This is a genomic window from Roseivivax halotolerans, assembly GCF_900115815.1.
Lineage (GTDB): Bacteria > Pseudomonadota > Alphaproteobacteria > Rhodobacterales > Rhodobacteraceae > Roseivivax > Roseivivax halotolerans.
Genome location: NZ_FOXV01000011.1, coordinates 56,616 through 112,615, shown reverse-complemented (window position 1 = coordinate 112,615; position 56,000 = coordinate 56,616). Strand labels below are relative to the sequence as shown.

52 protein-coding genes and 1 riboswitch (2 of these 53 cut by a window edge) are annotated in these 56,000 nt (G+C 64.5%); of the genes, 25 read left to right on the top strand and 27 right to left on the bottom strand.

All coding sequences use genetic code 11. From position 1 onward, the window contains the following. The 3 genes from BM171_RS14680 to BM171_RS14670 all read right to left on the bottom strand — a co-directional run. A protein-coding gene (locus BM171_RS14680) for a GAF domain-containing sensor histidine kinase (RefSeq protein ID WP_093013981.1) crosses the window boundary here: on the bottom strand, window positions 1-124 show its start. 1,142 nt of this gene lie to the left of the window's left edge; only the first 124 of its 1,266 coding nucleotides appear in the window; the start codon lies at window positions 122-124; the stop codon falls past the left edge of the window. A gap of 158 nt (window positions 125-282) precedes the next feature. Beyond that, window positions 283-498 carry a hypothetical protein gene (locus tag BM171_RS14675; protein ID WP_093013978.1) on the bottom strand — a complete coding sequence of 72 codons (216 nt, stop codon included), beginning with the start codon at window positions 496-498 and terminating at the stop codon, window positions 283-285. A 125-nt stretch (window positions 499-623) separates the two neighbouring features. Then, the gene (locus tag BM171_RS14670) at window positions 624-830 is read right to left on the bottom strand and encodes a cold-shock protein (protein WP_093013975.1); all 207 of its coding nucleotides are present in this window, start codon (window positions 828-830) and stop codon (window positions 624-626) included. Between the two features lie 188 nt (window positions 831-1,018). Then, window positions 1,019-1,205, top strand: a riboswitch (cobalamin riboswitch). A 39-nt stretch (window positions 1,206-1,244) separates the two neighbouring features. Here BM171_RS14670 and BM171_RS14665 point away from each other — a divergent pair. Then, on the top strand, window positions 1,245-1,733 hold the full coding sequence (locus BM171_RS14665) for a copper chaperone PCu(A)C (protein WP_093013972.1): 489 nt from the start codon (window positions 1,245-1,247) through the stop codon (window positions 1,731-1,733). Window positions 1,734-1,900: 167 nt separating this feature from the next. Here BM171_RS14665 and BM171_RS14660 read toward each other — a convergent pair whose 3' ends face one another. Together BM171_RS14660 and BM171_RS14655 are read right to left on the bottom strand one after the other, a co-directional pair. Beyond that, window positions 1,901-2,932 carry an AI-2E family transporter gene (locus tag BM171_RS14660; protein ID WP_093014042.1) on the bottom strand — a complete coding sequence of 344 codons (1,032 nt, stop codon included), beginning with the start codon at window positions 2,930-2,932 and terminating at the stop codon, window positions 1,901-1,903. Between the two features lie 246 nt (window positions 2,933-3,178). Beyond that, window positions 3,179-4,270, bottom strand: coding sequence for a Hint domain-containing protein (locus BM171_RS14655; RefSeq protein WP_093013969.1), 1,092 nt, complete (start codon window positions 4,268-4,270; stop codon window positions 3,179-3,181). A 316-nt stretch (window positions 4,271-4,586) separates the two neighbouring features. Here BM171_RS14655 and BM171_RS14650 point away from each other — a divergent pair, with 316 nt between their 5' ends. After that, entirely contained in the window at window positions 4,587-5,561 is a 975-nt protein-coding gene (locus BM171_RS14650) for an ABC transporter substrate-binding protein (protein WP_093013966.1), read from the top strand. A gap of 215 nt (window positions 5,562-5,776) precedes the next feature. On the opposite strand, the gene BM171_RS14645 is transcribed toward BM171_RS14650, so the two are convergent. After that, complete coding sequence (locus tag BM171_RS14645) at window positions 5,777-6,790, bottom strand: LacI family DNA-binding transcriptional regulator (protein ID WP_093013963.1); 1,014 nt, start codon at window positions 6,788-6,790, stop codon at window positions 5,777-5,779. Window positions 6,791-6,922: 132 nt separating this feature from the next. Between BM171_RS14645 and BM171_RS14640 the strand changes: the two genes are divergently transcribed. Genes BM171_RS14640 through BM171_RS14620 form a run of 5 tightly spaced genes read left to right on the top strand, consistent with a single transcriptional unit; the run spans window position 6,923 to window position 12,607 of the window. Beyond that, complete coding sequence (locus BM171_RS14640) at window positions 6,923-7,981, top strand: sugar phosphate isomerase/epimerase family protein (RefSeq protein ID WP_093013960.1); 1,059 nt, start codon at window positions 6,923-6,925, stop codon at window positions 7,979-7,981. After that, window positions 7,978-9,120 carry a Gfo/Idh/MocA family protein gene (locus BM171_RS14635; protein WP_217646721.1) on the top strand — a complete coding sequence of 381 codons (1,143 nt, stop codon included), beginning with the start codon at window positions 7,978-7,980 and terminating at the stop codon, window positions 9,118-9,120. Before BM171_RS14640 ends, BM171_RS14635 begins: the two co-directional genes overlap by 4 nt. Then, on the top strand, window positions 9,105-10,628 hold the full coding sequence (locus BM171_RS14630) for a sugar ABC transporter ATP-binding protein (RefSeq protein WP_425438953.1): 1,524 nt from the start codon (window positions 9,105-9,107) through the stop codon (window positions 10,626-10,628). Before BM171_RS14635 ends, BM171_RS14630 begins: the two co-directional genes overlap by 16 nt. After that, window positions 10,628-11,626, top strand: a complete 999-nt coding sequence (locus BM171_RS14625; RefSeq protein ID WP_172974952.1) for an ABC transporter permease — start codon at window positions 10,628-10,630, stop codon at window positions 11,624-11,626. Before BM171_RS14630 ends, BM171_RS14625 begins: the two co-directional genes overlap by 1 nt. 39 nt (window positions 11,627-11,665) lie before the next feature. Beyond that, window positions 11,666-12,607 (top strand): ABC transporter substrate-binding protein, encoded by a 942-nt coding sequence (locus BM171_RS14620; protein WP_093014035.1) that lies wholly within the window; start codon window positions 11,666-11,668, stop codon window positions 12,605-12,607. A gap of 167 nt (window positions 12,608-12,774) precedes the next feature. Here the strand turns inward: BM171_RS14620 and BM171_RS14615 are convergent, their stop codons facing one another. The 7 genes from BM171_RS14615 to glpD all read right to left on the bottom strand — a co-directional run bounded on the left by BM171_RS14615 (window position 12,775) and on the right by glpD (window position 20,462). Then, on the bottom strand, window positions 12,775-14,496 hold the full coding sequence (locus BM171_RS14615) for an ABC transporter substrate-binding protein (RefSeq protein ID WP_093013954.1): 1,722 nt from the start codon (window positions 14,494-14,496) through the stop codon (window positions 12,775-12,777). 38 nt (window positions 14,497-14,534) lie between these two features. After that, entirely contained in the window at window positions 14,535-14,807 is a 273-nt protein-coding gene (locus BM171_RS14610) for a DUF2160 domain-containing protein (RefSeq protein ID WP_093013951.1), read from the bottom strand. Window positions 14,808-14,909: 102 nt separating this feature from the next. Further along, window positions 14,910-15,800, bottom strand: coding sequence for a carbohydrate ABC transporter permease (locus tag BM171_RS14605; RefSeq protein ID WP_172974953.1), 891 nt, complete (start codon window positions 15,798-15,800; stop codon window positions 14,910-14,912). Next, window positions 15,797-16,669 (bottom strand): carbohydrate ABC transporter permease, encoded by an 873-nt coding sequence (locus BM171_RS14600; RefSeq protein WP_093013948.1) that lies wholly within the window; start codon window positions 16,667-16,669, stop codon window positions 15,797-15,799. Before BM171_RS14600 ends, BM171_RS14605 begins: the two co-directional genes overlap by 4 nt. Further along, window positions 16,669-17,760, bottom strand: a complete 1,092-nt coding sequence (locus BM171_RS14595; protein WP_093013945.1) for an ABC transporter ATP-binding protein — start codon at window positions 17,758-17,760, stop codon at window positions 16,669-16,671. Before BM171_RS14595 ends, BM171_RS14600 begins: the two co-directional genes overlap by 1 nt. 1 nt (window position 17,761) lies before the next feature. Further along, entirely contained in the window at window positions 17,762-18,847 is a 1,086-nt protein-coding gene (locus BM171_RS14590) for an ABC transporter ATP-binding protein (RefSeq protein WP_093014029.1), read from the bottom strand. Window positions 18,848-18,875: 28 nt separating this feature from the next. Continuing rightward, a complete protein-coding gene (glpD, locus tag BM171_RS14585; protein ID WP_093013942.1) occupies window positions 18,876-20,462 on the bottom strand; it encodes a glycerol-3-phosphate dehydrogenase in 1,587 nt (528 codons plus the stop codon). A 241-nt stretch (window positions 20,463-20,703) separates the two neighbouring features. On the opposite strand from glpD, the gene BM171_RS14580 reads away from it, so the two are divergent. Continuing rightward, window positions 20,704-21,465: a DeoR/GlpR family DNA-binding transcription regulator gene (locus BM171_RS14580; RefSeq protein ID WP_093014026.1), complete on the top strand. Its 762-nt coding sequence runs from the start codon at window positions 20,704-20,706 to the stop codon at window positions 21,463-21,465. 14 nt (window positions 21,466-21,479) lie between these two features. Here the strand turns inward: BM171_RS14580 and BM171_RS14575 are convergent, their stop codons facing one another. From BM171_RS14575 to BM171_RS14535, 9 genes are all read right to left on the bottom strand, one after another. Next, the gene (locus tag BM171_RS14575) at window positions 21,480-22,988 is read right to left on the bottom strand and encodes a fused MFS/spermidine synthase (RefSeq protein WP_175497569.1); all 1,509 of its coding nucleotides are present in this window, start codon (window positions 22,986-22,988) and stop codon (window positions 21,480-21,482) included. 41 nt (window positions 22,989-23,029) lie between these two features. Further along, window positions 23,030-26,164 carry an efflux RND transporter permease subunit gene (locus tag BM171_RS14570; protein ID WP_093013939.1) on the bottom strand — a complete coding sequence of 1,045 codons (3,135 nt, stop codon included), beginning with the start codon at window positions 26,162-26,164 and terminating at the stop codon, window positions 23,030-23,032. Between the two features lie 3 nt (window positions 26,165-26,167). After that, entirely contained in the window at window positions 26,168-27,304 is a 1,137-nt protein-coding gene (locus tag BM171_RS14565; protein ID WP_093013936.1) for an efflux RND transporter periplasmic adaptor subunit, read from the bottom strand. 157 nt (window positions 27,305-27,461) lie between these two features. Then, a complete protein-coding gene (locus tag BM171_RS14560) occupies window positions 27,462-28,619 on the bottom strand; it encodes an alpha-hydroxy acid oxidase (RefSeq protein ID WP_245760279.1) in 1,158 nt (385 codons plus the stop codon). Continuing rightward, entirely contained in the window at window positions 28,619-29,362 is a 744-nt protein-coding gene (locus BM171_RS14555; protein WP_093013930.1) for an SDR family oxidoreductase, read from the bottom strand. The genes BM171_RS14560 and BM171_RS14555 overlap by 1 nt, the downstream gene beginning before the upstream one ends. A gap of 12 nt (window positions 29,363-29,374) precedes the next feature. Beyond that, window positions 29,375-30,139 carry a glucose 1-dehydrogenase gene (locus BM171_RS14550; protein ID WP_093013928.1) on the bottom strand — a complete coding sequence of 255 codons (765 nt, stop codon included), beginning with the start codon at window positions 30,137-30,139 and terminating at the stop codon, window positions 29,375-29,377. Between the two features lies 1 nt (window position 30,140). Beyond that, window positions 30,141-31,439, bottom strand: coding sequence for a M24 family metallopeptidase (locus tag BM171_RS14545; RefSeq protein ID WP_093013925.1), 1,299 nt, complete (start codon window positions 31,437-31,439; stop codon window positions 30,141-30,143). Between the two features lie 65 nt (window positions 31,440-31,504). After that, window positions 31,505-32,314, bottom strand: coding sequence for an SDR family NAD(P)-dependent oxidoreductase (locus BM171_RS14540; protein WP_093013922.1), 810 nt, complete (start codon window positions 32,312-32,314; stop codon window positions 31,505-31,507). A 17-nt stretch (window positions 32,315-32,331) separates the two neighbouring features. Continuing rightward, on the bottom strand, window positions 32,332-34,080 hold the full coding sequence (locus tag BM171_RS14535; RefSeq protein ID WP_093013919.1) for an ABC transporter substrate-binding protein: 1,749 nt from the start codon (window positions 34,078-34,080) through the stop codon (window positions 32,332-32,334). Window positions 34,081-34,393: 313 nt separating this feature from the next. Here BM171_RS14535 and BM171_RS14530 point away from each other — a divergent pair, with 313 nt between their 5' ends. From BM171_RS14530 to BM171_RS14495, 8 genes are all read left to right on the top strand, one after another. Next, a complete protein-coding gene (locus BM171_RS14530) occupies window positions 34,394-35,347 on the top strand; it encodes a sugar ABC transporter substrate-binding protein (protein WP_093013916.1) in 954 nt (317 codons plus the stop codon). A gap of 83 nt (window positions 35,348-35,430) precedes the next feature. Then, window positions 35,431-36,228 (top strand): SDR family NAD(P)-dependent oxidoreductase, encoded by a 798-nt coding sequence (locus tag BM171_RS14525; RefSeq protein WP_093013913.1) that lies wholly within the window; start codon window positions 35,431-35,433, stop codon window positions 36,226-36,228. Between the two features lie 62 nt (window positions 36,229-36,290). Then, complete coding sequence (locus BM171_RS14520) at window positions 36,291-37,265, top strand: ABC transporter permease (protein WP_093013910.1); 975 nt, start codon at window positions 36,291-36,293, stop codon at window positions 37,263-37,265. Window positions 37,266-37,278: 13 nt separating this feature from the next. Next, window positions 37,279-38,280: an ABC transporter permease gene (locus BM171_RS14515; protein ID WP_093013907.1), complete on the top strand. Its 1,002-nt coding sequence runs from the start codon at window positions 37,279-37,281 to the stop codon at window positions 38,278-38,280. Then, complete coding sequence (locus BM171_RS14510) at window positions 38,277-39,788, top strand: sugar ABC transporter ATP-binding protein (protein WP_093013904.1); 1,512 nt, start codon at window positions 38,277-38,279, stop codon at window positions 39,786-39,788. Before BM171_RS14515 ends, BM171_RS14510 begins: the two co-directional genes overlap by 4 nt. Beyond that, window positions 39,788-40,654, top strand: coding sequence for an NAD(P)-dependent oxidoreductase (locus BM171_RS14505; RefSeq protein WP_093013901.1), 867 nt, complete (start codon window positions 39,788-39,790; stop codon window positions 40,652-40,654). Before BM171_RS14510 ends, BM171_RS14505 begins: the two co-directional genes overlap by 1 nt. Next, complete coding sequence (locus BM171_RS14500; protein ID WP_093013898.1) at window positions 40,654-41,367, top strand: ThuA domain-containing protein; 714 nt, start codon at window positions 40,654-40,656, stop codon at window positions 41,365-41,367. Before BM171_RS14505 ends, BM171_RS14500 begins: the two co-directional genes overlap by 1 nt. 33 nt (window positions 41,368-41,400) lie before the next feature. After that, window positions 41,401-42,258, top strand: coding sequence for a fumarylacetoacetate hydrolase family protein (locus BM171_RS14495; protein WP_093013895.1), 858 nt, complete (start codon window positions 41,401-41,403; stop codon window positions 42,256-42,258). A 17-nt stretch (window positions 42,259-42,275) separates the two neighbouring features. On the opposite strand, the gene pobA is transcribed toward BM171_RS14495, so the two are convergent. After that, complete coding sequence (gene pobA / locus BM171_RS14490) at window positions 42,276-43,457, bottom strand: 4-hydroxybenzoate 3-monooxygenase (protein ID WP_093013892.1); 1,182 nt, start codon at window positions 43,455-43,457, stop codon at window positions 42,276-42,278. Window positions 43,458-43,657: 200 nt separating this feature from the next. On the opposite strand from pobA, the gene BM171_RS14485 reads away from it, so the two are divergent. Further along, window positions 43,658-44,545 carry a helix-turn-helix domain-containing protein gene (locus BM171_RS14485; protein ID WP_093013889.1) on the top strand — a complete coding sequence of 296 codons (888 nt, stop codon included), beginning with the start codon at window positions 43,658-43,660 and terminating at the stop codon, window positions 44,543-44,545. A 15-nt stretch (window positions 44,546-44,560) separates the two neighbouring features. Here the strand turns inward: BM171_RS14485 and BM171_RS14480 are convergent, their stop codons facing one another. From BM171_RS14480 to BM171_RS14465, 4 genes are all read right to left on the bottom strand, one after another. Further along, window positions 44,561-45,820: a glycerate kinase type-2 family protein gene (locus BM171_RS14480; protein ID WP_093013886.1), complete on the bottom strand. Its 1,260-nt coding sequence runs from the start codon at window positions 45,818-45,820 to the stop codon at window positions 44,561-44,563. Window positions 45,821-45,918: 98 nt separating this feature from the next. After that, the gene (locus BM171_RS14475; RefSeq protein ID WP_093013883.1) at window positions 45,919-46,518 is read right to left on the bottom strand and encodes a flavin reductase family protein; all 600 of its coding nucleotides are present in this window, start codon (window positions 46,516-46,518) and stop codon (window positions 45,919-45,921) included. A 40-nt stretch (window positions 46,519-46,558) separates the two neighbouring features. Then, on the bottom strand, window positions 46,559-47,479 hold the full coding sequence (locus BM171_RS14470; protein ID WP_093013880.1) for an SDR family NAD(P)-dependent oxidoreductase: 921 nt from the start codon (window positions 47,477-47,479) through the stop codon (window positions 46,559-46,561). Between the two features lie 25 nt (window positions 47,480-47,504). Then, on the bottom strand, window positions 47,505-48,290 hold the full coding sequence (locus BM171_RS14465) for an IclR family transcriptional regulator (RefSeq protein WP_175497568.1): 786 nt from the start codon (window positions 48,288-48,290) through the stop codon (window positions 47,505-47,507). Between the two features lie 67 nt (window positions 48,291-48,357). Between BM171_RS14465 and BM171_RS14460 the strand changes: the two genes are divergently transcribed. The 8 genes in view from BM171_RS14460 to BM171_RS14425 are tightly spaced (at most 30 nt apart) and all read left to right on the top strand, a layout consistent with a single transcriptional unit that may run on beyond the window. After that, window positions 48,358-49,548: an acyl-CoA dehydrogenase family protein gene (locus BM171_RS14460; RefSeq protein ID WP_425438951.1), complete on the top strand. Its 1,191-nt coding sequence runs from the start codon at window positions 48,358-48,360 to the stop codon at window positions 49,546-49,548. A 2-nt stretch (window positions 49,549-49,550) separates the two neighbouring features. After that, window positions 49,551-49,979, top strand: a complete 429-nt coding sequence (locus tag BM171_RS14455) for a PaaI family thioesterase (RefSeq protein ID WP_175497567.1) — start codon at window positions 49,551-49,553, stop codon at window positions 49,977-49,979. A gap of 30 nt (window positions 49,980-50,009) precedes the next feature. Continuing rightward, entirely contained in the window at window positions 50,010-50,390 is a 381-nt protein-coding gene (locus tag BM171_RS14450; RefSeq protein ID WP_093013871.1) for a Zn-ribbon domain-containing OB-fold protein, read from the top strand. Further along, on the top strand, window positions 50,387-51,547 hold the full coding sequence (locus BM171_RS14445; protein WP_093013868.1) for a thiolase: 1,161 nt from the start codon (window positions 50,387-50,389) through the stop codon (window positions 51,545-51,547). Before BM171_RS14450 ends, BM171_RS14445 begins: the two co-directional genes overlap by 4 nt. Continuing rightward, complete coding sequence (locus tag BM171_RS14440; RefSeq protein ID WP_093013865.1) at window positions 51,544-53,646, top strand: acetate--CoA ligase family protein; 2,103 nt, start codon at window positions 51,544-51,546, stop codon at window positions 53,644-53,646. Before BM171_RS14445 ends, BM171_RS14440 begins: the two co-directional genes overlap by 4 nt. Next, window positions 53,643-54,509 carry a MaoC/PaaZ C-terminal domain-containing protein gene (locus tag BM171_RS14435; RefSeq protein ID WP_093013862.1) on the top strand — a complete coding sequence of 289 codons (867 nt, stop codon included), beginning with the start codon at window positions 53,643-53,645 and terminating at the stop codon, window positions 54,507-54,509. Before BM171_RS14440 ends, BM171_RS14435 begins: the two co-directional genes overlap by 4 nt. Then, window positions 54,506-55,267: an enoyl-CoA hydratase/isomerase family protein gene (locus BM171_RS14430; RefSeq protein ID WP_093013860.1), complete on the top strand. Its 762-nt coding sequence runs from the start codon at window positions 54,506-54,508 to the stop codon at window positions 55,265-55,267. Before BM171_RS14435 ends, BM171_RS14430 begins: the two co-directional genes overlap by 4 nt. Window positions 55,268-55,285: 18 nt before the next feature. Continuing rightward, window positions 55,286-56,000 carry the beginning of a hypothetical protein gene (locus BM171_RS14425; protein WP_093013857.1) on the top strand. It continues 731 nt past the right edge of the window, so the window shows 715 of its 1,446 coding nt (coding positions 1-715); it begins with the start codon at window positions 55,286-55,288; its stop codon lies off the right edge, out of view.

Below are 56,000 nucleotides of genomic sequence, written 5' to 3'. Positions count from 1 at the left end.
CACGCTCGGCTATGTCTTGCAAAAGGGGATCGCCTCGCCGCTCGGAATCGACCACTTCACGCACTTCGCGGAGACGTGCGTGCTCGTTCGATGCAAATGGGAAAGAGATGGCTGAGCGCGTCATCGGAAACTCCTCAAACGTATCTGCTCAGTGTGGAAAACGCGAGAATGCCTTCGCGAGTTCCTGGACATCCATCGAATAAAAAGCAGACGTGCCGCATCTGGTCAGACGTTTTTAAGGCCGCGTTTCGAATCCCCGCGATGCGGGCTCCGGCTGCGCGATCAGTCCTTGCCCTTGGCGGCAGTGCGCTTGGCCGGCTTCTTCGGATCGGCTGCACGATCATCGGCGTCACGCTGCAACCTGGCAGCGCGCAAACGCTCGGTTTTCGCGGTGCGAGCGCTGGTTTCGCGGTCAATGATCTCGGTCGCGATGGCGGTGGTCTGTTCTGCGCGCGTCTCGGATTTCGAGGGCCCCGGAACGGATTTCTTCGAACTCATGCGAGTGCCTTCACGGATCGAGTGTGCCGCCATTGGCGGTTCGAGAGCCGGTGCGCGACGGGACCGCGCTCCGGCAAGCTTAGTGCACCGCGACACGCATCAGAGCGCGTGCCGCGTGCGTTCGATCACGCGAGTTCGAGATTCGTCGCGGATTCGCGACCGTCGCGGCCGCTTTCGATCTCGAAGGTCACCTTCTGGTTGTCCTTGAGCTCGGACAGGCCCGAACGCTCGACAGCAGAGATGTGGACGAACACGTCCTTGCCGCCGGATTCCGGCTCGATGAAGCCGAAGCCTTTGGTGGAATTGAACCATTTTACGGTGCCAGTGGCCATACCGTTGTCTCCTTGTGTGTGCTGTCCGCTGGATGCGACAGCTTTGGCCGTGCCAGTTTCGATCTTCAACTGAGGCCGGCAAAGCGGAGACAGAGGGTCGAGCAAAATACGCAAGCCATCGAGATATGACGACCCGCGCGGAGAATTACAATGACATCCGCGATTTATCTTTGCCTGCGCCGATTGCGTTCGAGGCGCGGCCTGCTACGGTGAGTTCGTCCGAGAAGATTAGGGAAGTCGGTAAGACGCCGACGCTGCCCCCGCAACTGTAAGCGGCATGTCGATCTCCGTAATGCCACTGACCGACAGGTTGGGAAGGTGGGGGTCGGATCGTCCACCGCGAGCCAGGAAACCTGTCAGCGGACATGACTTGAGCCAACCACCGGGGCGGAGGGCCCCGAACAGGAGATCACTATGTTCCACCGTGCAATTACCGCGGCCGCGATATCGGCCGCATTCATCATGCCTGCTGCCGCGCACCATGATGGCGATATCTTCGAAGCGAACGGTATCGTGGTCAGCCATGCCCATACCGTCGAAGTGAGCGCCTCCGCCCATTCGATGGATGTCTTCATGACCATCGAGAACACCACCGACACCGCTGTCACGCTGACCGGCGCGTCGGTCGATTTCGCAGATAGCGGCATCTTCCAGGCACCCTCCGTGAGCGACAGCGGCACCATGTCGGTCCGCGAGGTGAAAGCCCTGGAGATCGCACCGGGCCAGGTGCTGACCATGCAGCCGAGCGGCGTTCACGTCGTCTTCCATAACGTCCAGGAAGCCTTCAAAGGCGGAGACCACTTCCACGCGCACCTGACATTCGACGGTCTCGGAGAGATGGAGATCGAGGTCGAGGTGGAGCATGGCGATCACGACCATGATCACGACGCGGAAACGAGCTGACCGAATTCCGTTCGGCGGACCTTTCTGAAATGAATACGGCCCGGCGATGTCTCGCCGGGCCTGTTTTCTTCGGGCACATGTTGCCGCAATGCCGAACGGTGGATGGGAACAGGGCTTACGGGGCTGGCCGGAAAACTCGAAGACCGGCGAAACGTCCCACCTGCTCGTCAGACCCGCCCACTGGCTGACAGAAGGATCGCCACGGGGCGCGTCAGCTTGATCTCGGCCAGAACCATCACGAGGCTCGCTGTCATCGGAACGGCGAGAAGGGCGCCTGCCAGGCCCCAGAGCGTGCTCCAGAAGGCAAGCGCCAAGAGAACGACGAAGGGACTGAGATTGAACGCGCGTCCCATCATGCGCGGCTCAAGATACGCGCCGATGAACATCTGCGCGGTGGTCAGGGAAATCAGGACGACGCCGGACATCCACAGAGAGCCGAATTGCGCGAGGCTCAGGAGGACCGGAAACACCACGCCGACGATTGATCCGAAATACGGGATGTAATTCAGGAAAGCGATCAGCACCGCCCAGAAGAGCGCGAACTCGATGCCGAGCACCAGCATGATCGCGTAGGAAATCCCGCCGAGAAGGACGTTCAGAACCGTCTTCACGAAGAGGTATTCCCCGACGCGTTCGTTGATCCGGCTCAGAAGCGACAGGGCACGCTCCCCGGTCGTCTCGCCGCCCATCGCGATGACGACCTTCTTCGCCATCGTGCCGCGCTCGGCCATGATGAAGCTCGCGTAGAGAACGACCAGGAACAGGGCGACCCCGAAATCCTGCAACGACAGAAGGGCCGGTGTCACCCAGCTTCCCATATCGATGCGGTCCAGCGTGGCGCTTCTGAGATTTTCCCAGGTCGGCTCGTTCTCGATTCGCAAAAGCCCAGCGAATTGGGTCGCGATCGCGTCGAGATTTGTTTCGTAGCGGGGCAGGGCGGCTGCCACTTGCGCGAGGTTATTGATCACCAGCACGAAGAGAAGGATCACCGCGCAGGTGAAAAGGAGCAGGATGATCGCCCTCAGCGCCCAGTTGGGAAAACGCCCAAGGACCGGCAACTGCCCCATGCTCGCCGCGGCAGTCAACAGAACGTACACCGCGATGATCGCGGAAAGCACCGGCAGGAGAACCGGCTTGCCGATCCAGAGAACCCAGCCGATCATCAATGTCAGTGCCAGACCATAGGTCAGAGTTCTCATGTCGACGTCCGGGTTACGCATGCAATGGCGGCCTTTTCCCGGATGACATGCGGTCGTGTCAATTGGATGGGGCGCCGGGTCGAGGCGAATGTCGCCCCGGCGCTGTCGGTGCGGAAATTGTGGCCAGCCGGTGCGATTCAGAACCGGCGCAGGGCGGCCGTCCGGTGTCACATCACCGGCATCCCAGCCCCCTCACATTTAAGGAAAGCGGCGCAGGCTCGTGGGCTTCGAGGTCACGAGCCGACCTTAAGTCGGCCTTTCCTGGGATGCGGCAGGACACCAGGCCGTGTCGAGAAGCGCTTTCGCGTTCTTCCGGTGGCGCTCAGACATTTTTCGCGCGCGATGTCCGTCCACCAAGGGCCGCGAAGGGCTGACCGCCTCGGAAGGCATCGCATCCTCACCGTCCATTCTCGTCTCGATCTTGCCCAACGGGTCAGGCCCGAGCGTTGCAAGGGCTTGCGGACCAAGCCACAGGCTTTCGCATGGGGCGCCATCTGCGAAGACGATCTCGTGCCGATCGAACATGAAATGAACGTAGGTGACCGACCATGTGGCCCTGTCCACGTCGACCCCGCTCACTCCGACGAGGTGCTTCGCTGCGACCAGGACCTCGTCGCTGCCGAACATGCGGCTTGCAATGCGTGATCTGACGAGGATGCGGTGTTGCGGCGACACCCGCAGATCGCGCGAGGGAATACCCGGCGCCAATACGTTTGGCCCGATCCGGACCGGGCGGAGGCGCGGATGCCGCAGCATCGTCGCGACTCCCAGCTTGTGCCGCGAAATCCCCCGGATCGGCTGCGCTCCACTGTCCTGGGTCAGGACGAGGTCACCGATCGAGAGATCCTCGGCGCTCCGCTCCGTGCCGTCTGCCATGCCGATCAGCGTCTCCCCGGTGAAACAGACGACGTTGATCGCGTGATTCTGCGTCGAGACGAGGGCGGCATCGCTCCCGGCGACATCCGTCAGGCTGCCAGTCCGGATCTCCTGGACGTTCATATCGCCGTAATCGTCACTCGGGATGATGAAATACCGCGTCTCGGACGTGTTCGATACGGTCAGAAAAACGACATCGAGGTTGCTTTCGTGCTGAGGGTCGAAGCTCAGGTTGGTTCCGTCCCCCAGAACGAATCGGCCGCTGCTAGCCGGTTCCTGTATCAGATCGATCCGGTAGGTCTGGCCATCCAGGGTAAACACGTCATTTTCGTCGAACTCGCCGTCGTCGAACGCGCCCGACACCGCGCCATCGACCACGCCGAGCAAGTTGCCGTTCGTTTCTGAATAGGTGGTATTCGCGAAAATTCCGGTCACTTCGATCAGGTCGAAAATGGTTGCCATGTCAGTCCTTCAAGAGCGCGCGCGGTCGTTCTCCCCCTGGAGAGGCGCATGGCAGAATAGGGTGACTGAGCTTGATGAAAGGTTGACGCGAGCGGTCTGAACTTCCCGTTCGGCTCTTTTGGGTCTCATACCGGCGACGCGCGCGCCCCGAACGTTCTTCCAGACCATCCGCCAAATGAAACGGGACCGGGAGAGCGGTTGTAGCCGCGGGGCGATCGGCGTTATGGGGGGGCCGGTTCACGAAACCGACACCGAAGCGGAGCGCAGATTGCAGATCTGCGCCTCGCAAAGTTCAACAACCGAAGACAGGGATCACATGAAAAAGCTTGCTTTGACGACCGCCCTCACGCTCCTCGCCGCTCCGGCCTTTGCCCAGGATGGCGGTGAGTGCGGCGAAGTCTCGATCACCGAAATGAACTGGGCGTCGGCCTCGGTCGTGACCAACGTGGCCACTTTCATCATGCAGCAGGGCTATGGCTGCGACGTCTCCATCGTGCCCTCCGACACGGTGCCCGCCGTGACATCGGTCGCCGAAAACGGCGAGCCCGACATCGTGACCGAGCTTTGGACCAACGCGACCGGCCAAGTCTATGAGCGCCTCAAATCCGAAGGCAGCATCGTGGAGCTGGGCGCCGTGCTCGATCCGGGCGGCGTCGATGCCTGGTGGATCCCGGCCTACCTTGCCGAAGAACATCCCGAGCTGACCACGATCGACGGCGTTCTGGAAAAACCCGAGCTGGTTGGCGGGCGCTTCCACAACTGCCCCGAAGGCTGGGGCTGCCGGGTCTTCAACGATAACCTCCTGCCGGCCTTCGGCGTCGAGGATGCCGGGATCGAGGTCTTCAACCACGGCTCCGGCGAGACGCTGGCGACCTCCATCGCTTCGGCCTTCGAGAACGAGGAGCCTTGGTTCGGCTATTACTGGGCCCCGACCGCGGTGATCGGCCGCTACGACATGGTCCAGGTCGATATGGGCGAGTACAATCAGGAAGCTCACGAAGCGGCGCAGAACCCGGGCGCGACCGATGTCGGCCGCACGTCCTTCCCGCCGGCGGAGATCAAGACAGCTGTCACCACGGACTTCTCCGAGGAGTATCCCGAGCTGACGGAGTTCCTGTCGAACATGACCTTCGAGACAGATACGATGAACACCATCGTGGCCTGGATGGAAGACAACTCCGCCTCGGGTGAAGAAGGCGCGGTCTACTACCTGACCAACTATCAGGACACGTGGTCCGATTGGATCAGCGACAGCGCGCGCGAGAACCTCGCAAGCGTGCTCGAGCAGTAAGCCGCTCATCCTGCGCGCATGGCGGCCCCGATCTTTCGGGGCCGCCATTTACGTGTCTGAAGAGCGCCTTTGACAAATGCGGACCCTCAAAAGGGCGGCTTGGACACGAGCCGGCCCAGGTCCTCGGCGCGCTTGTCTGGCGCGGCGTCGGTGCCGCCCCCGTGCTGGCCGAAGCCAGAGAAACGGACTCCAGGCCGCATCACGAACAGGCCCGATCAGGCGGCCGATCCGCCCTGTGTTTTCGCTCTGTAAGCCGTAGTGCTGGACCGGATCACGAGATGCGGCGGGATCTGGTCGTAGCCCTCTCCGAGCGGCGCATCCTCCAGAAGGGCCGAGACCAGCCGTTCGGCGGCTTGACGTCCCAGACGCGCGCGCGGCTGGTGAATGGTGGTGAGCGGCGGGATGAAATGGCCCGCGAAGTCGACGTCGTCGAACCCGATCACGCTCACGTCGCGCGGCACCTCGAAGCCGAGCCGGTAGCATTCCGAAATGAAGCCGAAGGCGCATTCGTCCGATGCGGTGAAGACCGCCGTCGGACGGTCCGCCATCGCGGCCCAGACATGCGCGGCGGCCGCCCCGGCTTCGATCGTGAACCCGCCATCATGGATATCGGCGGGCAAGCCTCGTGCGGTCATGGCTTCCCGGAAGCCGGCCTGGCGTGCCTGGCTCAACACGTTCTCGGCAGGCCCCGAGACATGCAGGATGCGCTCGTGCCCGAGGGCGGCGAGATGATCGACGGCAACCCGCGCCGCGGCGGCATTGTCGATGCGTAGCCCCGGCAGGGCATAGCCGTCGTTCCATTCGCAAAGCTGGATGACAGGCAGCGTCCAGTTGCGGACCATGTCCGGCGGCAGCGCGCCGTCGAGCAGCACGATGCCGTCCGCCCGCCCGCTCTGAACGATGGCCTCGAGCACATCCGTTCCCGCGCGACTGTCCGAAATCTGCACGGCAAGCCCGGCCTGTCGCGCGACATCCTGAATGGCGGCGATGATCCGGCTGAAGAACGTGTTCGCGAGGTTCGGTGCGAGAACCAGGATCGCCCGCGGCTGCTGTCGGCGCAGATCGCGCGCGGCGGCGTTGATCCTGTAGCCCGTGGCGGAGACGGCGGCCATGACCCGTTCGCGCGTCTTCTCGCCCACGAGGCCGGGCGAGGACAGCGTCCGGCTGACGGTCGCCGTCGACACGCCCGCGGCAGCGGCGACATCTGCGATACGGACGCGTGGGCTCATCGGTTCTCCTTGTTGGCGCTTCGGAGCAAGATTGAGACTTGCCTGCAAGACCCGAGACTGATGTAATCGATTACAGAAAGCTGAGTCGATGCATAATTGAGGAGTTGTGCGCGGCTTGGAGAGGGAGGACAGATGAAGACGATCAAGGGCCCCGGCCTGTTCCTGGCGCAATTCGCCGGGGATGAGGCGCCGTTCAATTCATGGGACAACATAACGCGCTGGGCAGCAGATTGCGGCTACGAAGGCGTGCAGGTGCCGGCCTGGGATGCGCGGCTCGTCGATCTCGACAAGCTCGCCACGTCGGACACCTATCGCGATGAATGGGTCGGGACGGCGCGCGCCAATGGGGTCGAGGTCACGGACCTCTCCACTCACATCCTGGGCCAGCTCGTCGCCGTACATCCCGCTTACGACGCCTGGGTCGACGGCTTTGCCCCGCCCGAAGTGCAGGGCAAGCCGAAAGAGCGGCAAGCCTGGGCGACCGAGGAGGTCAAAAAGGCACTGACCGCGTCGAACAAGCTTGGCATCGGCCAGCATGTCACGTTCTCGGGCGGGCTCGTCTGGCCCTTCGTATATCCGTTCCCGCAGCGGCCGCAGGGCCTTGTCGACACCGCTTTCGACGAACTTGCCGCGCGCTGGCGTCCGATCCTCGATCATGCCGACGCGTGCGGTGTCGATGTCTGCTACGAGATCCACCCGATGGAGGATCTGCATGACGGCGTGACCTTCGAGATGTTCCTGGAACGCCTCGACGGTCACGCGCGCTGCAACATGCTCTACGACCCGTCGCACTATGTGCTGCAATGTCTTGATTACCTTGACAATATCGACATCTATGCCGAGCGCATCAAGATGTTCCACGTCAAGGACGCGGAGTTCAATCCGACCGGCCGACAGGGCGTCTATGGCGGCTACCAGTCTTGGGTGAACCGCGCGGGCCGCTTCCGGTCTCCCGGTGACGGACAGGTCGATTTCGGTGCGATCTTCTCCAAGCTTGCCGCGATCGACTTCGACGGCTGGGCGGTGGTCGAATGGGAATGCGCGCTCAAGCATCCCGAGGATGGCGCCCGCGAAGGCGCGGCCTTCGTGCGCGATCACATCATCCGCGTCACCCCGCACGCCTTCGACGACTTCGCGGGCGGCGATATCGACGAAGCCACGAACCGGAAGATGCTGGGATTGGACACATGAAACGGATCAGGTTGGGCATGGTCGGCGGCGGCGCCGACGCATTCATCGGCGGCGTGCACCGGATCGCCAGCCGCATCGACGGGCATTTCGATCTCGTGGCGGGGGCGCTCAGCTCCACTCCCGATAAGGCAAGGAAAAGCGGAGAGGCGCTGGGGCTCGATCCCGCCCGCTCCTATGGCTCGTTCGAGGAGATGGCCGAGGCCGAAGCGGCGCGCGAGGACGGCATTGAGGCGGTCAGCATCGTGACCCCGAACCATGTACATTTCGCCGCCGCAAAGCCGTTTCTAGAGCGCGGCATCCACGTCATCTGTGACAAGCCCCTGACGGCGACCTTCGATGAAGCGGAGGCAATGGCAAAGGCCGTCGGAGAGAGCCAGGCGCTCTTCATCCTGACCCACAACTACACCGGTTACCCGATGGTGCGTCAGGCGCAGGCGATGGTGGCTGACGGCGCGATCGGCACGCTGCGGGTCGTGCAGGTCGAATATCCGCAGGACTGGATGACCGACGACGTGGAGACCCAAGGCGTCAAGCAGGCCGAATGGCGGACGGACCCCGCGCGCTCCGGTGCGGGCGGCTCCATCGGCGATATCGGCACCCATGCCTACAATCTCGCAGCCTTCGTGACCGGGCAGGTGCCGGAACGGCTCGCGGCCGATCTGCAGAGCTTCGGCGCGGGCAGGGCGCTCGACGACAACGCGCATGTCATGCTGCGCTACGAGAGCGGCGCGCGCGGCATGCTTTGGTGCAGCCAGGTCGCGCCGGGATGCGAGAACGGGCTTCGCCTGCGAATCTTCGGTGAGGCTGGCGGTCTCGAATGGGCGCAGGAAGATCCCAATTACCTCTGGTACACGCCGCACGGGGAGCCGTCGCGCAGGATCACCCGCAACGGCGCGGGCGCCACAGAGGCAGGCACATCGGTCAGCCGCATCCCGCCGGGCCATCCCGAAGGATATCTCGAGGCCTTCGCAACCCTCTATACAGAGGCGGCCGATGCCATTCGCGCCGCGCAAAACGGCGAGGCGCGCGAGACGGTCATGGGCAAGCTGCCTGGACTTGCCGCCGGACTCGAGGGCATGGCGTTCATCCGCGCCTGCGTTGGGTCGTCGAAGGACGATGCCGCATGGGTCACGATATGACGGGCGAGCCGGTCCTCTCCTTGCGCGAGGTTCGCAAGAGCTTCGGTCCGGTCGAGGTGCTTCATGGCATAAATCTCGATCTGCGTGCGGGCGAGGTTCTCGCGCTCATCGGCGAGAACGGGGCTGGCAAGTCCACCACGATGAAGATTCTCGCAGGATACCAGCCCGCAAGCTCGGGCCGGATACTCCTCGATGGCGAGGAGGTCACGTTCGGCTCTCTGCATGACGGTGAGGAAGCCGGGATCGTGATGATTCACCAGGAGTTCAACCTCGCCGAGCAGTTGACCGTCGAGCAGAACATCTTTTTGGGGCGCGAGCTGCGGCGTGGCCTGATGCTCGACAAACGCCGCATGCGGCAGCTTTCGCGGGAGTATCTCGACCGCGTGAATTGCCGCGTTCATCCGGACACGAAGGTTTCGGAGCTGTCGAATTCAGACAAGCAAATGGTCGAGATCGCCAAGGCGCTCAGTCGCGACGCCCGCGTTCTCATCATGGACGAGCCGACGGCAGTGCTGACGGGCTCGGAGACCGAGATCCTTTTCGAACAGGTTCGCCGGATGACAGCGCAGGGCACGGCGGTTCTTTTTACCTCGCACAAGCTGGGCGAGGTCTCGGCCATCGCGCATCACGTCACGGTCCTGCGGGACGGGGCGGTGGTGCATGACGGTCGCGCCGCCGATATCAGCGAAGACGGCATGGCGACGGCGATGGTCGGGCGCGATGTCTCGGACCTGTACCCAGAAAAGTCGGGCCATCCCGAAGAGGTGATGCTGCGTGTCAGCGGCCTGACCGTTCCGGGATACGCACAGGACGTGTCGTTCGAGTTGCGGCGCGGCGAGATTCTGGGCGTCGCGGGCCTGATCGGGGCTGGCCGCACCGAGACCTTCGAGGGCCTGTGCGGACTACGCCCAGCCCGCGCGGAACGCATCGAGATCGGCGGGCAACCCGTTGCCATCTCGAAACCACGCGACGCGCTCGATCATGGGCTCTGCTACCTGACCGAAGACCGCAAGTTGCGCGGTTTGCTGCTCGACAAGTCGATGCGGGTCAACCTGACCCTGCAAGCGCTGGACCGCTTCGGCGGCTGGATGATCGACCGCGCAGCCGAAGACCGGGCGCTCGACAAGGCCATCGGCGAGTTCGACATCCGCGCGGGTCAGCGCGATATGGCGGTGGGCAACCTCTCGGGCGGCAACCAGCAGAAACTGCTTCTTGCGAAGATCATGCAATCGGAGCCGATGATCCTGATCGCGGACGAGCCGACGCGAGGCATCGATATCGGCACGAAGCAGCAGATCTACACCTTCCTGCGAGAGCTCGCCGGGCAGGGCCACGGCGTGGTGATGATCTCTTCGGAGATGCAGGAGGTCATCGGCCTGTCAGACCGCGTGATGGTCATGCGGACGGGAGCGGTGGCCGGCATGCTGACAGGCGATGAGATGACCGAGGACGCCATCGTGCGGCTCGCGGTCGGTCTTGGCGCGAATGACGAGGGGCAAGTGGCCTGATGACTTCCGAGACGACGAATACCCGCGCGCGGCGCAGCCTGCCCTCGATGAGCGTGCTTGGCCCGATCCTCGCGCTTCTGGTCCTGATCGCGATCGGGGCGATGATGAACTCCAACTTTCTCGGTGCGGCGAACATCACCAACGTGCTCGCGCGTTCCGCTTTCATCGGGATCATCGCGGTCGGCATGACCTTCGTGATCACCGCGGGCGGGCTCGATCTCTCTGTCGGCTCGATGGCGGCCTTCATCGCGGGGCTGATGATCCTCGTCATGAACGCGGCGCTCCCCTCGCTCGGGGTGGGCGTGCCGATCATCCTGCTGGGGATGGCGGTCGCGGTGGTCGCGGGCATCCTCGCGGGGCTTCTCAACGGCTTTCTCATCACGACCGTCGGGATCGAGGCGTTCATCGTCACGCTCGGCACGATGGGGATTTACCGCAGCCTCGTCACATGGCTCGCAGACGGCGGGACGCTGTCGCTCGATTTCGGGCTCCGCACGTTCTACCGGCCGGTTTATTTCGATGGGATTCTCGGGATCTCGTGGCCGATCATCGTATTCGCGCTCGTCGTCATCATCGGCGAATTCCTGATGAGCCGGGCGCGGTTCGGCCGGCACTGCGCGGCGATCGGCTCGAATGAGGCGGTGGCGCATTACTCGAATGTCGATGTGAACCGGACGCGGCTTCTGACCTACGCGATGCTGGGCCTCTTCGTCGGGATCGCAACCATCATGTACGTGCCGCGTCTCGGCTCCGCGTCCGCTTCGACCGGCCTTCTGTGGGAACTCGAGGCGATCGCGGCGGTCATCATTGGCGGCACCGTCTTGAAAGGCGGCTTCGGCCGGGTCTGGGGCACCGTCATCGGCGTCCTGATCCTGAGCCTCATCGACAACATCCTGAATCTGACCGACCTGGTCTCGCCTTATCTCAATGGCGCGATCCAGGGGGTCATCATCATTCTCGCGGTCATTCTGCAGCGAGAAGCCAAGGCCAAGGGCTAGAGCCCGGCCGATCAACTGGGAGGAACCGAAATGTCTTACATGAAGACGACACTTCTGGGCTGCACGATGCTGGCACTGTCCGGCACAGCCTGGGCCCAAGACGATACGACCGTGATCGGCGTGTCGATCCCCGCCGCGACGCATGGCTGGGCAGGCGGCATGAACTTCCACGCGCAAGAGACGGTAGAGCGCCTGGAAGAGACCTATCCGCAGCTCGACTTCGTGCTGACGGCCGCCTCGGATGCCGGCGCGCAGGTCAACGATATCGAGGACATGGTTGCAACGCGCGGCATCGACGCGCTGGTCGTGCTGCCCTTCGAGAGCGATCCTCTCACCCCGCCGATCCAGTCCGTCGCCGAGAATGGCACCTGGGTCACCGTGGTCGACCGCGGGCTCAGCCAGGACGGCATCGAGGATCTCTACGTCGCCGGTGACAATCCGGGCTTCGGCCGCGTTTCGGGTGAATACATGGTCAGCCAGATGCCCGACGGTGGCGACATCGTCGTTCTGCGCGGCATCCCGACGACGATCGACAACGAACGCGTGGAAGGGTTCGAACAGGCCATCGAAGGCTCCGGCATCAACATCATCGACATGGAGCACGGCAACTGGAACCGCGATGACAGCTTCAACGTGATGCAGGACTTCCTGCAGAAGCACGATCAGATCGACGCGGTCTGGGCCTCGGACGATGACATGGCCGTCGGCGTTCTGGCGGCAATCGAGGCGGCCGGACGCGACGACATCCAGTTCGTTCTCGGCGGCGCGGGCATGAAGGAGATGGTCAAGCGCGTCATGGATGGCGACGAGATGATCCCGGCCGACGTGACCTATCCGCCGTCGATGATCGCAACGGCCATCGAGATGACCGCGGTCGGCATGGTGTCGAATGCGCCGGTTTCCGGCACGTTCACCATTGGCTCGGTCCTGATCACGCCCGAGAACGCGGAGCAGTTCTACTACCCCGACAGCCCGTTCTGATCCTGCCGATATCCTGAACGACGACGCGCCCGCTTTCTTCCGAAAGCGGGCGCGTTTCTTTTGGAAGGAGCGAGATACGTCAGTCCCCGAAGCGAGCCCGTTCCCGAAGGCCGGCGCGCACTAAAAACGCGCGCCGAGGATGTCCCCGGCGCGCGCTGTGGCAAGTCTTACTCCTGCCAGGACTGGATCAGCTCGTCATAGGAGACGGTCTGAGGTTCTTCGTCCTCGTTCTCGAGAGCGGGCTTCGGTGCGCCCGGCTGCTCGAGCCAGTAGGACGCCTCCTGCTCTTCATTGAGAACCGGGCCGAGATCGCCCTGGACGCCGGCGCGCTCGAGGCGGGCCATCACGTCTTCCATGTCCGCGCAAAGCGTATCGAGCGCTTCCTGCGTGGACTTGGCACCCGACATCGCATCACCGATGTTCTGCCACCAGAGCTGCGCGAGCTTGGGATAGTCCGGCACGTTGGTGCCGGTGGGCGACCACTGCGTCCGTGCGGGCGAGCGGTAGAATTCCACCAGACCGCCGAGGCGCGGCGCGCGCTCGGTGAAGTGCTCGGAGTTGATGGTGCTCTCGCGGATGAAGGTCAGGCCCACGTCGGCCTTCTTCACGTCGACCGTCTTGGAGGTGACGAACTGCGCGTAGAGCCAAGCGGCCTTGGCGCGATCCGTCGGGGTCGAGTCGAGGATCGTCCAGGAGCCCACGTCCTGGTAGCCGACCTTCATCCCTTCCTCCCAGTAGACGCCATGCGGGGAGGGGGCGAGGCGCCATTTCGGCGTGCCATCCTCGTTCATCACCTCGGGGCTGTCGACCAGCGGCGCCACGAAGGTGGTGTACATGAACATCTGCTGCGCGATGTTGCCCTGACCCGGGACCGGGCCGGCCTCGGAGAAGGTCATGCCGGCAGCGGCGGGCGGCGAGTAGTTCTGCAGCCACTCGATCGCCTTGTCGACGGCATAGACCGCCGCGGGCGAGTTGGTGGCGCCACCGCGATCGACGCAGGCGCCGACGGGCTGGGAGTTCTCGTTCACACGGATACCCCATTCGTCGACAGGCAGGCCATTCGGCTCACCCGTGTCGCCCATGCCAGCCATGGACATCCAGGCATCGGTATACCGCCAGCCGAGGCTCGGGTCCTTCTTGCCGTAATCCATGTTGCCGAAGATTTCCTGCTCCACGCCCATGTGGCTCAGGTCGCGGCCGGTGAAGAACTCCGCGATGTCCTCGTAGGCTGCCCAGTTGACCGGAACGCCGAGCTCGTAGCCGTATTCGCTTTCGAAATCGGCGCGGTTCTTCTCGTCGTTGAACCAGTCGTAGCGGAACCAGTAGAGGTTCGCGAACTGCTGGTCGGGCAACTGGTAGAGGTTGCCATCGGGCCCGGTGGTGAACTGGGTGCCGATGAAGTCCTCGAGATCGAGCGTGGGCGAGGTCACGTCCGCGCCTTCGCCGGCCATCCACTCGGTGAGGTTGCGCGCCTGGCCATAGCGCCAGTGCGTGCCGATCAGGTCGCTGTCGTTGACATAGGCGTCATAGACGTTGTTGCCCGACTGCATCTGCACCTGCAGACGCTCGACCACGTCGCCCTCGCCGATGAGGTCGTGGGTGACGTTGATGCCCGTGATCGCCGAGAAGGCGGGCGCGAGCACCTGGCTTTCATATTCATGCGTGGTGATCGTCTCGGAGACGACGTTGATGTCCATGCCCTGGAATTCCTGGGCGGCATCGATGAACCACTGCATCTCGGCTTCCTGCTCTTCGCGCGTCAGCGTCGAGACATCGCCGATCTCGGAGTCGAGAAACTCCATTGCCGCTTCCATGTCGGCGAAGGCCGGACTGGATACCAGCCCCAGCGCAACCGCCATGGCGGTGGTCGTTCTTAGTGAAACGTTCATTGTTTCCTCCCTTTTTGAACGTTGGTCGTGTTTGCCCCTCACACGAAGCGGAAGATCCCCGCTGCGAGGACGAGGCAGGCAATCAGCGCGTAGGGCTGCGGGGCGATCCCGAAACCCAGCCACGCCAAATTCAGAAAGGCCGACATCAACAACGTGATGAAAAGCCGGTCACCGCGCGTCGTCTCGATCCCGAGGATGCCCCGGCGGGGCGTCTCGGGATACTTGACCGCGAGGATCGTGAAGGTGATCAGAAGCGCCGCGATGACTGCGAAGAAAGCCGCCGTCGGCCAGGTCCATGCCATCCATGCCATGTCAGGTCTCCTTTCGCGGCGAAGTCGTGAAGACGGGCGAGCGTGACGCCCGGCGCGGAAGACGGCCGAAGGCCGCCCCGGACGCGCTGAGGAGAGCGCTCATCACACCCTCCCCAGGGCAAAGCCCTTCGCGATGTAGTTCCGCACGAAGTAGATCACGAGAGCGCCCGGCACGATGGTCAGAACGCCTGCCGCCGCGAGGACGCCCCAGTCGATCCCGGCCGCGCCTTGCGTCCGCGTCATGGTCGCGGCGATGGGTTTCGCATCGACCGATGTCAGCGTGCGCGACAGCAGCAGCTCCACCCACGAGAACATGAAGCAGAAGAACGCCGCGACGCCGATGCCCGAGGAAATGAGCGGCATGAAGATCCGCGTGAAGAACCGCCCGAAGGAATAGCCGTCGATATAGGCGGTCTCGTCGATCTCCTTGGGCACGCCGCGCATGAACCCTTCGAGGATCCAGACCGCCAGCGGCACGTTGAAGAGGCAATGCGCCAGCGCCACCGCGATATGCGTGTCAAACAGCCCGACCGAGGAATAAAGCTGGAAGAAGGGCAGGGCGAAGACGGCGGGCGGCGCCATCCGGTTCGTCAGGAGCCAGAAGAACAGGTGCTTGTCGCCGACAAAGCTGTAGCGCGAGAAGGCATAGGCCGCCGGCAGCGCGACCGCGAGGCTGATGACCGTGTTCAGGATCACGTAGATCAGCGAGTTCACGTAGCCCATGTACCAGGACGCATCCGTCAGGATGGTCACGTAATTCTCGAAGGTCAGATTGCGCGGCCAGAGCGAGAAGGTCCCGAGGATCTCCGAATTGGTCTTCAGGCTCATGTTCACGAGCCAGTAGATCGGCAGCATCAGGAAGAGCAGGTAAAGGCCCATGACGATGGCCGACCCGTTCGGACGGAAGCGCTTTGCCGTCGCCGTCCGCGGCTTGGCTGCGGTGACGTCGCCCGGGATCGAGGCGGCGCCGGGGGCTGCACTCGTATCGGTCATTTCGCATCCCTTTTGTCGAGGTTCGTCATCACGGTGTAGAACACCCAGGAAATCGCGAGGATGACGAGGAAGTACATGATCGAGAAGGCTGCCGCCGGGCCGAGGTCGAACTGCCCCAGCGCCATCTTCACAAGGTCGATGGACAGGAAGGTGGTGGCATTGCCGGGCCCGCCGCCGGTCACGACGAACGGCTCGGTATAGATCATGAAGCTGTCCATGAAGCGCAGGAGGATCGCGATCATCAGCACGCCCAGCATCTTGGGCAGCTCGATATAGCGGAAGACGGCCCAGCGGCTGGCCTGGTCGATCTTGGCGGCCTGGTAATAGGCATCCGGGATCGACTGGAGGCCCGCATAGGCCAAAAGCGCGACGAGCGACGTCCAGTGCCAGACATCCATGACGATCACGGTCGTCCACGCGGCGTAGAAGCCTTGGGTGTAGTTATAGTTGATCCCGATCGCATCGAGCGTATGGCCCAGAAGGCCGATATCGACGCGGCCGAAGATCTGCCAGATCGTGCCGACGACGTTCCACGGAATGAGCAGCGGTAGCGACATCACCACGAGGCAGAACGAGGCCCAGAAGCCCTTCTTGGGCATGTTGAGCGCGACGAACACGCCGAGCGGCACCTCGATGGCGAGGATGATCGACGAGAACACGACCTGGCGGCCCAGCGCGTTCCACATCCGCTCGGACGCCAGCATCTCTTCGAACCAGTAGATGCCGTTCCAGAAGAAGACGTTGTTCCCGAACGTGTCCTGAACCGAGTAGTTGACCACGGTCATCAGCGGGATCACCGCCGAGAACGCCACGAGGATCAGCACCGGCAGAACGAGGAACCAGGCCTTCTGATTGACGGTCTTGTTCATCAGGCTGCCTCCCTCTGGCCTTTGGGCGCGACGCGCCAGTCGTTCTCGTAGACGTTGATGCCTTCGGGATCGAAGGTGATCCGGTCGGTCCCGGCGGGCACCGGCGTGCCTTCGGGCAGGGTCGCGTTGATCTCGCGCCCTGCGACATCGAGGCGGATGATCTTGTGGCGGCCGACATCCTCGATCCGCAGGATCTTGGCGGGGATGCCGTCGCCGCCCTCGGCGAGGCGGATGAATTCGGGCCTGACGCCGAGCTGGGTCTTGCCGCCCGCCGTCGCATAGCTGGCGGGCAGGGCGATGCGCGCCTCGCCGATGCGTGCCTCGCTGCCCGAGATTTCCGCGTCGAAGACATTCATCCCCGGCGAGCCGATGAAGTAGCCCACGAAGGTGTGGGCGGGCCGCTCGAACAATTCCTGCGGCGTGCCGATCTGAACGACACGGCCGTCATACATGACCACGACCTTATCCGCGAAGGTCAGCGCCTCGGTCTGGTCGTGGGTCACGTAAATCATCGTGTGCCCGAAATCGTGGTGCAGCTTCTTCAGCTGCGTTCTGAGCTCCCACTTCATGTGCGGGTCGATCACGGTCAGCGGCTCGTCGAAGAGAAGCGCATTCACGTCCTCGCGCACCATGCCGCGCCCGAGGCTGATCTTCTGCTTGGCATCCGCAGTCAGGCCGCGCGCCTTGCGGTCGAGCTGCGCCTCCATGCCGATCATGTGCCCGACCTTCTGCACCAGGCGGCGGATCTCGTCGGCGGGCATCCGGCGGTTCTTGAGCGGAAAGGCGAGGTTCTCCCGCACGGTCATCGTGTCGTAGACGACCGGAAACTGGAACACCTGCGCGATGTTGCGCTCGGCGGTCGCCTGATGGGTGACATCCTGCCCGTCGAACAGGATCCGCCCCTGGCTCGGGTGCAAGAGACCCGAGATGATGTTGAGGAGCGTGGACTTGCCGCAGCCCGAAGAGCCGAGCAGCGCGTAGGCCTCGCCGTCCTGCCAGTCGTGGTTGAGCTCCTTCAGCGCGTAATCGTCCTCTCCCGAAGGGTTCGGCAGGTAGGAATGCGCGAGGTTGTCGAGCGTGATCTTGGCCATGTCAGGCGGCCTCCGCGTAAGGTGCGGCCTGGCACAGCGCGCCCGACCGGTCGAACAGGTAGACATGCGCGGGATCGAGATGGACCGTCACATTCTGGCCGGGCGTCAGTGCGCGCACGCCGTGTATCAGTCCGACCCAGCGCTCGCCGTGGTGATCGAGGTGGATGAACGTCTCCGAGCCCGTGATCTCGGTGACGGTGAGGGTCGTCTCGAAGCTCATCGCGCCTTCATGGCCCTCAAGTTCGAGATGGTTCGGCCGGAACCCGGCGGTGTAGGCACCATCGGCGAGCGAGGCGCCGAGCCCCTTCGCAGGCGTCGATTGTCCATCGCCGAATTCGATCCGGTCGCCGCGTTTCTCGATCTGGAGGAAGTTCATCGGCGGATCGGAAAAGACGCGCGCCGTCGTCACGTCCGCGGGCTTGCGATAGACGCTGGGGGTCTGCCCGAATTGCGTCACCCGGCCTTCCCACAAGGTCGCGCATTGACCGCCCAGAAGCAGCGCTTCTTCAGGCTCGGTCGTGGCATAGACGAAGATGGAGCCCGATTCCTCGAAGATCTTCGGGATCTCGGCGCGCAGCTCCTCGCGCAGCTTGTAATCGAGGTTCGCCAGTGGCTCGTCGAGCAGCACGAGACCGGCATTCTTCACCAGCGCGCGGGCGAGCGCACAGCGCTGCTGCTGGCCGCCCGACAATTCCAGGGGCTTGCGGTCGAGCATCGGCGAGAGTTGCATGAGATCCGCCGCCTCGCGCACCTTGCGGTCGATTTCGGCCTTGCCCAGACCCAGAAGCCGCATGGGCGAGGCGATGTTGTCGTAGACGGTCATCGACGGGTAATTGATGAATTGCTGGTAGACCATCGCGACCTTGCGGTCCTGGACGCGCATACCGGTCACGTCCTCTCCCTGCCAGAGGATGCGGCCCGTGGACGGCTGGTCGAGCCCGGCCATCAGACGCATCAGCGACGTCTTGCCCGAGAGCGTCGGGCCGAGCAGCACGTTCATCGTGCCGGGCTCCAGCACCATGTCGGTCGGATGGATGTGGGTCTCTGTCCCTACCATCTTCGAGACGTTGTCGAGCGTGAGCGTCATCCGCGTCTTCTCCTCCTGTCGCGCGCCTTCATTCGGCCGCGAGCTTTCGTTCGTCTGCCCGTGCGACCATGAAGGCATCGAGCGCCGCGAGCTGGTCCTTGTCGAGCCTCAGTCCAAGCTTGGTGCGGCGCCAGACGATGTCCTCGGCCCGGCGTGCCCATTCGCGATCCATGAGCCAGACGACCTCGGCTTCGCTGAGCGTCGCGCCGAAATCCCGACCGAGGTCTTCTTTCGTCGCGGCCGCGCCCAGCATCTCGCGCGCCTCCGTGCCATAGGCCCGGACAAGCCGACCGGCCCACTCGGGCGTCAGGAACGGGAAGTCGCGGCGGAGGGCCGATGTCAGCGCCTCTACCCCATCCACCGGGAACTGCCCGCCGGGCAGGGCCACCCCTGCGGTCCATGCGCCCGGCAAGCCGTCGAAATAGGGCGACAGCTCCTGCATCGCGCTTTCGGCGAGCCGGCGATAGGTGGTGATCTTGCCGCCGAAGACGTGCAGGACCGGCGCACCGCCCTCGGCCTCAACCTTCAGCGTGTAATCCCGCGTCGCAGCCGAGGCAGAACTCGCGCCGTTGTCATAAAGCGGGCGCACGCCCGAATAGGACCAGACGACATCCTCGGCGGAGATCGGCTCCTTGAGATAGGCGTTCACGAAGTCGATCATGTAGTCGCGTTCGGCTTCGGTGCATTCTGCGGGGCTTTCGGCATTCGTATGTTCCTGGTCGGTCGTGCCGATCAGCGTGAAGTCGCGCTCGTAAGGGATGGCGAACATGATGCGTCCGTCACGTCCCTGAAAGAAATAGCATTTGTCGTGATCGAAGAGCCGCCGCGTGACGATGTGGCTGCCCCGGACAAGCCGCGTCTTCTCGCGGCTCTCGGCATGGATCGTATCGCGAATGACGTCTCCGACCCAGGGCCCGGCTGCGTTCAGCAAGGCCTTGGCGAAGACCTCGCGACGACCCGCATCGTCCTCCAGGACAATGCGCCAGAGCGCGTCTGTCCGCTCCGCCGAGACGACTTTCGTGCGCGGCAGGATCTCGGCGCCGCGCGCTTCGGCATCCCGCGCATTCAGGACCACGAGGCGGGAATCCTCCACCCAGCAATCGGAATACTCGAAGGCCGTCTCGAACCGGTCGTCGAGCGGCGCACCCTCGGGTGACGAACGCAGATCGAGCGTCTTCGTCGCGGGCAGGATCTTCCGGCCGCCCAGATGATCGTAGAGGAAGAGCCCGGCCCGGATCAGCCAGGCGGGGCGGCGACCCTTCATCCAGGGCATCACCGTCGAGAGGAGCTTCGACATCGGCGTGGAGCCCTCGAAGCGCATGTCGCGATGCACAGGCAGCACGAAGCGCATCGGCCAGGAAATGTGCGGCATGGCTTTGAGAAGCGTCTCGCGCTCTTCCAGCGCCTCGCGCACGAGCCTGACCTCGAAATACTCAAGGTACCGCAAGCCACCGTGGAACAGCTTGGTCGAGGCTGAGGACGTGGCCGATGCCAGGTCGCCCATCTCGGCCAGCCCGACGGACAGGCCGCGCCCGGCAGCGTCACGCGCGATGCCGCATCCATTGATGCCGCCGCCGATGACGAAGAGGTCGAATGTCAGGTCCCCCCGGGCCACTGCGTCCTCCCAAACCCAGCTTGCGTTCAATGCTGAGTCGTAACGAATGGCAGCGCTCTTGGAAAGCGAAAATCTTCTTTTTTTTTCGTTTTTGGTCGCCAGGGTTGGCTTTGTGAGAGGCGAAGGCGCCCTAATTTACTGAATCTAAGTGAAATTTCCTTTTTCGAAGATGAGGGGGATTCAATTTATTGACAAAAGCGAACATCAAGGAACAATGGAGGCAGTCAAAACGCGTGTGCCCGTGTCGCAGTCAATCCGCTATCCAGAGATCCTCGAGATCGCCCGCCGCGAAGGCAAAGTCACCGTCGAGGGACTGGCGGAGCATTTCGGCGTGACGCTTCAGACCATCCGCCGGGATCTCAGCGACCTGGCCGATCTGGGTCGGCTCGAGCGGGTGCATGGCGGGGCTGTCCTGCCGTCCGGCACGACGAATATCGGCTACGAGGACCGTCGCAGCATCAACGCCGAGGGCAAGGCCGCGATCGCCCGCGCCTGCACCTCTGAGATCCCGAACGATTGCTCCATCTTCCTCAATATCGGCACGAGCACCGAGGCTGTCGCCGAAAAGCTGCTCGCGCATCGCAACATTCTTGCGGTGACCAACAACCTCAATGTCGCGGTGACGCTCGCGCGCAATCCCGAATGCGAGGTGGTCGTCACGGCGGGCGCGCTGCGCCGTGCGGATGGCGGCCTGACCGGTGATCTGACCGAGCGGACGATCCGCCAGTTCAAGTTCGATATCGCGGTCATCGGCTGTTCGGCGATCGACGAAGAAGGCGATATCCTCGATTTCGACATGCACGAGGTCGGCGTCACCCGCACGATCATCGAGCAGTCGCGGCGCGTCTTCCTTGTCGCAGATCATACCAAGTTCCGCCGAAAGGCACCGGTCCGCGTCGCCTCGGTGTCGGATCTCGCGGCGCTCTACACCGATACCGATCCCGATCAGCAGATCGTGCGGCGCTGCCACGACGAGAACGTGCGATTGGTGGTTGTCGAGTGAAGGTCCGCTTCGGGTTAGCGGTGTCCGATCCAGCCGCGATCGTCGGTGAAGACGCGGGCCTCGCTGATATCCGCGACTTCGTAATTCTCGGGTAGTGTCGGCAATGGCTCGAGCGGCGCACGGGAGGCGACGAAAAGGATGTTGGTCCGGCCCCTGGCGTTGACCTGACCACGGACGGCCGCGACATGCTCGTATACGTCCCTCAGAACCGCGTTTGTGCCGCGCGCGAGGCGGCCATCTGGGCTGTCGAGAATGTTCACGTACACCGGGCCGCGCACGATGTCCCTGAGGCGGGTGAAGGTCTCTCGCGTAACCAGATGCGCGGGAACGGAGCCTGACGAGAACGCATCCATGACCGCCGCGTCGAAGCGGAGATCGGTCTCGTTGAGAAAAACGCGCCCGTCCGCATGGGCGATGCCGAGGCGATCCTCGGGGTCGGGACCGTCCGAGACGTCATAGCCTGTTCGCGCGATCATGGCGCCCGCGCTCGGCATGCGGCGCTGCACGACCTCCGTCACCAATGGGTCGATCTCCACCGCGACAGCCTGCGCTTCAGGGCGCGAGGCCAGCAGCTTCGTTGGCAAGGTGTAGCCGCCGCCACCCACGAACAGAACGGAAGGGTCTGGGCCAAGATCGCGATCCATGCGCGCCCAGAGCCAGTCGGTGTAACTGAGCGCCATCTCGATCTCGTCATCCTCGCGCTCTCCCGGTATCACGCGCTCGGCCGCTTGCACCGTGCCGTCGGAGACGAGACGCACCTCTGCGCCGCGCTCCACCACGTGCAGGCAGGAGAGACCGGACTCGTACTGGCAGACCGGCGCGCCCGCGAGACCGGCGAAGCCGACAAATCCCGCTGCGGCCACCGTCACGCCCGCATTTCCCTGCGCGCCATCGCGCAGGAATGGCAGGCAGGCGAGAGCGAGCGCCCCGCAGGCGGCGAAAGTCGCCGTCGAGCCGATCAGCGGCAGGGTCACGAACCCGGCGAGGATCGCCCCGAAGATCGCGCCCACCGATCCGGCGGCCAGCACGAAGCCGAGAGAGGATCCCTCCCGGCCGGGCCGCGCCTCGATCGCCAGTTTCGCCAAAAGCGGTGACGGCAGGGTCACGAAAACCGAGGCTGGGAAGAAGACGATCACGACGCTTGCCATCATGCCGCCGGTGCCTCGCGCGCCCAGCGCATGGACAAGCCCGAGGAGTGCCGGGGACGCGGCCATCAAGACTGCCGTCGCGATCAGCGCGTGACGTACATTCCGCAAGGCCTCCGCGCGTGGCCGCTCTGCCACGATGCCGCCGAGCGCGCTGCCGAGGGAGAACCCGCCCAGAACGGTCGCGATCACGGTCGTCCAAGTCAGGAGAGACGTGCCGAAGAAGGGCGCGAGGACGCGACCCGCGGCAATCTCGTATGTGAGACCCACGGCCGAGAGGACGAGGATCAGGGCGATGGCGATGGAAAAGCGGATGACGGCCTCCTTCTCTGGCCTGATGCTGCGGCCCCAGCCTCGGTGAAAGGATCTGGGGGGCATGCTGCAAAATTTATGGTCTCGGAGAGTGTTCCTGGCTCACCTCATGCAGGCTGCGGCGCACCCTGCACAGGCGCTTTCTCCCGTTTCAGACGTCGGCGTTCCCCCAGCATGAGCATGGCCGGCGTCACGACCAGCGTCAGCAGCGTCGCGACCACGAGGCCGCCGACAATCGCGCTCGACAGCTCGGTCCAGTATTGCGTCGAGGGCGCACCGAACACGATCTCCCGCGTGAAGAAGTTCAGGTTCATCCCGAAGACCATTGGCATCAGCCCGAGGGCCGTCGTGATCGAGGTCAGCAGGACCGGCCGCAGACGTTGTGCCCCGGTCCTGAGCGCTGCCTCGCGCGGGGCCATTCCGGCCTTCTTCAGGTCGTTGAAGGTGTCGATCAGCACGATGTTGTTGTTCACGACGATTCCCGCCAGGGCGATGACGCCGATCCCGCCCATCACGACGCCGAAGGGGCGCCCGGTCACGATTAGCCCCAGAAGAACACCGGCGATCGAGAAGACGATGGCGCTCATCACGACGAAAGCCTGGTAGAAATTGTTGAACTGCAGAACGAGGATCACGAGCATCAGAAGGATCGCGGAGATGAAGGCGCCCATCAGGAAGACCATTGTCTCGGCCTGATCCTCGGACTCGCCCGCGAAACTGTAGCTGACGCCCTCGGGCAGCTCCGTGTTCTCGAGGGCCGATTGAAGCGCCGTGATCTGATCGTTGACCAGAAGCCCCGGCGCGACATTCGCCTCGATGGTCACGACGCGCTGCTCGTCGATGCGGGTGATCGTGCCGGTGCGCTCGGACGGCGCGAACGTGACGAAGTTCGAGATCGGCACGAGGCCGGCGGAGGTCGGCACGCGCAGATTGCCGAGCTCGGACAGGGACCGCTCTTCAGCCGGGAAGCGCACGCGTATATCGAGTTCCCCATCGGCATCGTCGGGTCGGTAATCGGCGACCGCGATGCCCTGCGTGAGAAGCTGAACCGCCTGGCCGAGAAGGCTGACATCCGCGCCGTAGCGCGCGGCTTCAGCCCGGTCGACGAGGATGGAGAGCTCGACGCCGGGCAGGGGGCGCGTGTCGGTGACATCGGTGAAGCCGCCGATCTGCTCCATGAGAGAACGGACCTCCTCGACCGCCTCGGCCTGAACGGCCGGGTTCCGCGCGGCGATCTCCACACTGACGGGTTTGCCACTGGTCGGCCCCCCGCTTTCCGTCTGCACCTGCACATCGATCCCGGCGATATCGGCAACGTCCCGGCGGATGTCTTCGCCGATCTCGGCCGCGGGACGCCGCTCGTCCCATTCAGTCAGTTCGAGTTGAAGCGTGCCGATCGTTTCCTCGTCGCCCTGGCCCCCACTCATGGTGGAGCGTGCATAGAGTGTCTCGACCTCTTCGTAAGGCAGGATGCGTTCCTCGACCTGCCGAACGAGGCGGTCGCGCTCGTAGATCGAGAAATTGTCCCGTGCGCGCACCTGGACCTGCATGAACTCGGGCTCGACCGAGGGAAAGAACGTCAGGCCCTTGCCGAACTGGCCGTAGATCCCGAAGCCGCCGAGGAGCATGGCCAATGCCAGAAGCACTGTCGCGCCCGGCCGCAGGATCGCTCGCTCGAGGAGGCGCGTGTAGAGCCCGGTCAATCCGCCCATGCGGCGCGGATCGCCATGCTCTGCCTCGTATAGCGCGCGCTTGGCCGCGCCGGTCTGCGGCTGGCGTTTGCCGATCAGCCCGCCCAGAACCGGAATGAAGATGAGCGCCATGAAGAGCGAGGCGAACAGCGTCAGAAGCACGGTGATCGGCAGGAACTTCATGAATTCGCCGACCATCCCCGTCCAGAAGAGGAGCGGGAAGAAGACACTCAGCGTGGTCGCGGTCGACGCGATGATCGGCCAGGCCATCCGCTTGGCGGCATGGGCATAGGCGTCTTTCGGCGATGCACCCTCCTGCAAGCGCCTGTCCGCAAGCTCGGTCGTTACGATCGCCCCGTCGACCAGCATGCCGACCACGAGGATCAGCGAGAACAGGACGACGATGTTCATCGTGTATCCCATCACCCAAAGCGCGCTGACGCCCGCAAGAAACGCGCCGGGAATGGCGAGGCCCACGAGGATGGCGGAGCGCCCGCCAAGCGCGGCGACCACGACGATCATCACGAGGATGACCGCGGCGATGACATTGGCCTCGAGATCGGAGAGCAGCGTCTCAACCTGTTCAGACTGATCCTGGAGGTAGGTCACCTCGACGCTGTCGGGCCATTCGGCGCGCAGCTCTTCAAGCTTGGCCTTGGTGGCGGCGACCGTGTCGATGATGTTCGCGCCGGAGCGCTTCGTGACCTCGAGGGCGAGGGCGGGCTGCCCGTCGATCCGGGCAAAACCGGTTGGATCCTGGAAGGTCCGCCGGATCGTCGCGACATCCTCGAAGGTGACGACCGCGTCGCCGCGCACCTTCACCGGGATGTCCATGACATCCTCGAGATCCTCGATCAGACCCGGCACCTTGAGAACGACGCGGCCGCCACCTGTCTCGATGGCACCGGCCGCGATCAGCCGATTGTTCCGCTGGAGCTGGTTAATGAGCTCGTCGAAGCTGAGATTGTAGGTCTGGAAGACGGTCGGATCGATCAGCACTTCAAGGAACTCGTCGCGCGCGCCGCCCACATCGACCTCGAGTACGCCGGGTAAGCCGCCGACCTCCTCGCTCGCCTCTTCGGCGATGTCGTTGAGCGTGCGTTCGGGCACCGGGCCGGAAATCAGGGCGGTGATGACGGGAAAGAGCGCGGTATTTATCTCGGTGATGACGATGTCGGAGGCATCTTCGGGCAGATCGCTCTCCACGCGGTCCACGGCTTCGCGGACCTTGTCGAGCGCCTCGTCGGTATCGCCGCCCGGCGTGAATTCGAGCTGGATGCTGGCAAAGCCCTCGGAGGCGTGGCTTTCCATCGTCTCGAGCCCCGAGATCGACGCGAACTCCGTTTCCATCGGCTCCACGAGCAGGCGCTCGGAATCCGAAGGGCTGATCCCCTCCAGGCTGGTCGAGACGTAGACAAGGGGCAGGGGCACCTCGGGATTGGCCTCTTTCGGAATCGAGACATAGGCATAGGCCCCGACACCGAGGATCATCACCAGCGCCATCAGGACCACGCGGCTTCGCGAGAAGGCGGCGTCAATCAGGGCGTTCATGGCTCACCCTCCCTGCGCGGTCTGTTCGGCCCGGTCGTCGGATGCGGGCCTCGGGGCCACGACTTCCCCTTCGTTGACGAACCCTTGCCCGACGGTGATGACACGTGCCTCCTCGGGAAGTCCGGTGACGTAGATGCCGCCGATTTCGGCGCGGACGATCTCGATTGGATGGAAGACAACTCGGTTGTCCGCGTCGACGGTCTTCACGCCGAGGCGTCCCTCGGGGTCGAGCGACACCGTGGAGGGTTGCACGAAATGCGCTTGCGTCTCGCCTGTCGGAATACGCACCTCGGCTGAGATTCCGGCCGGGATCGCGCCATCGGCATTGGGCACCTCGACTTCCGTCAGGAAGGTGCGGGTCTCCGAACTGGCGGAAGTGCCGACGAAGCTGACCGTGCCCTCGCGCTCCTCTCCGGTGATGAAGCTGACCGTGGCGGGCTGGCCGTTGTCCAGCCGGCGCAGCGATTGTTGCGGCACCTGGATCGACACGGTGAGAGGACGGTTGTCCACGATGCGGCCGACCTCTGTTCCGGCTTGCACATATTCGCCCACATCGAGTGACAGGGTCTCGAGCCGGCCCGCGAAGGGGGCGGAAATGTCGAGATTGTCGAGCGTTTGCTCTGCCTGCGCGACAGACGCATTCGCAGCGGCCAGCGTCGCGCGCGCCTGGCTGACGCGATCAGCGGTTGCCACGCCGCGTTCGAGCAGCGCCGAAGCATTGTCGAACTCGCGCTGGGCGCGGGCGCGCTCCTCACGGGCGCGGGTCAGATCGGCCTCGGCGCTCTCCGCCGACAGGCGTGCGATGGTCGCCCCTTCGGAGACATCGTCGCCCTTGCGATGCATGACCTCCGCGATGTCGCCAGAGGCTTCGGCGCGGATCGACGTGTCGCGATCGGGCAGGGCCTGGCCTTCGGCCTGGAACCACAGGGTGACTGGCTCGGGCGTGGATTGAGTGACCGTCACCGCGACCGGCGCGATCCCGCCGTCGTCGTCCGTTGCCGGCTGTGGAGTTTCGGAAGGCAGAACGAAGCCGCTGCCCATCCAGCCCACGATCACCACGACGAGGCCGGCCGCGATCCATGTCGAGCGGGACGCCCCGCGATCGTCGTTGAAGTCCAGCGGTTTGCGTTGCTCGGCCATGCCTTACACCTTTTGTTTGCCGTTTATGAGCACGGCAAGATGTCGGTATCGTATACGGGTGCGCGCGTCGGCACACGCGCCCGTATTTGGGCCAATTCCGGTTTGAGTGAAAGGGAGGTGCCCGGATAGTGATCGCAGGCGCGCGCGGGATGAGGGCTCAGGCGGTGCGTGCTTCCGCGCGTGGAGGTGTCAGTTGCGCCGGGCCGACATCGCGGAAATCGGGCACTCCGAGCTGCCCGAGCGCGCGGATGGTCTCAAGCGTGAGGATATCCACCGCGCGCTTGGCCCCCGCCTCGCCGCCCGCGCCGACGCCGTAGGCCAGCGCGCGCCCGGCAAAGACGAAGTCGGCTCCGAGCGCCTTGGCCCGCAAGATATCGGCTCCGCGCCGCACACCGCTATCGAGCGCGATCGCGATCCTACCAGAGACCTCCGCCACGATCGCGGGCAGCGCGTCGATCGTCGCGGGCCCGAAGGCGACCTGCCGGCCGCCGTGATTCGACACCACGATCCCGTCGCAACCGATCTCGGCACAAAGACGCGCATCCTCGGGATGCAGGATGCCTTTCACGAGCAACTTGCCTGTCCAGCGGCCCCGCAGCGTCTTGAGCGCCTCCCAGGTGAAACCGGGTGTGATGAGTGTTTTCTGCACGTCGGCATAGGACGTCGCGGCTTTCAGAAGGTCGGCATAATTGGCGATGTTCGGCGTGCCGGCCGAGAGGCTTGCGAGGGCCCAGCGCGGGTTCATCGCGCATTGCAGCACCACCTCGGGCGTGAACTTGAACGGCACGGCAAGCTGGTTGCGGATGTCGCGGTCGCGCTTGCCCGCGGCGGGCACATCGGCGGTGACGACGAGCGTGTCAAAGCCTGCCGCTTCGGCGCGTGCGATCAGGCTTTCGGTGACATCCGCATCGGCAGAGACGTAGAGCTGGAACCAGCCGTTACCGTCCGCGGCCTTCGCAAGATCCTCCAGCCGCGTGGAGGCGGCGGAACTCGCGACGTACGGAATGTTCTCGCGCTTGCAGAGCCGCGCGATCACCACGTCCGCGCCCGGCCAGAACGCGTTGAGCATGCCGATCGGGGCCATGCCGAAGGGCAGGGCGTAGCCGCGCCCCAGAAAACGCGCGCTCGTGTCGATCCGGCCCACGTCGCGCATGTAGCGCGGCGTCAGCTCGACCTCGTCGAAGGCTTCGGCGTTGCGGCGCAGGTTGCGCTCGTTCTCGGCGCCACCATCGACGAGATCGAAGGCGAAGCGCGGGATCCGGCGCTTCGCTATCAGGCGCAGATCGTCGATGGAGGCCGCCCGATCGAGACGCATCAGATCGACCAGCCGCCATCGATTGCGAAAGCCTGGCCGGTGGTGAAACCGGCCATGTCACTGGCAAGGTAGGCCACCATCTCGGCGATCTCCTCGGGCGTGCCGAGCCGTCCCATCGGCTGACGATCCTTGAAGGCGGCGAGCGCCTTGTCGAAATCGCCCGTCGCCCGCAGACGGTCCTCGAGAGAAGGGCTCTGCACCGTGCCGGGACAGATCGCGTTGCAGCGGATGCCTTCCTTCACGAAATCGGCGGCGATCGACTTGGTCATGCCGATGATCGCCGCTTTCGAGGCCCCATAGGCGAAGCGGCGTGGCGCGCCTTTCTCGCTGGAGACGATGGAGGCGATGTTGACGATGGAGCCAGCGCCCTTCTCGCGCATACCGGGGATCACAGCCTTGGTGAGGCGAAAGAGAGCTTTTGCATTAAGCGCGAAAGAACGGTCCCAGACCTCCTCGTCGCAATCGAGGATGGTGCCGTCATGCACCCAGCCCGCACAATTCACCAGGATGTCGATGCCCGGATTGTCCGCAACGAGCGCCGCCACGGCCTCCGCGTCCAGCACGTCGAGCCTGTGCGCCGTGATCCGGTGGTTGCCGTTCGCCAGATCCGCGACGGCATCGCCGTCGATATCGGTCGCGATGACATTGGCCCCGAGCGCCGCCAGCTTCTGGGCAGAGGCGCGTCCGATGCCTGCGCCCGCTGCTGTGACGAGCGCGGTCTTTCCGGTCATGATTTCAGTCATGTCATTTCCTCCTCAACGCGCGAGCCAGCCGCCATCGACGGTCAGAACGCCGCCGTGGCAATAGCTTGCGGCATCCGATGCCAGGAACACGGCGGCTCCGGCCATTTCCGATGGATCGGCGAAGCGCCCGGCGGGTATCCGGTCCAGAAGCGCCTTCGAGCGCTCGGGATCGTCCCGCAGGGCTTGTGTATTGTCGGTGGCGGTGTAGCCCGGCGCGATGGCGTTCACGTTGACGCCGAGCGGCGCCCATTCGTTGCAGAGCGCCCGGGTCAGCCCGATCACGGCGTGTTTCGACGAGGCATAGGCGGGGACGCGCAAGCCCCCTTGCGAGCCAAGCACCGACGAGACGATCACGATCTTGCCTGAGCCTTGAGCCACCATGCGCCTCCCCGCAGCCTGGCTCATCAGCCAGACGGCGTCGAGATTGACCGAGATGACCCGCCGCCACTCATCGAGCGGCATATCGGTCGAGTCCTCGCGATGGATGATGCCCGCGTTGTTCACGAGGATGTCGAGCCCGCCGAGCGCGTCGGCGGCAAAGCCCGTGACCTCTTCTGCGGCAGCCTCATCCATCCCGGTGAAATCGGCCTTCACGGCGGCGGCCTTGCGGCCCATCGCCTCGATCTTCGCGGTGGTCTCTTCCGGGGCGTGGCTGCGATAGGTCAGCGCCACGTCCGCACCGGCGGCGGCAAGGCCGAGGGCAATGCCCTCGCCGATGCCCGTCGCGCCGCCGGTGACAAGGGCACGGCGGCCTGTCAGGTCGAACGGAGTGCCCATGTCAGTACCGGTTCGCAATCGGCAGCTCTTCTGCCGGGAAGAGCGAGATGACCTCGCAGCCCGTCTCGGTCACCACGACCTCTTCCTCGATCCGCGCGGCCGAATACCCGTCTGCCGCCGGGCAATAGGTCTCGAGCGCAAAGACCATGCCGGTCTGGATCTCCATCGGGTGATCGAGGCTGACCGCGCGGGAAATGATCGGGCGCTCGTGCAGCGCAAGGCCGAGCCCGTGACCGAATTGCAGGCCGAAGGCCGCATCCTCGTTCGGAAAGCCCAGTGATTCCGCAGTCGGCCAGACCTCGGCCACCTTGTCGGTCGAGACTCCCGGCTTGATCATCGCGATCGAGGCGTCGATCCATTCGCGCGCCTTCACGTAGGCGTCGTTCTGTGCAGGCGTCGCACGTCCGACGTTGAAGGTGCGGTAATAGCAGGTCCGATAGCCCTGATAAGACTGGAGAATATCGAAGAACGCCTGGTCACCGGGACGGATCAGCCGGTCGGTGAAGTTGTGCGGATGCGGGTTGCAGCGCTCGCCCGAGATGGCGTTGATCGCCTCGACATCGTCCGAGCCCATCTCGTAGAGCAGTTTGTTCGACATCGCGACGATGTCGTTCTCCCGCACGCCGGGCTTCAGCTCTTCGTAGATCATGTGGTAAACGCCATCGACCATCGATGCGGCCTGCGTCAGAAGCTGAATCTCGTCCCAATTCTTGATCTCGCGCGCGCCGAGCATGATCTGCTGGCCGTCGACGACCTTGATGCCCTCTTCCTGTAGCGCGTGGAACATCGCGGTCTCGGCGTAGTCGACCCCGACCGGCATATCCGCCATTCCTGCGTCCTTGATCAGCTCCGCGATCATCTTGGCGTATTTCTTCATCAGGCCGAATTCGGGCGGGATCGTTCCGCGCATGCCCACGACGCCGGCGAGGCAATGGTCGGGCTCGAGCCAGTCGGAGTATTTCTGGTGGTGCACCGCGGCAGAGCCGAAGTCCCAGACATACGGAGAATCGTCGCCCGTCAGCAGGCAGAAGCGGCACATCTTGTCCCGTTCCCATTCGCCGATCTTCGTGGCCGACACATAGCGGATGTTGTTGACGTCGAAGAGCAGGAGCGAGCCGGCCTGCGAGGCCTTCAGCGACTCGCGGGTGCGCGCCAGCCGGTAACGGCGCAGGCGGTCATGGTCGATCCGGCGCTCGAAATCGACCGACATGTGGCCGGGGGAGGGCAGCTTGGCCTCCCATTGCCAATTGGGCTCGAGATCTTGCGGCGTGAGCAGGTTCGGCATCAGGGCGCGTGACATTGGATAACTCCTCCGGGGCACGCAGACACGTGCCCTCTCTCCATGAAAATCAGGTGTTTGATCGGTTACTTCGTGACCCAGCCGCCATCGATGGAGATCATCTGGCCGGTCATGTAATCGCTGTCATCCGAGGCCAGGAACGAGGCGGTGCCGATGATGTCCTTGGGGTAGGAGACCCGCTTGATCACGAGATTGCTGTCGACGATGTCGTCATAGGCCTGCCCCTCGCGTTCCTTGAAGCCGATCTCGACGAGATCCTTGTCGAGTTGCTCCCAAAGCGGGGTGACGACGACACCGGGCGCGTAGCCGTTGACGGTGATATTGTGCTCGGCGAGCCCAAGCGCGCCGCATTCCGTCAGCGCGAGGCAGCCGTATTTCGAGGTGCAGTAGACGGTCACGTCGATGAGTGGCTTGCGCGAGGCGATCGAGCCCACGTTGATCAGCTTGTAGGGATGATCCTCCATCGGGCCTTGCGCGATCATCTGGCGGGCGACTTCCTGCATCCCGAGCCACATCGCCTTGGTGTTCACGTTCATGATCATGTCCCAGTTGTCTTCATCGATATCCATGAAGAACCGGGGCTTGTTGAGGCCCGCGTTGAAGAGCCCGACATTGATCGAGCCGAACGCCTCGACCGTCGCGGCGACGGCGGCGGCGTTGTCCTCGCGCTTGGTGACATCCATCTCGACCGCGATCGCCTTGCCGCCTCCGGCCGCGTTGATCGCGTCGGCGACTTTCTGGGCCTCGGCCCCGTCGAGATCTCCAAGGCAGACATTCGCACCCTGGGCCGCGAAGGCCTCCGCATTGGCCGAACCCATGCCGCGCGCGGCACCGGTGATCAGAATATTCTTACCTTTCAGGCGATTGGGGTCCATGATCTCTCCTCCTTGAACTATGGGTCCCGGCCGGGTCGCATCAGCGCGTCTGCACGCGCCTGCGCCTTTTGCAGCGTCTCGCGCGGTGAGCTCAGCCCGCGCAGCATGTCGTGGAATTCCTCGCCGCAGATGCGGATGATCTCGTTGATCTCGGGCACAGGGGGGCGCGGCCAGAACTGCAATTCATCCCGCCAGGACATCTGGTCGATCGCCTCGAAGATCGGCGAGGTGCGGCGCACATCCGGGTCGGCCCCGACGGAATAGCGCGGATTGGTCCGGCTGCCATTCTGCACGTATAGTTTCTGCGCGCTGGGCGAGGTGAAGACCGACAGGGCCTCGACCGCGGCGGGTATCCGCTCGGGTGCGAGATTGGCCGGAATGCCGAGCACGTAGCCGCCCACGGGCGCGATCTGGCGTCCGCCCGGCCCGGCGGGATGCGGCAGATAGCCCGTCTGCCCGTTCGCGGGCGACATCTCGTCGAGCTCGAAATACGGCGCGAGCAGCGTGTAGCCATAGGCCATCGCCACGGTGCCTGCCGCGTAGGGGCGAACCCGCTCATACCAGGACATCGAGAGGATATCGGGCGGCGAATAGTCCAGCAGCTCGCGCAGGAATTCGGCCGCCTGAAGCCCGGCCTCGGTATCGATCGTCGCGCGATATTCCCCGCGCGCGAGATGCGAGGTGCCGTAGCCGCCTGCAATCTCGGGCAGGTCGAGGACAGGCTGCCCGAAATCCGCGAATGTCATCAGGACCGTGTGCCCAAGCGCGGTGCCACGCGCGGCGTTCCAGGCGATGCCGTAGCGGCGGCGGCGCGGCTCGTTGAGGGTCCGCGCGGCATGGAGCAATTCATCGGTCGAGGTCGGCGGCTCGAGCCCGGCTTTGGCGAACATGTCCCGGCGATAGAACAAAAGCTCCGGCGTCGTCTGGGCCGGCACGCCATAGGCACGCCCGCCCCAATGCGCCGCCTGCCAGCCGGCTGTATGGAAGTCGGCGGGATCGACGCGCTCGGGATCCATCACGGCATCGAGCGGCATCAGCACGCCCTTTTCCGCGAATTCCCCGATCCAGGGCAGGTCCACGGCGATGATGTCGTATCGGCTGACGCTCCGCTCCGAATTGCGAAGCGCCTCGACGCGCAAACGGTCGATGGAAAAGGCGCGCTGGCTGATCTGCGCGCCGATCACCTGTTCGAATTGCTGCTTGAGGCTCTCCATGACCATGAAGGTCGGATCGCCATGCACCAGCACACGCAGGCCACCCGACAGCTTGAGCGGTTCGGACAGAACGCTCAGCGCGGGAATCGAATGTGCCGACGCATAACTGCCGCCGAAATAGTAATCCTGCGTCTCGCGCGAGCGGTGCGCGCCGCCGAAACGCAGATCGGCAAGGCGATGGAGGCGTCCCGACAACTGCAGCCATTCTTCGAGCAATTTCTGGCTCGGATGCATGGAGAAGCTCTTGCCTGTCCGAGTGCGCGCGCGCTTCTCGATCAGGCCGGCCTCGATCATCTCGCTCATGCGCCTGGTCGCCGTCGCGTAGGGCACGCGGCTCGCCCCGATGAGCGCGGTGGGCGTGATTGTCTTGCCGGTGAAATGGCCGTTCAGAAGATGCAGGGCCATCCGCAGATGCGGGTTCGGACCGATGACATCGAGCGCGCCTTCGAGCTCGTCGTTCATCTCGTTGAGGAAATCGAGCATGTCCAGCGTATCGGCATTCGCCTGTGGCGATACCGGCGCGCTGAAGCTATCTCCTCTCGTGGCGTTCATCCGCTTTCCAGATTTGTCCTGCGCTGGGTTCGAGGTCCGGCGACTTGAAATGTCCACATCGGATTTTCGGGATCGGTCCATGCGAAACTCCTGTCATAGTGTCGGGGCTTGGAAGTTGAGCGTATCTGCATGATGTCCGTTTTGGATGTTTTATTATCCAAAATGGATAATTATTCGGCATTTCCGAAGGGTAAACCCGTGCACGATCCATCCTGTCCGGCATGTCGTTGCTGTTTCGCAGCCGACCAACCTGCCGCCGGGAGGGGCGGTAGGTGCTACGGATCGACAACAGGATTCTTAGGGAGGAACCCACATGACACTTCGCAGCACGCTCGTCGTCTCGACGGCACTCGCAGCTCTTGCCGGCACCGCGTCGGCCCAGTCGATGCAAATCGGGATCACGCAGAACAATGTTGGCGTCGACAGCTATCAGACGACATACGAGCAAGCCTTCATCGCGGCGGCGGAAGCCAATGACGATGTCGAAACCGTCGTGCTCGACGCGGGCGGCGACGTCGCGCGCCAGATCGCGCAGATGGAAGACCTGATCCAGCAGGAAGTCGATGCCATTATCATCTGGCCGACCAACGGCGAGGCGGTCATTCCCGCCGTTCGAAAGGCCAGCCAGGCCGGTATCCCGGTGATCGTCACCAATTCCAACATCGCCGAGCAGGGCTTCGATTTCGTGGCATCCTTCTCGGGCCCCGACAACATCACGCAAGGCGCGCGCTCGGCAGAGATCATGTGCGACCGTTTCAAGGCGCAAGGCATCGACGGCGAGGCGCAGATCGTGCAGATCTCGGGCCAGCCCGGCTACACCACCGCCATCGAGCGCGCGCAGGGCTTCGAGGAGCGTCTGCCCGAGGTCTGCCCGGACGTGACGCTGATGGAAACGCAGCCCGGCGACTGGAACCGCGAAAAGTCGCAGCAGGTGATGGAAGCCTTCCTCGTGAAGTATGACGACATCGACGGTGTCTATGCGGGTGACGACAACATGGGCGTCGGTGCACTCAACGCCGCGAAAGCCGCGGGCCGGGCAGGCGACATCACCTTCGTCGGCGCGACCAACTTCGCCGTCGGATACGAGGCGATGGCGGCGGGCGAATACTGGGGCTCGATCTACCAGTCTCCTGTCGATGACGCCGAAGCCGCTCTGCAGACTGCGATCGACGTGCTGAACGGCGAGGACGTGCCGTTCCTCAACTACTTCGACACGCCGAAGATCACGCAGGACAATATGGACGAGTTCACCAAGCCCGTCTTCTGAGGCTCCTCCCCCCGTGCGGGGCGCGCATTGCCGCGTGCCCCGCACTTTTACCAGTATTTCAGGACGTTCGTGGGAGGAGAGGCATGGCTCGCGTGAAGGATCGCGTCTGCATCGTTACGGGTGCCGCCCAAGGGATTGGCCGCGCCATCGGGGAGGCCTTGCTCGATGAAGGGGCGAAGGTCTGCTTCGCTGATATCAACGGAGGCAAGGCTGCCGAGGTCGCCGAGGCCAACAAAGGCCGCCTCAACGGAAACAGCAGCAATGTCACCTCCGCATCCGTCGATGTGACCAACCGCGAGGCGGTGCGTGCGATGATCGCGCATACGGTCGAGATGTTCGGTCGGCTCGACGTGAAATTCAACAATGCCGGCGTGAACAAGCCCATGAACTTCATGGACGTCACCGAGGACAACTGGAACTTCATCATGGGCGTGAATGGGCTCGGCTGCATGATCGGCATGCAGGAGGCCGCGCGCCAGATGATCGCGCAAGGCGGAGGCGGCAAGATCGTCAACACTGCCTCCATCGCCAGCCGCCAGGGTTTCGACAATGTCGCGCCCTATTGCGCGTCGAAATGGGCTGTCGTCTCGCTCACGCAATCGGGTGCGCGCGATCTGGCGAAACACGATATCACGGTCACGGGCTTTGCGCCGGGCGTCGTGGCCACGGAGATGTGGGAACAGGTCGACAAGGACCTCATGCAGATCGGCGCGGCGACGCGGCCGGGGCAGGCGATGGAGGAATTCTCCTCCGAGATCCTTCGCGGCCGCGTGGCGAAACCCGAGGACATCACCGGGACGACGACGTTCCTGGCCTCGAAAGACAGTGACTACATGACCGGGCAGATCGTGATGATCGACGGCGGAATGACTTTGGTCTGACGCCGCACCGCGAGGGCGCAGGGGAGAGCGCCGAAACAGCCAGCGTTCTTAGGGAGGGAGCCATGGTAACAGTCTCGAGACGAGAGATCGGCAGCATGCTGGCAAAGCAGGGTATCCTGATCGCCTTCGCGCTGTTCATGATCGGCTTCACGCTTGCCAACGCGAAATTCCTGTCGGTGGACAACGTCTTCAGCGTCGTGCGTTCCTCGGCGATCCTCGGAGTTATGGCGCTCGGCGTTACCTTCGTGGTCATCTCGGGCAACCTCGATCTTTCGGTCGGATCGATGATGTCCTTCTCGACCATCGTGGTCCTGGATCTGCACGACAAGATCGGCCCGGCGCTCGCGATACCAGCGATGTTCGCGATGACGCTCTGTCTTGGTGCCTTCATCGGCTTTCTTGTCGGGTATCTCAGGCTCAATTCGCTGATCGTCACGCTGGGAATGCTGTCGGCGATCCACGGGCTGACGCTGACCTATTCGGGCGGTCAGAACATGGATATCGCCGACAAGGAGGGAACGTGGTTCAGCGTCTTCGGGCAGGGCGCGATCCTGGGCGTGCCGACGCCGATCCTGATGTTCCTGTCTCTCGCGGCGCTGCTCGGGCTTGTCCTCGCCAAGACGCCGTTCGGGCGCAAGGTCTACGCGGTCGGCGGCAACGGTACGGCGGCGACCTTCTCGGGGATCAAGCGCGCGCGGACTGTCTTTACCTGCTACCTCATCTCGGCGGGCTGCGTCGCGGTCGCGGGCCTCATCCAGGCAAGCCGGTCGCTCGGCTCGCAGAACACCGTGGGGCAGGGGCTCGAGCTTGAAGTGCTGGCCGCCGTGATCCTCGGTGGTGCCTCGCTGATGGGCGGTGTCGGCACGATCTTCAAAACGGTGATCGGCGTGCTGATCCTCGGCTTCATCCAGAACGGGCTGCTGCTTCTGGGACTTCCCTTCTATTTCCAGTTCGTCGTGACCTGGATCATCATCATCCTTGCTGTCTGGCTCGATATCGCGGCCAAGCGCGGCAAGCTCTGGTCCCCGATCGCCTGAGGAGAGGAACACCATGCAACCCGGAGCATTGTCCAAGGCGCTGAAAGGCGGCGCGATCTGGGGCTTCATCGTGCTGGAGCTGATCTTCTTCAGCATCGCCGGACAGTTCCTGTCGCTGTCGGACACGGCCTTCATGGATTTCGACAACATGCTGCTGCTGCTCAAGCAGTCCGCGCCGATCGGGATCATCGCGATGGGCATGACCATCGTCATGGTCAACGGCAATATCGACCTCTCCGTCGGCGCGACCTTCGCCATCGCCGCAATCGTGCTTCTGGACAGCATGACCTGGCCGATCTTCGCAGGTCTCGGCGACTGGGTGATCCCGGTTGCGTGGCTTCTGGCACTGCTCGCGGGAACGGCGTTCGGCGCGCTCAATGGGCTCATCGTCTGGAAGACAGGCGTCGACGCCTTTATCGTCACGCTGGGCTCGATGCTGGGCTACCGGGGGATCGTGTTCCTCTTCAACGGCGAGAACCCGACGAGCCATCTCAACTGGACGCTGGTCGATTTCGCGGAGGCGGAGTTTCTCGGCCTCGCCACCGCCTCCTGGTTCCTGCTGGCGGTCACGCTCGGGATCTGGCTTCTGATGACGCGCACCGTGCATGGGCGCAACGCCTACGCGATCGGAGACAACCGAGAGGCGGCGGTGAATGCCGGCATCCGCGTCGGCCCGCACATGATGATCAATTTCGCGATCATCGGCTTTCTGGCCGCGCTCTCGGCGGTGGTCTTCTACTCCGAAAGCGGATCGGTGAACCCCAATGACGGGCAGCTCTACGAGCTGTGGGTCATCACGGCGGTCGTCCTTGGCGGCACCAAGATCACCGGCGGCGCGGGGTCGGTCATCGGCACGTTCGGGGGCGTCATCGCGATCCAGCTTCTGCGCAAGGGGCTTGGACATATCGGCGCGGACACGTCGACGGTGAACCTCGTGATCGGCCTGATCCTGATCGCGGTGCTGTTCCTCGACCGTCAGCTGAACCTCAAGGGCAAGGAGGCGCTGAGAATATGAGCCATGTGAAACCGGTCCTGCATCTCGAAGACATCGTGAAGACCTTTCCGGGCGTCCGGGCGCTCGACGGGGTGTCGTTTTCGGTCATGCCCGGCGAAGTTCACGCGCTGATGGGCGAGAACGGTGCGGGCAAGTCCACGCTGATGAAGGTGCTGGGCGGCATTCACCAGCCCGATGGCGGCGCGATCTTCATGGGCGAGGAGCGCGTCGTCATGTCCGGCCCGCTCGAGGCGAAAGCCAAGGGCATCGTGTTCATTCACCAGGAGCTGAGTCTCGCCGAAGAGCTGTCTGTCGCAGAGAACATCTATCTCGGGGAGCTGCCGCGGAAATCCTTCGGCCGGGTCGATTGGGTCACGCTTCGCGAGAAGACCGACGCGATCCTCAAGAAGCTGAACGTCGCGTTCAACGCCCGCACGCGGGTCGGTGACCTGTCCATCGCCAACCAGCAGATGGTGGAGATCGCCCGCGCGCTGACCGTCGACGCCAAGGCGGTGATCTTCGACGAGCCGACCGCCTCGCTGACCGATGCCGAGAAAGTCGTGCTCTTCGACGTCATCGCCGATCTGCAGAGAGAGGGCGTCGGGATCACCTATATCTCGCACCGGATGGAGGAGATCTTCAAGATCACCGACCGCATCACGGTGCTTCGCGACGGTCAGTATCAGGGCACGCTGGAGACGGCGGAAACGAACGAAGAGGCGGTCACGCAGCTGATGATCGGGCGCAAGCTCGACCTCAGCCGGAACCCCTCCCATCACGAGCTCGGCGAGATCGCCCTCGAAGTGCGCGGTCTGAGCTGCGGCTCGCTCTACGAGGATGTGAGCTTTCATGTCCGCAGCGGCGAAGTGGTCGGCTTTTACGGGCTGGTCGGCGCCGGGCGCACCGAGATCGCCGAGACGCTCTTCGGCCTGCGAACGCCTTCGCACGGCACGATCCTGCTCGAAGGTGAGGACGTGCGCCTCAATTCGCCCGCCGATGCCATCGCCAAGGGCATCAGCCTCGTGCCGGAGGATCGCAAAGGGCAGGGGCTGGTTCTGGGCATGAATTGCCGGGACAACATGACCCTGCCGCAGGTCGATGACCTGAAGGCGGGGCCGTTCGTCGCGGAAGGGGCGGAAATCTCGATCTTCGACCAGTACCGCGACCGGCTCGATATCCGCACGCCGGGCTGGAAACAGAAGGTCGGCAATCTCTCGGGCGGGAACCAGCAGAAGATCGTCATCGGCAAGTGGCTGTCGATGAAGCCCAGCGTTCTCATCGTGGACGAGCCGACGCGAGGTATCGATGTCGGGTCGAAATCCGAGATCCACAAGCTCCTGCGCTCGCTGGCGGCACAAGGCTACGCGGTGATCGTCATCAGCTCCGAGATGCCCGAGGTGCTGCATGTCTCAGACCGCATCGTCGCGATGTATTCCGGCCGGGTCATGCGGACCTTCACCTCGGAGGAAGTGACCGAGGACAGCCTGATCCAGGCGATTTCGGGTCTTGGCGGCGACAAGGCCGCGTGATGCGGGTCGGGTTCGCAGGTCTGGGCCGGATGGGCTCTCTCATGGCGCGCAATATCGCGGCGTCCGGGGCAGAGCTGTCCGTCTGGAACCGCACGGCATCGAAAGCCCATGCCTTCGCGGTCGAGCATGGCTGCGAGGCGGCCGAGACGCCCCGCGCCCTCGCCGACGCCGCGGACGTGGTCGTGACGATGCTGGCCGATGACGAAGCCTCGTCCGAGGTGCATCACGGGCCGGACGGCCTTCTGGCGGCGTCGCGCTGCGGCACCTTCATCGAGATGGGCACGGTCAGCCCGGATCATATCGCGGCGCTTGGCGACACGGCAGGACCGAGCGTGCGCGTGATCGATGCGCCGGTTTCGGGGGCCACGCAAGCGGCAGACGCGGCGCAGCTTCTCATCATGGCGGGCTGCACCGAGGACGAGGCGGCGCCCTTCGCGACCCTCTTCGGCGCGATGGGAACGAAAACGATCTGCCTCGGCGCGCCAGGGGCTGGCGCGGTAATGAAGCTCGCGGTGAATTCGCTCATCCACGGCATGAACCAGACCCTCGCAGAGGCACTTGTCCTGTCGGAGGCGGCTGGCATCGCGCCGGGGGCGGCGTTCGACGTGATCGAGGCCAGCGCCGCAGCCGCGCCGATGTTCTCCTACCGCCGGCCGCTATATCTCGATGAAGCCGATCACGACGTGAGCTTCACTGTCGCTCTGGCGCGGAAGGACATGCAGCTCGCGGGCGATCTGGCGCGCGCTCTCGGCACCCGGATGCCGCAGGGCGACGTGACGCTGGAGCTTCTCGGCGATGCGGAACGCCACGGTTACGCCGCGCGCGACATGGCGGCGATGCTCGATTACATGCGAAAGGGATCGTGATGAAAGCTGCGCTCTTCGTCGGCGGCTGGGAAGGCCACGCGCCGACCGATTTTGCCGATTGGTACAGGGATTTGCTCGAGGCGAACGGTGTCGAAGTCGCGGTCTACGACACGCTCGAGCCGCTCGAACGCCCCGAAGACCTTGCCGATCTCGATCTCATCACGCCGATCTGGTCCTCCGCCCGCTCGGGCCACCAGGCCGAGTTCGGCAACATGACCAAGCCGCAGGAAGACGGGCTCCTGAAACTGATCGGCGATGGCTGCGGTCTTGCCGGCTGGCACGGACATATGGGTGACGCGTTTCGCGACCGGCCGACCTATCACTTCCTGATCGGCGGGCAGTTCGTGGCACATCCGCCGGGCTGGCCCGACAACCTTCAGCCGCGCGAGGATTACATCGACTACGACGTGACGATCTGCCGGCCGGACGACCCTATCGTGAAAGGCATCCGCAGCTTCCGCCTCACGTCGGAGCAATATTACATGCTCGTCGATCCCTCGAACGAGGTGCTGGCGACCACGACCTTCTCCGGCGAGCACTTGTGGTGGATCGAAGGGACGGTCATTCCTGTCGTGTGGAAGCGCCGGTGGGACAAGGGACGAGTGTTTTATTGCTCCATCGGGCACGAGCTTGACGATCTGCGCCGGCCCGAAGTCACGGAAATCATCCGCCGAGGCGCGCTCTGGGCGGCGGACGGCAAGACGGCGGCCTGAGCCGCACGAAAGAACGAAAGGAAAGGCAAGACCATGAAACTTGTACGCTACGGCGCCCCCGGCGCAGAGAAGCCGGGCCTCATCGACGCGGAGGGCCGGGTGCGAGACCTCTCGGGCGCGGTGCCTGACATCGCGGGCGAGGCGCTGCATCCCGAGGGGATCGCGAAACTGGGCGGGATCGATCCCGAAAGCCTGCCGCTCGTCGATGGTACGCCGCAGGACGATTTACGGCTCGGTGCCTGCGTCGGCTCTATCGGCAAGTTCATCTGCATCGGCCTCAACTATGCCGACCACGCCGAAGAGGCCGGGATGCCGATCCCGCCCGAGCCCATCATCTTCAACAAGTGGACGTCCTCCGTGGTCGGGCCGAACGACGCGATCCAGATCCCGCGCGACTCGGTCAAGACCGACTGGGAGGTCGAGCTTGGCGTCGTCATCGGCAAGCCCGGCGTTTATATCGACGAGGCCGACGCGCTCTCGCATGTCGCAGGCTATTGCGTCGTCAACGATGTCTCCGAGCGGGAATTCCAGATCGAGCGCGCGGGCACATGGGACAAGGGCAAGGGATGCGACACGTTCGGCCCCACCGGCCCCTGGCTCGTCACGCCCGACGAGGCCGGAGATATCGACAATCTCGACATGTGGCTCGATGTCGATGGCGAGCGGATGCAGACCGGCACGACCGCGACGCTCATCTTCAAGGTGCCGCATCTCATCGCCTATTGCAGCCGGTTCATGAGCCTTCAGGCGGGCGACGTCATTTCCACGGGCACGCCGCCGGGTGTCGGCATGGGGATGAAGCCACCGCGCTACCTCAAGGGCGGCGAGATGGTCAGCCTCGGCATCGCGGGGCTCGGGGAGCAGCGTAGCCCGGTTCTCGCCCCGGCATAGGGGCGCGCCGCTGCCGATTATTCGAGCGGCAGCCCCACGTAATTCTCCGCGACCGCCCGCGAGGCGGTCTCGGAGCTTTGCAGATGATCGAATTCCGCGCGCTGCATGCGTTTCTCGAACGGCGAATTCTCGGGGAACTGGTGCATCAGCAGCGAAAGCTGCCAGGAGAAGCGCTCGACCTTCCAGACCCGTCTCAGGACCGTCTCGGAATAAGCGTCGATATGCGCGTCGGTTCCTTCGCGGTAATGCGCGATGAGTGCGCGTGCGAGAATGCGGATATCGGCGAGAGCGAGGTTCAGGCCCTTTGCGCCTGTGGGTGGCACGATATGCGCGGCATCGCCCGCAAGGAACAGGTTCCCGTAACGCATGGGCTCCGCCACGAAAGAGCGTAGCGGCGCGATCGATTTCTCGAAGGACGGTCCCGTTTCGAGGCTCCGTGCCACATCCGGGCCAAGACGACGGGCGAATTCCTCGTAAAAGCGCTCATCCGGCCAATCCGCCGGATCGTCCCGAAGGTCGCATTGCACGTAATACCGGCTGCGCGTCTCGGAGCGCATCGAGGCCAGCGCGAAGCCGCGCTCGTGGTTTGCATAGATCAACTCGGGACTGACAGGCGGTTTGTCGACCAGGATGCCGAGCCAGCCGAACGGGTAGACACGCTCGAACGTTCTCAGAACCTCGCTCGGGATCGCGTTGCGGCTCACGCCGTGGAACCCGTCGCAGCCGGCGATGTAGTCGCAGCTGATCGTCCAGTCCTCGTTCTCATGGCGGAAACGCACGCAAGGCTGATCGCTCTTGAGATCGTAGGGTGCGACCTCGGAGACGTTGAAGAAAAAGCGTTGCGCCTCCGCGATGCGCTTCTCGAACAGATCCTTCGTGACCTCTGTTTGCCCGTAGACCGTCACGGTTTTCCCGGTCAGCGCCTTGATGTCGATCCGGTGGCGGTCGCCGTCGAAGGCAAGCTCGAACCCGTCATGGGCAAGGCCCTCGCGATGCAGCCGCCCCGCGACCCCGGCCTCTTCGAGTGCCTTGACCGTGCCCTGTTCGAGAACCCCGGCACGGATACGGCCCTCGATATAGGCGCGATCCTTCCGGTCGAGCACCACGGTGTCGATGCCCGCATTGGCCAGAAGCTGCGAGAGGAGCAGCCCGCTCGGTCCCGACCCGATGATGCAGACCTGCGTCTTGAGCGTTTTCATCTTGAGAGTTCCTTACCCGGCACGCGCGAGAGACGGGGCCGTCGATCCGTTTCGAGCGCATCACGCAGGGCGACCGACCCGATCCCTTTTCAATTCAAGCTACCCACAACACACCAACGGCGCATGATCCGGCGGTGCAATTTCTTGCACTTTTCGATCAATCTTCAGAGAATTGATCTGGATCAAGGACAGCGACCAGCATGACGCAGCGCACCATACCCAGTTACGAATTGTACGGCGAGCTTCTGTCCGGCGCGTCGACGGATCCGATCCATCACGAACTGATCCGGGATCGCAGCAGCCAGCATGATTGGACAATCCGACTTCATCGCCACCGGGCGATGGCACAGGTTTTCCTCTTTCGCACCGCGAATGTCGCGTACCGGCTGGGCGATGTGACACATCGGACGAGCGAGCCTCATATCCTCTTCGTGCCGCCCGGTTTCGTGCATGGCTTCCGCTTCGACGAGGATGTCGACGGGGACGTGCTGAGCATCCGCACGGGCGACCTTCCGCCCGGCCCAAGCGAGGCGCTGCTGCCGGCGGCGATGCAAGTCCCTTGCGTTCTTGCGCGGTCGGACAGCGAGAATTTCGCGGATATCGAGGCCACGTTCCAGCAGCTGGCCCGCATCTATCGCCGCATGAACGTCGAGCGTCGCACGCTTTTGGAGACGCTCACGCAGCTCATTCTCACCTATATTGCCGGTGATGTCCGGCGTCACGCCACTATCGGGACGTTGCCGACGTCCGAGCGCCTGTCGCGGCACGAACAGCAGGCCGAAGATTTCTGCGCGCTGGTCGAACAGGACTTCCGGGAGGAGCTGTCCGTCGGTGATTACGCGAGAACGCTCGGTGTCTCGCCGCCGCACCTGACGCGGGTCTGCCGCAAGGTTCTGGGCGAGTCTCCCAACGGATTGATCCGGCAGCGGCGGCTGCTGGAAGCAAAGCGGCTCTTGGAATATACGCGGCTCTCCATCTCGGAGATCGCGCTGCGGTCCGGCTTTCGCAATCCGCCGTTTTTCTCCCGGACGTTCCGGCAATGTGTCGGCCTGTCGCCGAAATCCTACCGGAGTTCCAAGGAAGCCTGAGCTTTCCGCGTGCTCTCACTCCCGGATGAGGATCGCCCGGAAATCGTTCACGTTGGTCAGTGTCGGCCCAGTCCGGATCAGGGCGCCCGTCTTGTCGAACAGCGTAAAGCTGTCATGGGCGTCCAGCGTGGCCCGCGCATCGAGGCCCTGAGCCGACGCCAGTTGGAGGATATCGGGGCCGATGGCCGCACCCGCGGCATCCTCGGTCCCGTCGATCCCGTCCGTGTCGCCGGCCAGCGCGAAAATGCGCGGATGACCGTTCAGCGCGAGGGCGAGCGACAAGAGGAACTCCGTATTGCGTCCGCCCCGGCCGGGTTTCTGGTCGCCAACGCTCACCGTGGTCTCGCCGCCGGATATCAGGACCGCAGGGGCGGGCGCGGGCTTGCCATGCCGCGCGACCGCCTTCGCGATCCCGGCCATTGCGGTGCCGAGCTCGCGGGCTTCGCCTTCGAGCGCATCGCCGAGGAGAACCGGCGTCACGCCCGCTCCCTGGGCAATGTCTGCAGCAGCCTCGAGTGAGGCTTGCGGTGTTGCGATCAGGCGGTAATCGGGCGTGAAATCTTCGGCATCAGGCGATGGCGCGCGCAGCATCCGGGCGGCAGCATCGGGCAGGGCGGGGCGGAGCTTGTCCATGAGGTAAGACAGGTCCGCGTGCGCGGTCGGGTCCGGCACAGTGGGCCCGGACGCGATGGCCTCGGGATCGTCGCCCGGCACATCCGATATCGCGAGCGTGACAAGCCGCGCTGGTGCGGCGACCCGCGCAAGCCCGCCCCCTTTCACCTGCGACAGGCGGCGACGGACCTTGTTCATCTCCGAAATCGACAGGCCGGAAGACAGAAAGGCCTTATTGACCGCGACCAGATCCTCGAGTGTCAGCGGAGGACGTGGCAGGGACAGCAGCGCCGAGCCGCCGCCGGAGATGAGGGCCAGAACGAGATCCTCCGGCCCGGCCGACGCGGCGGCCTCCATGATCTCGCGCGTGGCCGAAAGTGCGGCGTCGTCGGGCACCGGGTGCGAGGCCTCCAGCACCTTGATCCGGTCGGTCGGCACAGCATGGCCGTAGCGGGTGACGACGACGCCCGAGAGATCGACATCGGGCCATGCGGCTTCCACCGCCTGCGCCATCGAAGCGGCGGATTTGCCTCCGCCGACGACGATGCAGCGGCCCGTGGGTTTTTCCGGCAAAAAACCGGCGAGCACTTTCGCTGGGTCGGCCGCGGCGATGGCGGCATCGAACATCCGCCTCAGAAGGGTGGAGGCGTCCTCGTCTGTCATGTCGGACCTCTGCTCTGTGTCACGCCGCATGTCGTCGGGCGGCAAGCCTGGCGCGGGCAGCGTAGCATCTGCGCCGGACTTTGCCAGAGATCCGAAGGTCAGTCGTCAGGGCGCGTCAGCTCCCAGGCTTCCGTGACGGTGGCATAGTCGCGATAGCCCATCCGCGCGATGGGGAGCGCAGCCGCCGTGTCGAACCTGCCATTCACGATGAACTCGTCCCGGATATGGGTCTGCACGACCTGGCCGATCACGAGGTAACGCCCTGTCGCCGCGCCGTGGCGGTCCTTCAGCTCCTCGGCGGAGATCGTCACGCATTCGAGCGCGGCAGGGCTTTCCGCCACGAATGGCGCCGTTGTCTCGATGCTCTTTCCGATGGTCAGGCCCGCTTTTGCGAACTCGTTGGCTCCGTCTTCCATCGCTTCCGAGGAGATGTTCATCGCCTCCGCCAGCGCCTCGGTCGCGAGCGAGAAGGTGAACTCCCCCTGATCCCTCGCATTGACGAAGGAATGCTTCAGCCCGTCCGAGGAAAAGCAGATGAGGTTGGGGTTGTTGCCGATGGCGTTGAAGTAGGAATAGGGCCCGAGATTGGGCACGCCATTTGCGTTGAGCGTCCCGATCCAGCCGATCGGGCGCGGCGCGATGATCGCCTTGAACGGATCGAAGGGCAGGATGTCCGGGCGCGTGTCGCCGTAATGCATGGATCTGTCTCCGTTGGTTCGGGGCGTAGGCGAGTTCCGGTCAGACCGGATCCCACGAGAACACGTCCGCGGATACATCGAGCGGCAGGAAATGCGAGCGCAGCGCCGGAATCGCCCGCGCGCCGACACTCTCGATATCCCATCCTTCGCCGCCCGCATGGACCGAGCGGGTGGGGCGCGGCTGCGACATCAGGAAAATCTCGTTGTTGCGGACGGCGAAGATCTGGCCGGTGACATCCTCCGCGGCGTCCGAGGCGAGGTAGAGCGCGAGAGGCGCGATCTTCTCCGGCACCATCTCGCGCAGCTTGGCGACGCGGGCTTCCTGCTCGGGGCTGTCGACCTTGATGGACGAAGTCATGCGGCTCCAGGCGAAAGGCGCGATGCAATTGGAGCGCACGTTCCAGCGCTGCAGGTCGAGCGCCATCGACTTCGACAGGGCCGCAACGCCAAGCTTCGCTGCCGAGTAATTCGCCTGCGCGAGATTGCCGATCAGACCAGAGGTGGAGGTCATGTTGATGATCGAGCCGGAATATTGCTCGCGGAAGACGTCCGCCGCCGCGCGGGAGACGTTGAAGCTGCCATAGAGATGCACCTTGATGACGGCGTCGAAATTCTCGTAGGTCATCTTGTGAAAGAAGCCGTCGCGCAGGATGCCGGCATTGTTGATGACCGCGTCGAGCCGGCCGAACGCATCCGTCGCCTGTGCCACCATCGCCTGCGCGCCTTCGGGCTTCGAGACGTCGTCGCCGTTCGCAACCGCGCGTCCTCCGGCTTTCTCGATTTCCGAGACCACCTCGTCGGCGGCGCTCGTCTCGGCCTCGCCGGTCAGCGACGCGCCAAGATCGTTGACGACGACGCTCGCCCCGGCGCGGCCCGCCTCGATGGCGAGCGCCCGTCCGATACCGGCGCCCGCGCCGGTGACGAGAATGACTTTTTCGGTGAGCTGGTCACTATTGGACATGGTTCCTCCCATTGATAGAGTGATGTCAGGTTTTCGGCGCGCTCTCCCGGCGGCCGAAGATGTTGCGTTCGATCTGCCCGGCGGCATCCACGAGCGAGGCCGCAACGGCGTCGAGATCCGCGCGCGCATGCTGGCCGGTGATGGTGATGCTGCTCATGCCGATGCGCGGCGTTCCGGTCGCGTCGCGGGCCACGGCAGCGACGATCTCCAGGCCGCGAAAAAGGTTGCCGTGGTCAAAGGCCGTGCCGGTCTCCTTTGCGCGCTCGACATCGCGCCAATAAGCCTCGAAGCCCGGCGCATCCTGCCAGCGTACGCCGTCATAGCCGTCGCGCACGGCCTCGCGACCGAGATCGAGCGCGGCGGCATAGCAGCGCCCGATCGCGCCCGCGAAGACCGGCAGGCGGCTGTTCCGAGAGATCACCGCCTGGACGATACGCGGCGCGGTGAACCGGTCGATCAGTACGATCCGGCCCGTTTCGGTGATCTGCCAGAGCGCGATCATGACCTGCTGACGTTCGGCGATCTCGTTCATCAGCGGACGGATCAGGTCGGCGGGATTGGCGCCGAGGATCGGCGCGGCGAATTCCATGAGGCCCATTCCGATGCGGTAGGACTTTTCTTCGGGATCGAAGCTGACAAGGCCTTCGGCGGACAGGGTTCTGAGGATGTTGAACGCCGAGGAGACGTTGAGCTCGGTCTCGCGCGCGATCTGCGTTGCGCCCATCGGCGCGCCCCTTGCCGCAAGGACACGCAGGATGGTGACCGCATTCTGGACCGCCGGCACCGATTTTTGACGCTGCATGTCATGCATGATATTCACCTTGCAGAATTGCATTCAATATACAGAATGGCAGACATGGCGCAAGGGAGAGCGCCAGATGCCAAGGGAGAAGATCATGGCCAAGGATGTGAATGTGGACCCGGACGTCTTCGAGGCGTTGGTGGACAGCGTGGATCGTTTCGTGCGGGAGCGCCTCATTCCCGCGGAACGCCAGGTGGAGGAAGATGCCGAGGTTCCGGCGGCAATCGTGCAGGAAATGCGCGAGATGGGCCTCTTCGGTCTGTCGACGCCGGAAGAGTATGGCGGGATCGGCCTCAGCGCCGCGCAAGAAGCGCGGATCGTCGAATCGCTTTGCTATGCGTCTCTGTCCTTCCGCTCGCTGCTCGGCACCAATGTCGGGATCGGCTCTCAGGGCATCGTGATGGACGGCACGGACGCCCAGAAGCGCGACTGGCTGCCCGGCATCGCCTCGGGCGAGACGGTAGCGTCCTTCGCGCTGACCGAGCCTGACAACGGCTCGGACGCGGGCGGGATTCGCACCTCGGCGCGCCGCGACGGGTCCGATTTCGTCATCAACGGCACGAAGCGCTACATCACCAACGCGGTTTACGCTGGGGTCTTCACGGTCTTCGCGCGCACCGATCCCGACAGCAAGGACGGCTCCGGCGTGTCGGCGCTGCTGGTCCCGGCGGACACTCCCGGCATCACCGTGGCGGAGCCTGACCGCAAGATGGGTCAGCGCGGCACCAAGACCTCGGACGTGATCTTCGAGGATGTGCGCGTGCCCGAAAGCGCGATCATCGGCGGACCGGAAAACCTGAACAAGGGCTTCCGCACCGCGATGAAGGTCCTCGACCGGGGCCGCATCCATGTGGGCGCGATGGCGGTTGGGCAGGGCCAGCGGATGCTCGACATCGCGACCGATTACGCGCTCGAACGCAAGCAGTTCGGTAAGCCGATCGGAGAGCACCAGCTCGTCCAGGGGCTTCTGGCCGATTGCCAGGCGGACCTGCAGGCGGGTCGCGCACTCGTCCGCGCCACGGCCGACACGTTCGACCGCGAAGGCAAGGCGATCCTCGAGGCCTCCTGCACCAAGTATTTCTGCACGGAGATGGCCGGCCGTATCGCCGACCGCGCGCTGCAGGTGCATGGCGGTGCGGGCTACATGTCCGAATACGATATCGAGCGGTTCTACCGCGATGTGCGGCTTCTGAGGATCTACGAAGGCACCAGCCAGATCCAGCAGCTCATCATCGCGCGGCGCACGCTCGCGGCACGGGCCGGCTGAGCATGGCCGACCGGGAAGAGCCGCGCGGCGCGGACGCGATGCCGCCGCAATCGGAATTCGCCAAGCTTGCCGGTATCCGGCTTGTCGAGGCGACGCTCGACCGCGTGGTGTGCGAGATGCACGTGACCGAGACGCTCACCAACCGCAACGGCGTCCTGCATGGCGGCGCGATGATGACGCTGGCTGACAATGCCGCGGGCAGCGTCGCCTTCATCAACATCCCGGCCTCGAAATCGAACACCACGATCGAAGCCAAGACCAACTTTTTGCGCGGCGTGAAGGTCGGCGACACGGTGACGGCGACCTGCACGCCCATCCACCGTGGCCGCACGACGCTCGTCCTGCAGGTCGTGATGACCCGCAGCGACGGCAAGCAGGCCGCGGTGACGACGCAGACGCATCTTGTTCTCGACTGGAACGGCGAGGGCTGAGGCGCTGCAGATATGGGAGGAACCAACACGATGACAGACACCGCGCCGGACCGGGCCGGTCCCGAAGCGACCTACGCTGCCTTTCTCGAAGAGGGGCGCTTCATGATCCAGAAAGCGAAAAGCACCGGCGAGTACGTCTTCTACCCGCGCGTCGTCACGCCTTCGGGCGCGACCGACCTTGAATGGGTCGAGGCGAAAGGCACGGGCACGCTCTACGCGATCACGGTCAATCGCTCCCGGCAGGGCGCGTGGAATGTCGCGCTCGTCGATCTCGATGAGGGCGTTCGGATGATGTCCACCTTGCCCGGCGTCGAGACCGCCGAGATCGGCGCGAAGCTCAGGGCGCGGATCGAGACCGGCGAAGACGGCCCGCGCGTCGTCTTCGATCTCGCGGAAGGAGGTGCGGCATGAGCGGCCAGGCGAAGGATCTGCGCGGCAAGGCCGCAATCGTCGGCATGGCGACGGCCGGGATCGGCGAGGCGCACGGCTTTTCGGCGATGGAACTGCTGGGCCAGGCGGCGATCGCGGCGGTGCGCGATGCGGGGCTTGAATTGCCCGATGTCGACGGCGTCTTTGCCGCGACGTCCTCCCATGCCTTCCCGACCATGAGCGTTGTCGAATATCTGGGTTTGCGCCCGCGCTTCTTCGACAGCACGAATGTGGGTGGATCGAGCTTCGAGATGCATCTCCTGCAGGCGACGATGGCGCTCGATGCGGGGCTCTGCGATGTCGCGCTCGTCTGCTACGGCTCGAACCAGCGCACGGCAGGGGGCAAGCTCGTCTCCATGTCGGAGCCGCAATGGCACGAGACCCCCTACAAGCCGCGTCACCCGATCACCGCCTACGGTCTCGCGGCGAGCCGGCACATGGCCGAATACGGCACGACCCGCGAGGATCTGGCCGAGGTGGCGCTCGCGGCGCGCGGCTGGGCGAACCTCAATCCCGAGGCTTTCGCGCGCGGCCCTCTCACGAAGGAGGAGGTGCTCGGCGCACGGATGATTTCCGATCCGCTGACCAAGTCCGATTGTTGCCTCGTGACCGACGGCGCCGCGGCGGTCGTTCTGACCCGCGCGGATCGCGCGAAGGATCATCACGAGGCGCCCGTCTACGTGATGGGTGTCGGCGCGGCCAACTACCATCGCTCCATCGTGGAGATGCCGGATCTGACGACGACCGCCGCTGTCGACAGCGGCAACCGCGCCTTCGAGATGGCGGGAGCGCGGCGTGAGGACATGGACGTGGTCATGCTCTACGACGCGTTCACCATCAACACGCTCCTCTTCCTCGAGGATCTCGGCTTCTGTCCGAAAGGCGAGGGTGGACGGTTCGTGCAAGACGGCCGGATCGCGCCGGGCGGCGAGCTTGCGGTCAATACGAATGGTGGCGGTCTGTCCTGCGTGCATCCGGGCATGTACGGGCTCTTTCTCATTGCCGAGGCGGTGACGCAGCTGCGTGGCGCGGGCGGCGAGCGGCAGATCGCGGACGCGACGATGGCGCTCTGCCACGGCAATGGCGGCACGCTGTCCAGTCAATGCACCGCGATCCTCAGCACGGAGGCGGCGCTATGACCTCTCTTCCCGATATCGACGGGCTTCTCGCGCCGAAAAGCGTGGCCATCATCGGCGCATCGGACGATCCGACCCGGATCGGCGGGCGGCCCATCGCGGCGATGCTGCGCTCCGGGTACAAGGGTCGCATCCTGCCGGTGAACCCCAAGCGAGAGACCGTGCAGGGCGTGCCGTGTTACGCCTCGGTCGCGGACTTGCCCGAAGCCCCGGACGCCGCGCTGATCGCGGTGCCCGCAAAGCTCGTGCCCGAGACGATCACCGCGCTTGGCGAGAAAGGCTGCAAGGCCGCGACGCTCTTCTCGGCCGGTTTTGCGGAGACCGGTGCGGATGGGGAAGCGGCGCAGCGCGATCTCGTGGCGCTCGCCGCGCAACACGGGCTGAGGCTGCTCGGGCCGAACACGCTCGGCGTCTACAACGTCGATATCGGCTATTACGGAACCTTTTCCTCCTCGCTCGATACGGGCTACCCGCTGCCTGGAAATATCGGCATCGCCAGTCAGTCGGGCGCGTTCGGCGCGCATTTAGGGGCGCTGGCACGCGACCGCAGGCTCGGCTCCTCCATCCTGATGACGACCGGCAACGAAGCCGACATCTCGGTCGCCGACGCGATCCGCTGGATGGCCGAGAGCGACACGACCCAGGTCATCTGCGCTTACATGGAGGCGATCAACGATGCGCCGGCCTTCCTCGCCGCGCTCGATGCCGCGCGCGCGGCGGGAAAGCCCGTTTTCGCGCTGAAGGCCGGACGCTCCGCGGTCGGCTCGCAGGCGGCGGCCTCGCATACCGCCTCGCTGACGGGTGATGCCGCCGTCGCGGATGCGGTGCTCGAGGATCACGGGGCGATCGTGGTGCGCGACCCGCAGACGATGATGGATTACGCCTATGTCGCCTCGAAGCGGGTGTTCCCGAAGAGCCATTCGCTGGGTGTCATCACGGTTTCTGGCGGTGCGGGCATCGTCACCTCGGACGAGGCCGAGCGTATCGGCTTCCCGATGCCCGCGATGCCCGAGGCTGCCCAATCCAGGCTGAAAGAGATCCTGCCCTATGCCTCGCCCGCCAATCCGCTCGATTGCACGGCGCAGGCGCTGAACGATCCCTCGCTGCTCGAGACGTTCACCCGCGCCGCGCTCGAAGAGGGCGGATACGGCGCGATCCTGAGCTTTTTGACCTACGTGGCCGGCAGCCCCGCGCTCTGCGAGACGATCCTCGAGGCGACACGGCCGCTGCGAGAGGCCTATCCAGACCGGATCATCGCCTTCTGCGCGCTCGGCGATCCCGAGGTTCTGCGCCGCTACGACGAGGCGGGCATTCTTGTCTTCGACGATCCGTGCCGCGCGGCGCGCGCGCTCGACATGGCGTGTCGCCTTGGCGCCGCGCGGGAGCGAGCTGTGCGCGAGCGGCCCGGCGCGTTGGACGTGGATCTTCCAAGCGCGACACCGAACGAGGCGGAGGCGCAACGGCTCCTTGGCGAGGCAGGCATTCCCGCTGCGCCGCAAGACGCCGTGAAGAGCGCCGAGGCCGCCACCGCTGCCGCTGACCGGATGGGCTACCCGGTCGTCCTGAAGATCCTGTCGCCCGACATCCTGCACAAATCCGACATCGGCGCGGTGCGGCTGAACCTTGGGGATGCCGATGCCGTGCGGGAGGCCTATGCCGCTATCGAAGAGGCTGTCGCGAAGAAAGCGCCGGCCGCGCGCATCGAGGGCATGCTGGTCGCAAAGCAGCTCTCGGGCGGTGTCGAATGTCTGATGGGGGTAAGCCGCGATCCGACCTTCGGCCCTGTCGCGGTCTTCGGTCTTGGCGGCATCTTCGTCGAGATCCTGAACGACGTCGCGATGAAGCCGTGCCCCTTCGACGAGGAAACGGCGCGCGAGATGATCCTTTCGATCCGCGGCGCGGGAATCCTGCAAGGCGCGCGCGGGCAGGCGCCCGCCGATATCGACGCGCTGGCGCGGATGCTCTCGAAGCTCTCGCGCTTTGCCGCAGGCGCAGGGGAGCGGCTCGTCTCCATCGACCTCAACCCGGTCGTCGCAATGCCGGAGGGCGAGGGCGCCTTCGCGCTCGACGCGGTCATCGAAGTGGAGGAGGGCGCAAAATGAGCATCGACTACGACCACCTGATGAATTTCGACATTCCCGAAGTGCGGCAAAGCTACGGGCCGCGCGACTGGGGCCTCTACGCGCTCTCGGTCGGAATGGGTCACGATCCGATGGATGCTAAGGAACTCGCCTTCCTCGCGGCGCTCGACGATGACCGTCGCGTGATGCCGGCCATCGTCAACGTGCTCGGCCATCCCGGCTTCTGGCTCAGCGATCCGGCGACGGGCGTCGACGCGCTTCGGCTCGTTCACGGCGAGCAGGGCATGACGATCCATGCCGATCTGCCCGAAGAGGCGACGATCATCGGCAAGACGCGCGTGACCGGCCTCGTGGACAAGGGCGAGGGGAAGGGCGCGCTCCTCTACTACGAGAAAACGCTGAAGGACGAGGCGACCGGCACACATCTGGCGACCTGCCGGGGCACGACCTTCCTGCGGGGCGATGGCGGCTTCGGTGGACCCGACGGGCCGGTGAAGACACCGCACATCCTGCCGGAGACACCGCCCGATCACGCGTTCGAGGCCAAGACCCGGCCCGAACAGGCGCTGCTGTATCGCTGGAATGCGGATCCAAACCCCTTGCACCTCGATCCGCGCGTCGCCGAGCGTGCGGGCTTCGAACAGCCGATCCTGCACGGGCTCTGCACCTTCGGCTGTGCGGCCCACGCGCTGCTGGCGGTTCTCTGCGAGCATGATCCGGCGCGCTTCGGCAGCATGGATGCCCGCTTTACCGCCCATGTCTTCCCCGGAGAGACGCTCCGGACGGAAGTCTGGGCCGATGGCTCCTTCCGTACCATCGCGGTGGAGCGCGACAAGGTGGTGATCGGAAACGGGTTGTTCCAATACAGGGGAGAAGGCGCATGAGCCTCGATGTCACGACCGAGGGCGACGGAATCCGCGTCCTCACGCTCAACGATCCGGAGCGGCGCAATCCGCTGGGTCACGCACTCCGGATCGAGCTTGCCGCGGCGCTGTCCGAGGCAGAGGCAGACGCCGCGGTCCGCGCGGTCGTTCTGACCGGCGCAGGCGGGCATTTCTGCGTCGGCGGCGATATCCGCGACCAGGGAGAGCGCAGCGCCTCCCAGCACCGCGAACGCTTCGCGGTCATCAAGGACATGGTGGGCCGCATGGTCCGCTTCTCGAAGCCTCTCGCCGTTGCGGTCGAGGGCTGGGCAGCGGGCGGCGGCATGGCGCTGGCAATGGCCGCGCCGCTCGTCGTCGCCTCGCGCGAGGCGCGGTTCGTCGCAAGCTTCACCAAGATCGGGCTCGTCCCGGATATGGGCCTTCTGACGACGCTGCCGATGCGTGTCGGTCCGGCCAAGGCGCGGCGCATCATCCTGACGAACGCGCCGATCAAGGCGGAAGAGGCCGAGCGGATCGGAATGGTCGAGACGCTCAGCGATCCGGGTGCCGCGCTTCAGGATGCGATGGCGCTCGTGGACGAAGAGGCCAAGGCCGCGCCACTGCCACGGCACTTCATCACCGACTGGTTCGCACGCGGCGTGGACGAGGCGCTCGATTTCGAGCGTCAGGTCCAGCCACAGCTTCTCAACAGCGCCGATGCCGCCGAGGGCCGCGCGGCCTTTTTCGAGAAACGCGCGCCGGTCTTTACCGGGACATAACGCCAGGCGGAGAAGTCCATGAGCCAAGCGTCAGGTGACGGCGCGGCAGTGACGCGGCACGGGTCGGCGCAGCTTCGCGCGGGATTGATGGGGGTCGTCATCGTCTCGGCGATCCTGTCGGTCTTCGTCGGATCGCTCTGGCTCGATATCCTGGCCTCGAGCGCGCTGGCCCTTTTCCTGCTTCTTGCCTGGAGGCAATTCAGCGTTGGCACCTGGGTGCCGCTGATCCTGTCGATAGGCGCAATGGCGATCGCGCTCTGGCAAGCCGTTCCCGGCGACGTGCTGGTTTCCGCGATGGAGCGGATGATCTTCCTCGCCTCGCTGATCGCCGTCCTGAACACGCTTCGCTCGGCCGCGCTTCTGGCGCCCGAGGTCGCACGGGCAGGGGCATTCCTGACGAGCCAGCCCGCCTCGCGGCGATACGTCTCTCTTTCGCTCGGGGGGCATCTTTTCGGCGTGCTGATCAATTTCGGCGGGCTCGCGCTGCTCCTCGATCTTGCCAAGCGCTCGATGGACAGCGCCGCAAGCCAAGCCCTGCCCGAAGAGATCCGCGAGGTGAAACTGCGCCGGATGTCGCTGGCGACGATGCGCGGCTTCGGGCTCATCTCGCTCTGGTCGCCGCTCGGCTTTGCAACGAACGCGGTTCTCATCACCCTGCCGGGCCTCGTCTATACCGATTTCGCGCCAATCGGCTTTGCGATGTCCTTCGTCTTCATCGGCGTCGGCTGGCTCT

What these genes read in the sequence shown, in the direction of transcription:
- BM171_RS14675 (WP_093013978.1), bottom strand. Translation starts at nt 498, where the DNA reads ATGAGTTCGAAGAAATCCGTTCCGGGGCCCTCGAAATCCGAGACGCGC.
- BM171_RS14670 (WP_093013975.1), bottom strand. Translation starts at nt 830, where the DNA reads ATGGCCACTGGCACCGTAAAATGGTTCAATTCCACCAAAGGCTTCGGC.
- BM171_RS14665 (WP_093013972.1), top strand. Translation starts at nt 1,245, where the DNA reads ATGTTCCACCGTGCAATTACCGCGGCCGCGATATCGGCCGCATTCATC.
- BM171_RS14660 (WP_093014042.1), bottom strand. Translation starts at nt 2,932, where the DNA reads ATGAGAACTCTGACCTATGGTCTGGCACTGACATTGATGATCGGCTGG.
- BM171_RS14655 (WP_093013969.1), bottom strand. Translation starts at nt 4,270, where the DNA reads ATGGCAACCATTTTCGACCTGATCGAAGTGACCGGAATTTTCGCGAAT.
- BM171_RS14650 (WP_093013966.1), top strand. Translation starts at nt 4,587, where the DNA reads ATGAAAAAGCTTGCTTTGACGACCGCCCTCACGCTCCTCGCCGCTCCG.
- BM171_RS14645 (WP_093013963.1), bottom strand. Translation starts at nt 6,790, where the DNA reads ATGAGCCCACGCGTCCGTATCGCAGATGTCGCCGCTGCCGCGGGCGTG.
- BM171_RS14640 (WP_093013960.1), top strand. Translation starts at nt 6,923, where the DNA reads ATGAAGACGATCAAGGGCCCCGGCCTGTTCCTGGCGCAATTCGCCGGG.
- BM171_RS14635 (WP_217646721.1), top strand. Translation starts at nt 7,978, where the DNA reads ATGAAACGGATCAGGTTGGGCATGGTCGGCGGCGGCGCCGACGCATTC.
- BM171_RS14630 (WP_425438953.1), top strand. Translation starts at nt 9,105, where the DNA reads ATGGGTCACGATATGACGGGCGAGCCGGTCCTCTCCTTGCGCGAGGTT.
- BM171_RS14625 (WP_172974952.1), top strand. Translation starts at nt 10,628, where the DNA reads ATGACTTCCGAGACGACGAATACCCGCGCGCGGCGCAGCCTGCCCTCG.
- BM171_RS14620 (WP_093014035.1), top strand. Translation starts at nt 11,666, where the DNA reads ATGAAGACGACACTTCTGGGCTGCACGATGCTGGCACTGTCCGGCACA.
- BM171_RS14615 (WP_093013954.1), bottom strand. Translation starts at nt 14,496, where the DNA reads ATGAACGTTTCACTAAGAACGACCACCGCCATGGCGGTTGCGCTGGGG.
- BM171_RS14610 (WP_093013951.1), bottom strand. Translation starts at nt 14,807, where the DNA reads ATGGCATGGATGGCATGGACCTGGCCGACGGCGGCTTTCTTCGCAGTC.
- BM171_RS14605 (WP_172974953.1), bottom strand. Translation starts at nt 15,800, where the DNA reads ATGACCGATACGAGTGCAGCCCCCGGCGCCGCCTCGATCCCGGGCGAC.
- BM171_RS14600 (WP_093013948.1), bottom strand. Translation starts at nt 16,669, where the DNA reads ATGAACAAGACCGTCAATCAGAAGGCCTGGTTCCTCGTTCTGCCGGTG.
- BM171_RS14595 (WP_093013945.1), bottom strand. Translation starts at nt 17,760, where the DNA reads ATGGCCAAGATCACGCTCGACAACCTCGCGCATTCCTACCTGCCGAAC.
- BM171_RS14590 (WP_093014029.1), bottom strand. Translation starts at nt 18,847, where the DNA reads ATGACGCTCACGCTCGACAACGTCTCGAAGATGGTAGGGACAGAGACC.
- BM171_RS14575 (WP_175497569.1), bottom strand. Translation starts at nt 22,988, where the DNA reads ATGCCCCCCAGATCCTTTCACCGAGGCTGGGGCCGCAGCATCAGGCCA.
- BM171_RS14570 (WP_093013939.1), bottom strand. Translation starts at nt 26,164, where the DNA reads ATGAACGCCCTGATTGACGCCGCCTTCTCGCGAAGCCGCGTGGTCCTG.
- BM171_RS14565 (WP_093013936.1), bottom strand. Translation starts at nt 27,304, where the DNA reads ATGGCCGAGCAACGCAAACCGCTGGACTTCAACGACGATCGCGGGGCG.
- BM171_RS14560 (WP_245760279.1), bottom strand. Translation starts at nt 28,619, where the DNA reads ATGCGTCTCGATCGGGCGGCCTCCATCGACGATCTGCGCCTGATAGCG.
- BM171_RS14555 (WP_093013930.1), bottom strand. Translation starts at nt 29,362, where the DNA reads ATGACTGAAATCATGACCGGAAAGACCGCGCTCGTCACAGCAGCGGGC.
- BM171_RS14550 (WP_093013928.1), bottom strand. Translation starts at nt 30,139, where the DNA reads ATGGGCACTCCGTTCGACCTGACAGGCCGCCGTGCCCTTGTCACCGGC.
- BM171_RS14545 (WP_093013925.1), bottom strand. Translation starts at nt 31,439, where the DNA reads ATGTCACGCGCCCTGATGCCGAACCTGCTCACGCCGCAAGATCTCGAG.
- BM171_RS14540 (WP_093013922.1), bottom strand. Translation starts at nt 32,314, where the DNA reads ATGGACCCCAATCGCCTGAAAGGTAAGAATATTCTGATCACCGGTGCC.
- BM171_RS14535 (WP_093013919.1), bottom strand. Translation starts at nt 34,080, where the DNA reads ATGAACGCCACGAGAGGAGATAGCTTCAGCGCGCCGGTATCGCCACAG.
- BM171_RS14530 (WP_093013916.1), top strand. Translation starts at nt 34,394, where the DNA reads ATGACACTTCGCAGCACGCTCGTCGTCTCGACGGCACTCGCAGCTCTT.
- BM171_RS14525 (WP_093013913.1), top strand. Translation starts at nt 35,431, where the DNA reads ATGGCTCGCGTGAAGGATCGCGTCTGCATCGTTACGGGTGCCGCCCAA.
- BM171_RS14520 (WP_093013910.1), top strand. Translation starts at nt 36,291, where the DNA reads ATGGTAACAGTCTCGAGACGAGAGATCGGCAGCATGCTGGCAAAGCAG.
- BM171_RS14515 (WP_093013907.1), top strand. Translation starts at nt 37,279, where the DNA reads ATGCAACCCGGAGCATTGTCCAAGGCGCTGAAAGGCGGCGCGATCTGG.
- BM171_RS14510 (WP_093013904.1), top strand. Translation starts at nt 38,277, where the DNA reads ATGAGCCATGTGAAACCGGTCCTGCATCTCGAAGACATCGTGAAGACC.
- BM171_RS14505 (WP_093013901.1), top strand. Translation starts at nt 39,788, where the DNA reads ATGCGGGTCGGGTTCGCAGGTCTGGGCCGGATGGGCTCTCTCATGGCG.
- BM171_RS14500 (WP_093013898.1), top strand. Translation starts at nt 40,654, where the DNA reads ATGAAAGCTGCGCTCTTCGTCGGCGGCTGGGAAGGCCACGCGCCGACC.
- BM171_RS14495 (WP_093013895.1), top strand. Translation starts at nt 41,401, where the DNA reads ATGAAACTTGTACGCTACGGCGCCCCCGGCGCAGAGAAGCCGGGCCTC.
- pobA (WP_093013892.1), bottom strand. Translation starts at nt 43,457, where the DNA reads ATGAAAACGCTCAAGACGCAGGTCTGCATCATCGGGTCGGGACCGAGC.
- BM171_RS14485 (WP_093013889.1), top strand. Translation starts at nt 43,658, where the DNA reads ATGACGCAGCGCACCATACCCAGTTACGAATTGTACGGCGAGCTTCTG.
- BM171_RS14480 (WP_093013886.1), bottom strand. Translation starts at nt 45,820, where the DNA reads ATGACAGACGAGGACGCCTCCACCCTTCTGAGGCGGATGTTCGATGCC.
- BM171_RS14475 (WP_093013883.1), bottom strand. Translation starts at nt 46,518, where the DNA reads ATGCATTACGGCGACACGCGCCCGGACATCCTGCCCTTCGATCCGTTC.
- BM171_RS14470 (WP_093013880.1), bottom strand. Translation starts at nt 47,479, where the DNA reads ATGTCCAATAGTGACCAGCTCACCGAAAAAGTCATTCTCGTCACCGGC.
- BM171_RS14465 (WP_175497568.1), bottom strand. Translation starts at nt 48,290, where the DNA reads ATGCATGACATGCAGCGTCAAAAATCGGTGCCGGCGGTCCAGAATGCG.
- BM171_RS14460 (WP_425438951.1), top strand. Translation starts at nt 48,358, where the DNA reads ATGCCAAGGGAGAAGATCATGGCCAAGGATGTGAATGTGGACCCGGAC.
- BM171_RS14455 (WP_175497567.1), top strand. Translation starts at nt 49,551, where the DNA reads ATGGCCGACCGGGAAGAGCCGCGCGGCGCGGACGCGATGCCGCCGCAA.
- BM171_RS14450 (WP_093013871.1), top strand. Translation starts at nt 50,010, where the DNA reads ATGACAGACACCGCGCCGGACCGGGCCGGTCCCGAAGCGACCTACGCT.
- BM171_RS14445 (WP_093013868.1), top strand. Translation starts at nt 50,387, where the DNA reads ATGAGCGGCCAGGCGAAGGATCTGCGCGGCAAGGCCGCAATCGTCGGC.
- BM171_RS14440 (WP_093013865.1), top strand. Translation starts at nt 51,544, where the DNA reads ATGACCTCTCTTCCCGATATCGACGGGCTTCTCGCGCCGAAAAGCGTG.
- BM171_RS14435 (WP_093013862.1), top strand. Translation starts at nt 53,643, where the DNA reads ATGAGCATCGACTACGACCACCTGATGAATTTCGACATTCCCGAAGTG.
- BM171_RS14430 (WP_093013860.1), top strand. Translation starts at nt 54,506, where the DNA reads ATGAGCCTCGATGTCACGACCGAGGGCGACGGAATCCGCGTCCTCACG.